At 65.5% G+C, this 51707-nt stretch carries 72 protein-coding genes and 1 tRNA gene (2 of these 73 cut by a window edge); 27 read left to right on the forward strand and 46 right to left on the reverse strand.

The window, feature by feature from the left end:
• From L632_RS0112215 to L632_RS23540, 13 genes are all read right to left on the reverse strand, one after another.
• Positions 1–28 carry the beginning of a hypothetical protein gene (locus L632_RS0112215; RefSeq protein WP_156933646.1) on the reverse strand. It extends 638 nt beyond the left edge of the window, so 28 of the gene's 666 nt are visible here — the first part of the coding sequence; the start codon lies at positions 26–28; its stop codon lies off the left edge, out of view.
• Positions 29–190: 162 nt separating this feature from the next.
• The gene (locus L632_RS0112220; RefSeq protein WP_028716875.1) at positions 191–910 is read right to left on the reverse strand and encodes a hypothetical protein; all 720 of its coding nucleotides are present in this window, start codon (positions 908–910) and stop codon (positions 191–193) included.
• An 8-nt stretch (positions 911–918) separates the two neighbouring features.
• Complete coding sequence (locus L632_RS0112225; protein ID WP_156933647.1) at positions 919–3537, reverse strand: hypothetical protein; 2619 nt, start codon at positions 3535–3537, stop codon at positions 919–921.
• A gap of 7 nt (positions 3538–3544) precedes the next feature.
• On the reverse strand, positions 3545–5590 hold the full coding sequence (locus L632_RS0112230; protein ID WP_084648099.1) for a hypothetical protein: 2046 nt from the start codon (positions 5588–5590) through the stop codon (positions 3545–3547).
• Positions 5591–5959, reverse strand: a complete 369-nt coding sequence (locus tag L632_RS23530; protein ID WP_028716878.1) for a hypothetical protein — start codon at positions 5957–5959, stop codon at positions 5591–5593.
• Positions 5952–6518, reverse strand: coding sequence for a hypothetical protein (locus L632_RS0112240; protein WP_028716879.1), 567 nt, complete (start codon positions 6516–6518; stop codon positions 5952–5954). The genes L632_RS23530 and L632_RS0112240 overlap by 8 nt, the downstream gene beginning before the upstream one ends.
• On the reverse strand, positions 6515–7195 hold the full coding sequence (locus L632_RS0112245) for a hypothetical protein (protein ID WP_028716880.1): 681 nt from the start codon (positions 7193–7195) through the stop codon (positions 6515–6517). Before L632_RS0112245 ends, L632_RS0112240 begins: the two co-directional genes overlap by 4 nt.
• Positions 7195–10086, reverse strand: a complete 2892-nt coding sequence (locus tag L632_RS0112250; RefSeq protein WP_028716881.1) for a hypothetical protein — start codon at positions 10084–10086, stop codon at positions 7195–7197. Before L632_RS0112250 ends, L632_RS0112245 begins: the two co-directional genes overlap by 1 nt.
• Positions 10086–10250: a hypothetical protein gene (locus L632_RS24340; RefSeq protein WP_156933648.1), complete on the reverse strand. Its 165-nt coding sequence runs from the start codon at positions 10248–10250 to the stop codon at positions 10086–10088. The genes L632_RS0112250 and L632_RS24340 overlap by 1 nt, the downstream gene beginning before the upstream one ends.
• Positions 10251–10258: 8 nt before the next feature.
• Entirely contained in the window at positions 10259–10651 is a 393-nt protein-coding gene (locus tag L632_RS23535) for a gene transfer agent family protein (protein WP_051476439.1), read from the reverse strand.
• Positions 10651–11103, reverse strand: a complete 453-nt coding sequence (locus tag L632_RS0112265) for a phage tail tube protein (RefSeq protein ID WP_028716882.1) — start codon at positions 11101–11103, stop codon at positions 10651–10653. The genes L632_RS23535 and L632_RS0112265 overlap by 1 nt, the downstream gene beginning before the upstream one ends.
• Before the next feature lie 70 nt (positions 11104–11173).
• Complete coding sequence (locus L632_RS0112270; protein ID WP_028716883.1) at positions 11174–11371, reverse strand: hypothetical protein; 198 nt, start codon at positions 11369–11371, stop codon at positions 11174–11176.
• Positions 11364–11810, reverse strand: a complete 447-nt coding sequence (locus L632_RS23540) for an HK97 gp10 family phage protein (RefSeq protein WP_084648100.1) — start codon at positions 11808–11810, stop codon at positions 11364–11366. Before L632_RS23540 ends, L632_RS0112270 begins: the two co-directional genes overlap by 8 nt.
• Positions 11811–11830: 20 nt before the next feature.
• On the opposite strand from L632_RS23540, the gene L632_RS0112280 reads away from it, so the two are divergent.
• The gene (locus tag L632_RS0112280; RefSeq protein WP_156933649.1) at positions 11831–12121 is read left to right on the forward strand and encodes a hypothetical protein; all 291 of its coding nucleotides are present in this window, start codon (positions 11831–11833) and stop codon (positions 12119–12121) included.
• A 6-nt stretch (positions 12122–12127) separates the two neighbouring features.
• Here L632_RS0112280 and L632_RS0112285 read toward each other — a convergent pair whose 3' ends face one another.
• The 17 genes from L632_RS0112285 to L632_RS24345 all read right to left on the reverse strand — a co-directional run bounded on the left by L632_RS0112285 (position 12128) and on the right by L632_RS24345 (position 23292).
• On the reverse strand, positions 12128–12499 hold the full coding sequence (locus L632_RS0112285; protein WP_232220971.1) for a DUF3168 domain-containing protein: 372 nt from the start codon (positions 12497–12499) through the stop codon (positions 12128–12130).
• A 29-nt stretch (positions 12500–12528) separates the two neighbouring features.
• Positions 12529–12858: a phage head closure protein gene (locus L632_RS0112290; RefSeq protein WP_028716886.1), complete on the reverse strand. Its 330-nt coding sequence runs from the start codon at positions 12856–12858 to the stop codon at positions 12529–12531.
• 1 nt (position 12859) lies between these two features.
• The gene (locus L632_RS0112295; protein WP_028716887.1) at positions 12860–13402 is read right to left on the reverse strand and encodes a head-tail connector protein; all 543 of its coding nucleotides are present in this window, start codon (positions 13400–13402) and stop codon (positions 12860–12862) included.
• Positions 13399–13602, reverse strand: a complete 204-nt coding sequence (locus tag L632_RS0112300) for a hypothetical protein (protein ID WP_028716888.1) — start codon at positions 13600–13602, stop codon at positions 13399–13401. The genes L632_RS0112295 and L632_RS0112300 overlap by 4 nt, the downstream gene beginning before the upstream one ends.
• A gap of 60 nt (positions 13603–13662) precedes the next feature.
• Entirely contained in the window at positions 13663–14880 is a 1218-nt protein-coding gene (locus L632_RS0112305) for a phage major capsid protein (RefSeq protein WP_028716889.1), read from the reverse strand.
• A 31-nt stretch (positions 14881–14911) separates the two neighbouring features.
• Complete coding sequence (locus L632_RS0112310) at positions 14912–15583, reverse strand: HK97 family phage prohead protease (RefSeq protein ID WP_028716890.1); 672 nt, start codon at positions 15581–15583, stop codon at positions 14912–14914.
• Between the two features lies 1 nt (position 15584).
• Positions 15585–16886: a phage portal protein gene (locus L632_RS0112315; RefSeq protein ID WP_232220972.1), complete on the reverse strand. Its 1302-nt coding sequence runs from the start codon at positions 16884–16886 to the stop codon at positions 15585–15587.
• Complete coding sequence (locus L632_RS0112320) at positions 16817–18673, reverse strand: terminase large subunit (protein WP_232220977.1); 1857 nt, start codon at positions 18671–18673, stop codon at positions 16817–16819. The genes L632_RS0112315 and L632_RS0112320 overlap by 70 nt, the downstream gene beginning before the upstream one ends.
• Complete coding sequence (locus tag L632_RS0112325) at positions 18618–19049, reverse strand: P27 family phage terminase small subunit (RefSeq protein ID WP_232220973.1); 432 nt, start codon at positions 19047–19049, stop codon at positions 18618–18620. Before L632_RS0112325 ends, L632_RS0112320 begins: the two co-directional genes overlap by 56 nt.
• A 216-nt stretch (positions 19050–19265) precedes the next feature.
• The gene (locus tag L632_RS0112330; protein WP_051476441.1) at positions 19266–19682 is read right to left on the reverse strand and encodes an HNH endonuclease signature motif containing protein; all 417 of its coding nucleotides are present in this window, start codon (positions 19680–19682) and stop codon (positions 19266–19268) included.
• A gap of 114 nt (positions 19683–19796) precedes the next feature.
• Positions 19797–20540 (reverse strand): hypothetical protein, encoded by a 744-nt coding sequence (locus L632_RS0112335; RefSeq protein ID WP_028716895.1) that lies wholly within the window; start codon positions 20538–20540, stop codon positions 19797–19799.
• Entirely contained in the window at positions 20537–21109 is a 573-nt protein-coding gene (locus L632_RS0112340; protein WP_028716896.1) for a hypothetical protein, read from the reverse strand. The genes L632_RS0112335 and L632_RS0112340 overlap by 4 nt, the downstream gene beginning before the upstream one ends.
• A gap of 165 nt (positions 21110–21274) precedes the next feature.
• Complete coding sequence (locus L632_RS22630; RefSeq protein ID WP_028716897.1) at positions 21275–21913, reverse strand: hypothetical protein; 639 nt, start codon at positions 21911–21913, stop codon at positions 21275–21277.
• Complete coding sequence (locus L632_RS22635; RefSeq protein ID WP_036698142.1) at positions 21910–22197, reverse strand: DUF6378 domain-containing protein; 288 nt, start codon at positions 22195–22197, stop codon at positions 21910–21912. The genes L632_RS22630 and L632_RS22635 overlap by 4 nt, the downstream gene beginning before the upstream one ends.
• Complete coding sequence (locus L632_RS0112355; protein ID WP_028716898.1) at positions 22194–22376, reverse strand: hypothetical protein; 183 nt, start codon at positions 22374–22376, stop codon at positions 22194–22196. The genes L632_RS22635 and L632_RS0112355 overlap by 4 nt, the downstream gene beginning before the upstream one ends.
• Positions 22373–23077: a hypothetical protein gene (locus L632_RS0112360; RefSeq protein WP_051476442.1), complete on the reverse strand. Its 705-nt coding sequence runs from the start codon at positions 23075–23077 to the stop codon at positions 22373–22375. The genes L632_RS0112355 and L632_RS0112360 overlap by 4 nt, the downstream gene beginning before the upstream one ends.
• On the reverse strand, positions 23074–23292 hold the full coding sequence (locus L632_RS24345; protein ID WP_156933650.1) for a hypothetical protein: 219 nt from the start codon (positions 23290–23292) through the stop codon (positions 23074–23076). The genes L632_RS0112360 and L632_RS24345 overlap by 4 nt, the downstream gene beginning before the upstream one ends.
• 170 nt (positions 23293–23462) lie before the next feature.
• Here L632_RS24345 and L632_RS0112370 point away from each other — a divergent pair, with 170 nt between their 5' ends.
• The 4 genes from L632_RS0112370 to L632_RS22640 all read left to right on the forward strand — a co-directional run bounded on the left by L632_RS0112370 (position 23463) and on the right by L632_RS22640 (position 24891).
• Positions 23463–23702 carry a hypothetical protein gene (locus L632_RS0112370; protein ID WP_156933651.1) on the forward strand — a complete coding sequence of 80 codons (240 nt, stop codon included), beginning with the start codon at positions 23463–23465 and terminating at the stop codon, positions 23700–23702.
• Positions 23703–23981: 279 nt separating this feature from the next.
• Positions 23982–24170, forward strand: coding sequence for a type II toxin-antitoxin system HicA family toxin (locus L632_RS0112375; protein ID WP_028716902.1), 189 nt, complete (start codon positions 23982–23984; stop codon positions 24168–24170).
• A 12-nt stretch (positions 24171–24182) separates the two neighbouring features.
• Positions 24183–24590 (forward strand): type II toxin-antitoxin system HicB family antitoxin, encoded by a 408-nt coding sequence (locus L632_RS0112380; RefSeq protein ID WP_028716903.1) that lies wholly within the window; start codon positions 24183–24185, stop codon positions 24588–24590.
• Complete coding sequence (locus tag L632_RS22640) at positions 24577–24891, forward strand: hypothetical protein (protein WP_232220974.1); 315 nt, start codon at positions 24577–24579, stop codon at positions 24889–24891. The genes L632_RS0112380 and L632_RS22640 overlap by 14 nt, the downstream gene beginning before the upstream one ends.
• Here the strand turns inward: L632_RS22640 and L632_RS22645 are convergent.
• The 3 genes from L632_RS22645 to L632_RS0112400 all read right to left on the reverse strand — a co-directional run bounded on the left by L632_RS22645 (position 24848) and on the right by L632_RS0112400 (position 26107).
• Complete coding sequence (locus L632_RS22645) at positions 24848–25363, reverse strand: hypothetical protein (RefSeq protein ID WP_051476443.1); 516 nt, start codon at positions 25361–25363, stop codon at positions 24848–24850. The genes L632_RS22640 and L632_RS22645 overlap by 44 nt on opposite strands.
• A 148-nt stretch (positions 25364–25511) precedes the next feature.
• The gene (locus tag L632_RS0112395) at positions 25512–25781 is read right to left on the reverse strand and encodes a hypothetical protein (RefSeq protein ID WP_028716904.1); all 270 of its coding nucleotides are present in this window, start codon (positions 25779–25781) and stop codon (positions 25512–25514) included.
• Positions 25782–25861: 80 nt separating this feature from the next.
• On the reverse strand, positions 25862–26107 hold the full coding sequence (locus tag L632_RS0112400; RefSeq protein WP_232220975.1) for a hypothetical protein: 246 nt from the start codon (positions 26105–26107) through the stop codon (positions 25862–25864).
• Between the two features lie 50 nt (positions 26108–26157).
• On the opposite strand from L632_RS0112400, the gene L632_RS22650 reads away from it, so the two are divergent.
• The 17 genes from L632_RS22650 (at position 26158) to L632_RS23860 (ending at position 34922) form a co-directional block, all read left to right on the forward strand.
• On the forward strand, positions 26158–26799 hold the full coding sequence (locus L632_RS22650; RefSeq protein ID WP_051476444.1) for a S24 family peptidase: 642 nt from the start codon (positions 26158–26160) through the stop codon (positions 26797–26799).
• A gap of 40 nt (positions 26800–26839) precedes the next feature.
• Positions 26840–27622, forward strand: coding sequence for a hypothetical protein (locus L632_RS24350; protein ID WP_156933652.1), 783 nt, complete (start codon positions 26840–26842; stop codon positions 27620–27622).
• 366 nt (positions 27623–27988) lie between these two features.
• The gene (locus L632_RS0112410) at positions 27989–28435 is read left to right on the forward strand and encodes a hypothetical protein (RefSeq protein WP_028716906.1); all 447 of its coding nucleotides are present in this window, start codon (positions 27989–27991) and stop codon (positions 28433–28435) included.
• Positions 28432–28656: a hypothetical protein gene (locus L632_RS0112415; RefSeq protein WP_028716907.1), complete on the forward strand. Its 225-nt coding sequence runs from the start codon at positions 28432–28434 to the stop codon at positions 28654–28656. Before L632_RS0112410 ends, L632_RS0112415 begins: the two co-directional genes overlap by 4 nt.
• A gap of 133 nt (positions 28657–28789) precedes the next feature.
• Positions 28790–28996: a hypothetical protein gene (locus L632_RS24355; RefSeq protein WP_156933653.1), complete on the forward strand. Its 207-nt coding sequence runs from the start codon at positions 28790–28792 to the stop codon at positions 28994–28996.
• A gap of 74 nt (positions 28997–29070) precedes the next feature.
• Entirely contained in the window at positions 29071–29424 is a 354-nt protein-coding gene (locus tag L632_RS0112425) for a DUF2312 domain-containing protein (RefSeq protein WP_371255987.1), read from the forward strand.
• Complete coding sequence (locus tag L632_RS0112430; protein WP_028716909.1) at positions 29425–29844, forward strand: hypothetical protein; 420 nt, start codon at positions 29425–29427, stop codon at positions 29842–29844.
• Positions 29841–30224 (forward strand): hypothetical protein, encoded by a 384-nt coding sequence (locus tag L632_RS0112435; protein ID WP_028716910.1) that lies wholly within the window; start codon positions 29841–29843, stop codon positions 30222–30224. Before L632_RS0112430 ends, L632_RS0112435 begins: the two co-directional genes overlap by 4 nt.
• A complete protein-coding gene (locus tag L632_RS24360) occupies positions 30217–30693 on the forward strand; it encodes a hypothetical protein (protein ID WP_156933654.1) in 477 nt (158 codons plus the stop codon). Before L632_RS0112435 ends, L632_RS24360 begins: the two co-directional genes overlap by 8 nt.
• Entirely contained in the window at positions 30686–30853 is a 168-nt protein-coding gene (locus tag L632_RS24365) for a hypothetical protein (protein ID WP_156933655.1), read from the forward strand. Before L632_RS24360 ends, L632_RS24365 begins: the two co-directional genes overlap by 8 nt.
• Positions 30854–30866: 13 nt before the next feature.
• Positions 30867–31037, forward strand: a complete 171-nt coding sequence (locus L632_RS24370; protein WP_156933656.1) for a hypothetical protein — start codon at positions 30867–30869, stop codon at positions 31035–31037.
• Positions 31030–31278 carry a hypothetical protein gene (locus L632_RS0112455; RefSeq protein ID WP_028712068.1) on the forward strand — a complete coding sequence of 83 codons (249 nt, stop codon included), beginning with the start codon at positions 31030–31032 and terminating at the stop codon, positions 31276–31278. The genes L632_RS24370 and L632_RS0112455 overlap by 8 nt, the downstream gene beginning before the upstream one ends.
• Positions 31271–31591 (forward strand): hypothetical protein, encoded by a 321-nt coding sequence (locus L632_RS0112460; RefSeq protein ID WP_028712069.1) that lies wholly within the window; start codon positions 31271–31273, stop codon positions 31589–31591. Before L632_RS0112455 ends, L632_RS0112460 begins: the two co-directional genes overlap by 8 nt.
• On the forward strand, positions 31588–31827 hold the full coding sequence (locus L632_RS0112465; protein WP_028712070.1) for a hypothetical protein: 240 nt from the start codon (positions 31588–31590) through the stop codon (positions 31825–31827). Before L632_RS0112460 ends, L632_RS0112465 begins: the two co-directional genes overlap by 4 nt.
• Positions 31824–32465, forward strand: coding sequence for an HNH endonuclease signature motif containing protein (locus L632_RS0112470; protein ID WP_028712071.1), 642 nt, complete (start codon positions 31824–31826; stop codon positions 32463–32465). The genes L632_RS0112465 and L632_RS0112470 overlap by 4 nt, the downstream gene beginning before the upstream one ends.
• Positions 32465–32740, forward strand: a complete 276-nt coding sequence (locus L632_RS0112475; protein ID WP_232215663.1) for a pyocin activator PrtN family protein — start codon at positions 32465–32467, stop codon at positions 32738–32740. Before L632_RS0112470 ends, L632_RS0112475 begins: the two co-directional genes overlap by 1 nt.
• A gap of 1042 nt (positions 32741–33782) precedes the next feature.
• Positions 33783–34922, forward strand: a complete 1140-nt coding sequence (locus L632_RS23860; protein WP_232215664.1) for a Hint domain-containing protein — start codon at positions 33783–33785, stop codon at positions 34920–34922.
• A 536-nt stretch (positions 34923–35458) separates the two neighbouring features.
• Here L632_RS23860 and L632_RS0112485 read toward each other — a convergent pair.
• Together L632_RS0112485 and L632_RS0112490 are read right to left on the reverse strand one after the other, a co-directional pair.
• A complete protein-coding gene (locus L632_RS0112485; RefSeq protein WP_156933657.1) occupies positions 35459–36208 on the reverse strand; it encodes a hypothetical protein in 750 nt (249 codons plus the stop codon).
• Positions 36209–36412: 204 nt separating this feature from the next.
• Positions 36413–36489 (reverse strand) — tRNA-His (locus L632_RS0112490).
• Positions 36490–36602: 113 nt separating this feature from the next.
• Between L632_RS0112490 and L632_RS0112495 the strand changes: the two genes are divergently transcribed.
• Positions 36603–36830, forward strand: a complete 228-nt coding sequence (locus L632_RS0112495) for a DUF6324 family protein (protein ID WP_028712075.1) — start codon at positions 36603–36605, stop codon at positions 36828–36830.
• On the opposite strand, the gene L632_RS0112500 is transcribed toward L632_RS0112495, so the two are convergent.
• The 8 genes from L632_RS0112500 to L632_RS0112535 form a co-directional block, all read right to left on the reverse strand.
• On the reverse strand, positions 36811–37299 hold the full coding sequence (locus L632_RS0112500) for an MmcB family DNA repair protein (protein WP_028712076.1): 489 nt from the start codon (positions 37297–37299) through the stop codon (positions 36811–36813). The two genes, L632_RS0112495 and L632_RS0112500, sit on opposite strands and share 20 nt — an antisense overlap.
• Before the next feature lie 379 nt (positions 37300–37678).
• Entirely contained in the window at positions 37679–38614 is a 936-nt protein-coding gene (locus tag L632_RS0112505) for a YdiY family protein (protein ID WP_028712077.1), read from the reverse strand.
• A gap of 415 nt (positions 38615–39029) precedes the next feature.
• A complete protein-coding gene (locus L632_RS0112510; RefSeq protein WP_028716913.1) occupies positions 39030–39335 on the reverse strand; it encodes a hypothetical protein in 306 nt (101 codons plus the stop codon).
• Positions 39336–39444: 109 nt separating this feature from the next.
• Positions 39445–39945 (reverse strand): transcription antitermination factor NusB, encoded by a 501-nt coding sequence (gene nusB, locus L632_RS0112515; protein ID WP_028712079.1) that lies wholly within the window; start codon positions 39943–39945, stop codon positions 39445–39447.
• A complete protein-coding gene (locus tag L632_RS0112520; RefSeq protein ID WP_028712080.1) occupies positions 39942–40493 on the reverse strand; it encodes a 6,7-dimethyl-8-ribityllumazine synthase in 552 nt (183 codons plus the stop codon). The genes nusB and L632_RS0112520 overlap by 4 nt, the downstream gene beginning before the upstream one ends.
• 4 nt (positions 40494–40497) lie before the next feature.
• On the reverse strand, positions 40498–41616 hold the full coding sequence (gene ribB, locus L632_RS0112525; RefSeq protein ID WP_028712081.1) for a 3,4-dihydroxy-2-butanone-4-phosphate synthase: 1119 nt from the start codon (positions 41614–41616) through the stop codon (positions 40498–40500).
• Positions 41606–42184: a hypothetical protein gene (locus L632_RS0112530; RefSeq protein ID WP_028716914.1), complete on the reverse strand. Its 579-nt coding sequence runs from the start codon at positions 42182–42184 to the stop codon at positions 41606–41608. The genes ribB and L632_RS0112530 overlap by 11 nt, the downstream gene beginning before the upstream one ends.
• The gene (locus tag L632_RS0112535; RefSeq protein ID WP_028712083.1) at positions 42184–42777 is read right to left on the reverse strand and encodes a riboflavin synthase; all 594 of its coding nucleotides are present in this window, start codon (positions 42775–42777) and stop codon (positions 42184–42186) included. The genes L632_RS0112530 and L632_RS0112535 overlap by 1 nt, the downstream gene beginning before the upstream one ends.
• Before the next feature lie 230 nt (positions 42778–43007).
• On the opposite strand from L632_RS0112535, the gene L632_RS0112540 reads away from it, so the two are divergent.
• The 3 genes from L632_RS0112540 to L632_RS0112550 all read left to right on the forward strand — a co-directional run bounded on the left by L632_RS0112540 (position 43008) and on the right by L632_RS0112550 (position 47682).
• Complete coding sequence (locus L632_RS0112540) at positions 43008–44408, forward strand: capsule biosynthesis protein (protein WP_371255989.1); 1401 nt, start codon at positions 43008–43010, stop codon at positions 44406–44408.
• A gap of 99 nt (positions 44409–44507) precedes the next feature.
• Positions 44508–45686 (forward strand): polysaccharide biosynthesis/export family protein, encoded by a 1179-nt coding sequence (locus L632_RS0112545; RefSeq protein ID WP_198021828.1) that lies wholly within the window; start codon positions 44508–44510, stop codon positions 45684–45686.
• Positions 45687–45690: 4 nt separating this feature from the next.
• Positions 45691–47682 carry a capsular polysaccharide biosynthesis protein gene (locus L632_RS0112550; protein WP_028712086.1) on the forward strand — a complete coding sequence of 664 codons (1992 nt, stop codon included), beginning with the start codon at positions 45691–45693 and terminating at the stop codon, positions 47680–47682.
• A 179-nt stretch (positions 47683–47861) separates the two neighbouring features.
• Here L632_RS0112550 and ribD read toward each other — a convergent pair whose 3' ends face one another.
• The gene (ribD, locus tag L632_RS0112555) at positions 47862–48854 is read right to left on the reverse strand and encodes a bifunctional diaminohydroxyphosphoribosylaminopyrimidine deaminase/5-amino-6-(5-phosphoribosylamino)uracil reductase RibD (protein WP_028712087.1); all 993 of its coding nucleotides are present in this window, start codon (positions 48852–48854) and stop codon (positions 47862–47864) included.
• Positions 48855–48868: 14 nt separating this feature from the next.
• Complete coding sequence (gene nrdR, locus L632_RS0112560) at positions 48869–49333, reverse strand: transcriptional regulator NrdR (RefSeq protein ID WP_028716917.1); 465 nt, start codon at positions 49331–49333, stop codon at positions 48869–48871.
• Between the two features lie 246 nt (positions 49334–49579).
• Between nrdR and L632_RS0112565 the strand changes: the two genes are divergently transcribed.
• Positions 49580–50704 carry a TRAP transporter substrate-binding protein gene (locus L632_RS0112565; RefSeq protein ID WP_028712089.1) on the forward strand — a complete coding sequence of 375 codons (1125 nt, stop codon included), beginning with the start codon at positions 49580–49582 and terminating at the stop codon, positions 50702–50704.
• A gap of 105 nt (positions 50705–50809) precedes the next feature.
• Here L632_RS0112565 and L632_RS0112570 read toward each other — a convergent pair whose 3' ends face one another.
• On the reverse strand, positions 50810–51707 hold the 3' portion of the coding sequence (locus tag L632_RS0112570) for a TRAP transporter large permease subunit (RefSeq protein ID WP_028712090.1). Its footprint extends 1025 nt past the window's final position; the window shows 898 of its 1923 coding nt (coding positions 1026–1923); the start codon falls outside the window, past its right edge; its stop codon occupies positions 50810–50812.

Here is a 51707-nt window from a genome sequence, read left to right on the forward strand (position 1 = left end):
GCAGGGGTAAGGTGATAAGTCGCTTCATGGGGCTGGAGCTCTCTCGTGATTCCCGGCCAAACATACTCCCTAAGCTTCTCGCTGCACGATAGAGAGGTTCCTTTCACGATCAATGTAAAGGGGTGATGTTCGTCGAAAAGATGGTCATCAACCCTCAAGAGCGCAGCGGGCAGGCGTCCGTCCATTGCGCTTACCCTACCCATTTGAGAATGGCGTCGAGCTGGGCAGTCGTCGGGACGTGCCGCCAGACGCCGACGCGCTGCATCCATCCCCGCAGCGAGGGCGAGGTGGTCGAGAGGCCGCCGAGGATCAGGCTCGGCAGATTGGCGCCCTCCGATCCGGCAAACGTGATCGATCCGGCGCCTGCGACGTGCAGCGTGTAGTCGGAGCCGGAGGCGACATAGACGGCACCGATATCCGTCACGGCCGCCGGCACGTCGCGGTCGAGGTTGTTGCTGGTGGCGAGCACCTGGGCCCTGATGTAATTGTTCCCGCTGGTGTAGCGATACATGAGCCGGTGCAGCGGGGAGGGACAGGCCCAGATATACTGGCTGTCGGCCGTCAGGGCGGACGCGGACATGCGGATCTTGCAGGCGATGGTCAGCGCGGGGGCGGCGCCGATCTGCTCGCCCCCCAGCGTCATGATCGCCTCGGCCGCATCGCCCGCGGCGTTGAACATGCGCAGGCCGTTGCCGGTATAGGTCGGGCGCCGCCCGGCTGTCGCCTGGACGAACTGCCGGCCGCGCTGGCCGGTCCAGGCCGCGACGCGCCCGTCCTCGGTCGTGACGCTGCCTGCGGTGGCATCCCAGGTGTCGACCGGGGACGGGATCTCCGCCAGCAGCTCGTCCAAGGTTTTCACCAAGCCAAAATGCGTCCCGGCCGGGGCGGTGAAATCGAATTTGATGCGCATGGATCAGCTCACAGATTGAGGGTGAAGGAGGGGACGGGCCGCACCAGCAGGCGCTGATCGGGCACCGACTTGGCCGGTTTGGTCAGCGAGGTGCGCAGCAGGCCGCGATGGGCGGTGTACTGGTTGCCGGGGATGCCGGTGACCACCTGCGACTGCATGGCGTAGCGCACGGCCGTGGGCGCGCCGGTGTAATGCAGCACCACGACATGGCCGCGCACGGTGCTGGCGGTGATGACGCCCCCGGTCAGCTCGAAACCGAGATGCGCGTCGATGCCCTGGCCTCCATATTTGGAGGCGGCCTCGATCTCCAGCACCTCGTCGTCGCGCAGGCTGTCGAAATGCAGGGTCAGCACGCCGCCGGCATTGGACAGCACCTTGGGCCGGGTGATGGTCCAGCGCCGGCCGGCCTCGACCTCGGCGATGCCCCAGGCCATCGTCTCGCCCAGGATCGCGGTCCAGTAGGCGTCCGGATGGACGTTGTTGTCGGCGATGGGATACCAGTATTCGGCGGTGCCGAGGATGGCGCCGCCCTGCTCGCAGATGTCGAGGATGTCGTCGCAGACCGCCCAGGGCTGGCTAGTGATGTTGGCGTTGCCGCCGGGCTGGGTGATGATGTAGCGCGGCAGCGGCAGCCCGATGGAGCGCAGGTAGTCCAGGCTGTCCTGCTGCAGGCCCCACCAGGCATTGGCATAGGCATGGCGCGGCATGTTCTGGGCGCTGGTGCCGTGGCTGATCACGTGCCAGCCCGGCAGGATGGTCCGGCCGGCCGCCTCCGATACCGCCTTGGCCTGTGCAGTCCAGTAGGTGAAATTGTCCCAGGCGATGGTGTCGGCATTTGCACCCGTGGCGGGATCATCGTCCATCTGCTCGATGGGGATGCCGCTGATCCCGTGTCCGGAGGTTACAACCGGCACCAGCGGCACGCCCGCGTCAGCTCGATGCGCATTGAGCATCGAGAACACCGAGAACGGCAAGCCGTTGGCGCCGGCGCCGGGCCGGCCGAGCTCCAGCCCGGTGCCGGGCGTGCTGGTGCTGTAGCCCTGGCTGCGCGGTCCCAGCGTATCGCCGATGTCGATCCCATCGCCACGGGCTAGACCATCGATCTGCAGGCAGCCCTCGGACATCAGGCTGGAGGCATGGCCCAGCGTGAACTCGGCCGTATAGCTGCCGCCCACCGTCAGGGATTGGCCGGTGACGCTGCAGATCTGGATCGCAGTCGTGGACAGCTGCTGCGCCTGCAGGTTCAGCTCCTCGCGGCCCCGATCCCAGAACGCCTGGCTCATGATGCCGTCGAACCCGCCGTCGGGACCGGCGCGCCACATCCACAGGGCATTGCCGGCAGCGTCCCGCGCCAGCACCCGGCCGTCCAGAGTGTCGTCGGTCTGCTGCACCACCTCGATCCCCGGGTCCGACAGGACGCGCGGCGCGACATCCCCGACGGTCCAGTCATCGAGCCGCACGCGCAGGCCGCTGCCCGACCATCCGAGCATCGCGTGGCCTTGATCGTCCCAGGCGATCCAGCGCACATCCTCCGTCTGCACGGTTTCGGACGGCTCGTCGATGCGGCTGGCCACATCCGCGATGCCGGTCGTGAGCGCCGCGATATCGGCGGCGCGGGCGGCGGCTTCGCTATCCAGATCACCGCGGGTCGCATCCCCGCCGACGACGCGCAGCAGGCCCGACCGCCTGCGCAGGAAATAGGACCGGCCGGGCACGAAGCCTCCAGCAGGCCAGTCACCGCCATCGGAATTGCGGATGCCATATGCAGTCCCGGCGATGGTAATGCTCGGGTTCGCGGCATCGTTGGTCGCGGCCGGGATGTATTCGACCTCGGAGACTGCGCTCAGGCTGGCTATGCCAGCATCGACCATGGAAGGCAGCAGGTCGGCGGTGATCGCGTCTCCCGTGCCGCCGACATTGGTCAGGGGCAGGATGCCGGCGTCACGCACCGCTAGGCTGTGAAGGCTCCCCTGCGCCAGCAGATCGGCGATGACGACGCCGCCGCCGATAATGCGCCAAACCCCGCCGCGCCGGCGCAGCAGGTAGGAGCGGCCGCCGATCAGTTGCCCAGCAGTCAGGGCGGCGCCGGTTTCGCTCTTGATGGTCACCGGCGCGCCGCCGTCGATCGAGAGCGTCGGCTCGGTCGCGCCAGTATTCGTGGCGACCGGAACGATCTCGATGATCGAGGTGCCAGAGGTGGTGGTGACGCCATTGCGTAGCGCGGCGGTGGGCAATTCGGCGGTGATCGCGTCTCCCGTGCCGCCGACATTGGTGAGCGACATGACCCCAGCGTCACGGAGCGCAGATGCGACATCGGCCCGCGCCACGACCCCCCAATATGGAGCGGTAACGAACAAGGGATCGTCGCCGTTCTGGAATGGCGCGCGCCAGGTGATTACACCGCCCTCGAGGGTCACTACGATGCCGATTCTGGCCGGCAACTCGGCCTGGCCGAACGCAACCGCATCGTCGCGGGAGCGGAAGGTCTTGCCGCCATTCGTGAGGGTCGCAAGCAGTTCGGCGTTCACCTGTCCGACGACCTCGTTCATCCACAACTGAACGTCGTCTTTCGCGACAGCCGATCCATTCGGGTAAATCGCACCCGGCGTCTTGGTGGTCGTAACCATTCTTCACCTATGCTGGATAGTTGCCGACCTCGACCGGGTCGGAATGCACCGCGGACCTGTTCTCGGACCGCAGCCAGAACCGCGCCCCCGTCGCCGGGATAGGGGCGGCCATGGTCACATCCGAGGATGTGTCGTAGCTCCACTTCACGAAAACGGCCGTCTCGAAGGCGGCGCCCGCCTCCGCCTGGTAAAGCCCGGTGCGATAGTAATTGGCCCCGAGGTCCGGCTGGAAGGTGACCGTGAGGGTTCCGCCGGCCGTGCCGCTTTCCATGAAAACCACCGGCTCATCTGGCGCGGTCGTGTTGGAGAACACTTCGATGCCGCTGACCGTCGTATAGGGAGAACGAGGCCGCGGAACCCCATGCAACGAGAACCCCACAACAATGAACGTCCGCACGTCGTATTCGACCCGGTCGCCCAAGGATGACGTGCGGAACGAATACCCGCTGTCAACCTCCTCCCGGATCATATCCGTCCAGGGGCCGGATTGATCGCTCCGCTTGTATTGGCCGAACGGGATCAGTCCCGGGCTGGCCGTGAAAGAGCCAGCGATCCGGATGAAGGGATCGCCATCCGTTCTCACCACGGTGACGCTGTCGATGGTGGTGCCCAAAGCCGCCTCGCCGTGGTTGACCTTTTCGGCTATGGCCGGCGGCTCACCCTCTTCGGCTGCCGTCCAGTCGAAAGACGCAGGCGCCGCCTCGATCAACTCGACCGTGGTGTTGGTCCCATCGAAACTCAGGCTGTCCACCCAGAACGCGGTCGAGACGAGGCCAAGGCGGGGAATGTTCACCGCCACCCGGGGTTCGCCAACCAGCCGCAGCCCCAAGGCGCGCAGCTTGATCGTCATCCGCCGCCGGGGGTTCATGCGCGCCAGCATCTGCTTGCAGAGATGCGCGGCCTGCCCGTGGTGTTGCACTGCCAGAAGATCCACACCCTTCGGCTGCCCCTCTCCCCAAAGTGCAATCGCCCCTGCGTCATCCACCGGATCGGCCGGGTTCTCCTGCCAGTGGACCTGCGGCGCCACGTATGTCGGGACCAGGGTGGTCACGCGATTGATGCGCTCTGTCCCTGCCCCGTATTCCATCTCGACGACATGCCGCTCCTCGATGGTCACCGTCGGCGCGCGCCACATTCCCGCTTCGACCGCCAGTTTGCCCTCCGGAGAAATCCAGGCCCGGCCGCCCATCGCGTCCAGCAGCTTCTGGGCGGTGTCCTTGATCGCGTCGGAAAGGGCATAGCTGATGCCGGACTGGTAGCGCGGCCTGGTGCCGCCCGCCGTCGGCTCGGTGCCATTGCAATCAGCCCGGGCGGTCGCAAGCCGCGCCAGATCGATATCGGCCGCGGCAACCGCGCCATAGGCGGGATTGGCCATGATATCGGACAGATGGACCGCCGGGTTGCGTCCGACGATCCCGGCCCCGTCCACGGCCCAATAGGCCGTAGCGCCGTCGATCAGCGCGGAAACCTCTGGCTCCCCGCCCGAGTAGACATCGGCTATATCGTCGCCGTCGACCGCGTCGAACGTCGCCAGGATGGTGCCGACGCCCCGAAGCCGATGATCGACGGTCCAATGGTTCGGGAACGCCGCGCGCAGATCGGCCCAATCCCCGCCGTCCCACTGGTCGCCCTGGATGCCCTTGCGCCACCGCAGGCGAATATTGCCCTTGTCCCATGGCTCGGTGGTGACGTAGCCGTTGGCATCGACCTCGACCGGCTCGCCGTCCAGATACCACTGCAGGACGTTGTTCATGCCGCCCTCGGCGACGGCCAGCAGCTTGAACAGCCGACGCTCCCCGCCGACATGCGCCCATTCCCAGAACATCGTCGCACCGCTGGTGCGGACCCGGCCAAGATGCCGGATACGCTGCGCATTGCTGGACCGCAATTCCGTCTGCAGCTCCTGCGGGCGCGGACCTTTCGGGGCCATGACCTTGGAGACCGCCGCATTGACCGCCAGAGCGACGGCCGTTTTCAGAAGCGCCGCGCCCACGGCGCCGGCCGCGCTCGCGCCGGTCCACACGGCAACGAGCCAGGATCCTACCGCCGGCATTCAGTCACCCCAGATTGCGATTGCCTTGCCGCGCGCCATTGCGATGCCGCGCGGGGTCCGGAACAGCCAGTGGCTGCCGGACCAGATGGCCGAGACTTTCCGGCCGCGAAACTCGATCACGCCGATATCGCCCTCGGCCGGGGCCGCCTTGCGGCGCAGAGTGATCTCCGGCGCCACCGTTTCGAGCAATCCCGACGCGGTCAGCGCCCGGGCCTCTGGCTCGCTGCGGTAGCGGCCCCGGAACCGCTCAGCCGGATCGGCGCCCCATCGCTCGATGCACCAGTCGGCAACCCAGATCGTGCAGTCCTGCCGGCCCCATGCCCACGGCAATCCTGCCGTGCGCTGGACATAAGCGGCCAGGTCAGCCAACCAACCAGCCCTTGATCTTCTTGCCGACCAGGGAAGCCGCATACTGGCAACCCAGATCGCCGGGATGCCGGCGCTGCTGGTCCCGATCGGTATATTCGCCGAGCGGCGTGAAGTTCCGCGCTGCGGCGATGGTTTCGGCCCTGATCCTGATCTGGGCCAACCCCTCGGCCTCGCGCGGCTTCACATCGACAATGCGGCCGACATGCACCACGATGGCGTCGTTCGGAAATCCTCGAACGGCCCACAGTTGCCTGACCAGTTTGTCCGACCATGATGCCGGATTATTCAGCGCCTCATGGGCCAGATCCTCGCCCTCCTTGTTGCCGACGTTCCAGACCGTGTAGTGGGCCGGGTTCGCGTCGAAAGGATTGGCCGAGACGCGCAGCGGATCAGCGACGATCCAGCCAAAGCACGGCGCCCACGTCTGGCCGGAGAAGGTCAAGGGCACCTCGGTTTCGTTCAGATAATAGTCGACCGAGCCGAAGTTCAGGTGAAAGAGCCGGACCAGCGGCACCACCTCGGGATCGCTGTCCAGGAAAGCAGCCAGTTCTGGGGTCATCGGTCGAAAGCCTCGATAAAGGAGACGGTGATGCTCTGGCCCCATTTCAAGTATTGGCGGGTGCGCTGGCCCTGCATGTCGTCCAGGAAGCGGCCACGGAATCGGGGCGGATTGGTCTGGAGAACGGTGCCAGCCGGGATGGGCGCCCGGGCAGAAGGCTCGAACTTGACCCAGCCCGCGGCATTGCGCCGGACCACGCGATAGAGGAAGCCGTTGACCGAGAACATGTCACCCAGACGGAACGACGGCCGAACCGGGTTGGTCAGTTCGACATAGAGTTGATTATCCCCGGCCGCGACCGGCGCAGTGGTGACGATTGACTCCGTGCCCTGCGTCGGATCGGCGAAGCCCGTGCCGTCGCTGAACCAAGTGCCGTCCGCGAAAGGGAACTGCTTGGGGCTGACCCTGGACCCGTATTTGTAGGGATCGCAGATGCAGAGGTTGGCGACATTGTATCGGCCGCGCATTTCCGACACGAGCGCTTCGAATTCCTTAACCCGCGTGCCGTCGAAGTCGCGTGGAATGGTAATGTCCACGCGCCAGACGCCCATGTTCGGCGTGAGGATCTGTGGCACGCCTGCCAGGTTCGCCCCGGCCTCGCGCGAGGTCCACTGAATGAAATAGCTGACATCCAGAGCCCGGATCAGGTTACATGGCCAGTCGATGATTTCGGGCATCAGGAATACCGCTCATTATAGCTTGGCAGGTGCTTCTGCAGCATGGGCATGAAGTTCTGCTCGTATTCCTGTCGGGCTGCAGCCATCGTCATTGCCAGCTCGGCCTGCGTCACACCGGGCGCGATGCTGATGTTCGGCGCGAAGGTGGCATTGACCGAATTCGACCGGCTCGCGGCGAACCCAACAGGAATGGCGGGCGGCTGCATGTTGGCCATCGCCACGCCGCCATCGGCGAGACCGGGAAGCCTCCGGCCGCGTCGCATGGCTTCGACCACGCCGACACCACCAGCGCGCCGCACATCGTCTTGCGACCAGACCACCTCGCCCTTATGCACGATCCCGGCCGGCTCGTGCTTGCCGCCGGGGCCAGTGTAACCCCCGACTGACCAGCCGTTGAAGATCGCACCCACGATTCCACCCAGGAGCCCGTTGCCACCACCGGCCGAGGACCAGGCTCCCTGGTTGAACAAGGCGGCCTCGAGGGCGGCGCGCGCGAACATCTTGCCGACATTGGCAAGAACGTCCGCGAAGCTCTCTCCGGCCAGGATCGAATCCAGCAAGCCCTGTTTGACCTGCTGCTGCGCATCCGCCATCAGCTGTTGCGATTCGGCAGCCTTGCCCTCTGCGAGCGCCCGCTCCTGCGTGGCGATGATGTCTGCCTTCTTGGCCTCCCCGAGAGCCTCGATCGCCTGCCTGTAGGTCATAGACCCATCGGCAAGCATCGCATCAAGATCGACATTGCGGCGCTTGGCCTCGGCCAGCAGGGTCATGACGACGCGCTGGCGCTCGGTTTCGGCGGTGACGGCGGCGATGGCCCTGGCTTGTGCTTCCTCGTCCATGCCGGACGCCTTGATAGCAGCGATCTGATCGGCCTGTTCGGCTGCCAGGCGGGCAGTCTCTTTTTCGGTCAGCAGGTTCTGGGCCAGCTGGTCACCATAGCGTCGGGCCTGTTCGGCAAGCCGCTCGCGATCCTTGATCTCCTTGTCGAGGTCCTTCTGCACCTCAGGATCAACCCGGGAAATGGACTGCTGGCCCCAGGCCTGCTGGATGAGCGGCGCAGGCACATTCTCCAGGCCCGCCCACACCTTGCGGATACCTTCCACATCGCCGGGCTTGATCTGGCGCAGCAGCTCCATCGCCAGCCGGTCCTGTAACTCGGGCGTGAACAGTTCATCACCGGTCAGCTTGAGCCGCTTCATCAGGTCATCGAGGGTAGAGCCGACGATCTGATACCGGCCCAAGGCCGACGATCCGGCACCGTTGCCATAAAGGGCACGATTTTCAGGCGTGCGCATCGACTCCTGCAGGGCGCGGATTTCTCGCAGCGTCATGTTCACCAGATTGCGCGCGCCGCCGGTCCAGCGCCCATCATCGAGCGTGGCATTGTAATCGCCCCGGCTTTCCCGCTGGGCGATCAGGTCGAGGATGCCCTTGTTCGCCGCAGTCCCGGCCTGACCCCATTCGCGGAGATTGAGCCCCGTCCACTGCTTGATGGCATCGTTGATCGTACCGCCGAGGCCACCGGCCAGTTCTTGCATCCGCTTGATGCTGGCCTCAAAGGTGCCGTCCATCTCGGCAATCGACTGCCGGACCGCCTGCACCTCCTTATCGATGGCCTTGATCACCCGGCCATAGGCATCGGCCTGCTCGATCTTGCCGGCCTTGACCGCCTCGGTCTGGCTTTCCTCGGCCAGGCGACGCTCATCGGCCAGCTTCTTCAGCTTCTGCGTATTCGCGTCATAGGTTGCCAGAAGATCCTGCTGCGCCTCGCGCCGCTGGCGATCCGCTGCCGCAAGCTGATCTGCGGCTGAGGTGATCAGCGTGTTCAGGGTCCCCATCTGCTCGGGAAACTTCTGGGCCGCCGCCTCGGCACTACCTGCAATCTTGATCAGCACGTCCCGAAAATACTCGGCATCCGTCCGGACCGCTTCGATGCTGTTGCTGGTCTCCAGGCGGCGCATTGCCATTTGCAGCAACACCACCTGCTCGACGCTCGCACCCGTTGCCCGCGCGAGCTTTCGCGCTTGCGCCTCCTGAACAGCGGACCATTCCGCATCCGAAAGGCCCGGGGCGCGAGACACTGCCTGGCCGGGGAAAACCGTCCCGGCGAACTTGTTGGCGGACCCCATGAGATCGGCCCGCGCCTGCACGGATGTCAGGACTGCAGTCAGATCGTTCACCCGGGCAATCTCGTCGGCAAAGTCGCCGTATTGAAGGCGGAGCTGTTCCAGAGGCGTTTCGGCCGCCTCGACAGCGTCCAGGTATGCGCCGGTGGTCTTCTCCAGGCTGTCGAGCTTTTCGTCCAGCGTCTCGGTATCCATCGCCACCTTGAGCAGCGCTGCGCCAAGCGGAATCGCGATGGCCGCACCGGCGCCCATAAGTGCGCCCACCGTCCCTAGCCCGCCAAGGAGCTGAGGCAGCTGTTGACCCAACGCCTGTGCAGCACTGGTGCCTGCACCGACCTGCGTGGCAAAATCCCCGACTTGCCAGCCGACGTTCTGCCATCCGGCGCCCATCTGCTGACCTTTGCGTGCAGCGTCCTGCATCGTCTCGCCGGCCTGGTGCATCTGCCGGGCGGCCTTTGCGACCTCGGCTGTATAGCGCTGCTGGCTGATGGCACCGACGTCCAGGGCGCGATCGAGGCGCTTGACCTCTTCCTCATAGCGCTTGGCGGCGCGATAGACCGGATCGTACTGCCGGGCGAGGCGGTCAAGATCACGGGCATGCGCCCGCGCGGCCTGGGTATCGGTCACCCGGCCCCGCGCGTCCTGGAACGCCTTCTGCGCCTCTTCGCCGCGCTTGCGGAACGCGGCGACGACCTTGTTGGACTCGGCAACAAGCTGGGCGTCCGAAAAGCCCGCAGATATGATCAGATCCGGTTCTTCAGCCATCAGAAGCCCACAATGCCCATTTCCTTGAGATCAGCGTCGGACAGTGCATCCGCGCCGCCGCCACCGCCATCGGGTTTCCAGCCGTTTGCCCGGCCGTAACCTTCAACGCACGCCATGAACTGCCACGGGGTCATCGCGCCCACCTGCGCAGGCGTGAAACCCATGGCGGCACCTAACCCGTAATAGGTGCTGAACTTCCATTTTCCGCGAGGGAGCCTTCCTGCGTCTGATCGCCCGCCGGCATATCCTCCCCCGCCGGATCATCCGGGGGGCCGTAAAGGGCAAGGGAGAGGATCTCCATGGCCGGGTTCTTCAGCGCAATCCACGGCTGCTGCGCCACTACGCGATCGACCAGCCGCTTGGCTTCGACCTCGTCCATGCCGCCACCGATCAGCCCGTTGCGGATCACCTCCATCAGATGAGGCAGTTCCCATTGCCCAAGGCTGATGCGGTTCAGCAGAAATTCGGGGCCGCAATCGGTGTTCTGCTGGATCACCTCGGCCTCGGCGATGCCAAGGCGGACAGCGTGTTCGCCGCCCGCCCAACGCATGACGACGCGCGCCATCAAGCCGCCCTCGGCAGGCGGGTCGGCGTGCCATCGAATTCCAGCGCGATCGATGCCGTGACCTTCTGGCCCTTGGTCCGCTGGTTGGTAAGCGTAGTCATGACCGCCGGGCCCGACTCGTATTGCGTATCGCCGACCGCGGCATTCTGGTTGCCGATCCGGATGAGCTTGCTCTGGCCGCCGTAATACCAGTCCAGCATCATTTCGTGGGACTGCTGCGCCCAGACACCGTCGGCAGAGACCGACACCTGCAGCGATCGAAGCGCCCGTTCCTGATCGAGAGGCAGCGACTCATCATCGCAATCCGCAGGAACCTCGCTCGTGTCGAAGGTGGCCGACCGCGTGATCGTGACGCCCACCAGGCCACAGATCTTGGTCCAGGTGGTGCCAGCCTCGTCGGTGGCGACCTCGAGCGTCATCTGCTCGAACTTCTCGGTAATCGGTTTTGCCATGCCTCAGCTCCATGAAAAATGCCGCCCCAGGGCGGCATGGTCGGTTTGAAGGGCCCGATGTCGCGCCCGATTAATCGGCCTCGGCGGCCGGTTTTGCCCGGCCCTTGCGAACCGAAGGCGGAGACTCTTTCGCGCAGCCTGCCTTGACCGCCGCATCGATGAACTCTCGCGGGTAATATTGCGGCTCATCCCTGGGATAGGCGGACCAGCCTGCGTTGCGCGTCATGCTGGTATAATGAAACTCGCGCGTGAAGATTGCCTTAGCCACGGCGCCACTCCTCCCTGATTGCCGCCCGGACGCGGTCACGGATCAGTTTGCGAAACTCCGCCCGCTTGGCCTTCCAGCCCGGATAAAAGGTCGGCCGGGCCGGAAGGCCGTCCTTGGTTCCAAATTCATGGAACCGGAAATAGAAGCCATCCCCGGCGGCGGCATAGATCCTGATCCGCAAGGCGGCGTACTGGTCGCCCTTGTTCTTTCCGCTGCGGATCTCGTCGATCATGAATGTGCCCGGGGGCAACTCTCCCCAGGTCCAGCCGATCGACCGTATCATGTCGCCGGACTGCTGCCTGAAGGTCGAACGGACCAGATTGCGGATATATTCGCAGACCTCCTCCGCGCCTTCTTCCATAGCCTGGCGCGCCGCCTCGACTGCCACATCCGGAATCTGCTTGAGTTTCCGGACGATCCGGGGATTAAGCTGGGCCATTCACAACCTGGAGGATATCGGTGATTTATCGCCAGCGCTTCACGCCAAAAGGCATGCTCGGGGCTATCCTTTTCATCCTTGGACCGACCATCTCTGGATGGTTGGTCATGAGCTATTTGAGCAGTTCACCGTATGAGCGGCCGGAGGCATTCATCGTGGCTCTGTCTTGCCTGCTCACGCCGGCCGGTGCGGTTTTGGCGCTGGTTGGCCGTGAGCACTACGATGCAAGCGCAGAGATTGAACGCGAGGAGCGAGAGAAGAAAAAACTGGCCGAAATTGACGCAAGCAAAAGAAGAACCGTCGGTTTTTAGCCCGGGTCACCCCTCCACCAACACTTCGACCTGCACCACGCCATGCACCGACACGCCGTCGGGATCATCCATGACGCGAACGAGCGTCACGCGCAGCGGGTGCATGGTCAGCGCGTCGGTGTCGGCCCAGCCTTTCAGCGCCGCGGCCACATCATCGGTCAGATCCTCGCAGACCCCCTTGTCCACATCGCCCGTCTCGTCGCGGGCGCTGTCCCATATATCGACCTGCACGGTGATCAACCGGGCCTCGATGCATTCCGCGTCGTCGTCGATACCGTAACTCGCGCCCATGGTGACATAGGGCACGGGCGTATCTTCGACCGCCTTGTCATAGACCCGGCCCTCGAATGCGGGCACCTGATCGATGATCCGATCCATGATCAACCGCCGGAGGATGCGCCCCGCCCTCATGGCTGAGCCTCGACCAGCATGTCAAAGCAGGAGGCGTCCTTATCTTCGCGGGGATGCTCCTTCAGGTCATAGAGCCGATTCGCGATCCGGACCCGCCATTTCGCATTCACTTCGCGCGCCCGCGCGCTGGTGTGGATAGTGACGATGGCAGGCGTTCGCGCGGCCAGTCTCGCCTGCATGACCTGCTCTCCGCCGCGCAGGGGCAGAACCTTGGCCCATGCCCGAAACCGCTCCTCCCAGGACTGGACGATGCGGCCATCCGCATTGCGCTGCTGGACGGGCTCCAGAAAGGCCACGATTCGGTTGAAATCGCCGGCGGGGATCATGTCACACCCAATGAACCTTGAGAGGGGAAAGCAGCGAGCGGACGGCGAAGGGCAGCGTGTCGAAGCGGGCATCCACCGCGACCGCTTCGCGGTTGCGATACCAATGACCGATCAGAAGCAACATCGCAGTCCTGATCGCCGGCCAGACATCCTCGGGGGTCGAGGCCGTGAAGGTGATTTCGACCGCGCGGCCGGGGGGTGCCGTGACGATCACCTCTGTCCAGATGCCGCAGTCCATACGCCGAATCTCGGCCTCCTGGGGATCGCCTGCTTCGTCCCGCCATACGGCCGCGGCATCGCCTACCCCGGGAAACGGCAGCCGGATGCACCCGCCGCTGAACCCGTCCTCATATGTCAAGCGCCATTCCTGCGGCTGGATGCAGCGCCCGAGCACGCCGCGGATACCGTCAATATGGGCCATGGCGGTGTCGCCCAGGGCATCGATAAGCTCATCCTCGTCGTCGTGAAGGACACGGAGATGGGCCTTGATCTGCTCTCGCGTCAGAAAAACGCCTTCCGGGCCGCTGATCCGCTCAAGTTTCACGACTTCGCCTTGTTGTCCGGGACGGTTTTCGCCTTGTTCGGATGCGCGGGCGCCGCCTTGTTCGGAACGCTTTTTGCCGCCTTCTCGGCCAGAACGCCGGAACGCAGCAGATGAGCGACCGAGGACTTTTCCGCCTCGCGCGTTTCCCCGGCGACATAGAACCGATCACCGTAATGCTCCCGCAGAACGTCGAACTTCATGGAAACCTCCTATGGTGGCGCGGGGCGGCATTTGCCGCCCCACGGATGCCGTCACCGGGATCAGGGCTCTTCCGGCTCCGCCGGCATGATGTCGCCGTAGATGAAGGCCTCGGGCCGGTAGACAGCCAGCGCGATCCGCTCCTCGGCGAGCAGGGTCAGCAGGTTCTTCGTGAAATCGTCGTTCTCGAAGCCCGCTTCGACGCGCGAATCCCAGAGGTCGAACACCTCGGCGCCCATCTGGAAGGCGCCGGTCAGGAACTTGCCCTGCGCCATGGCGGGCGTCTCCACCACCGGCAGGCGCCAGAGGCTGGCAGGCGCATCGCCCTGGGGTTGGCCGATGATGTGGCGGCCGATCTCGTCCTTGGTCAGCTCGATGACTGCCCAGTCGATGGGATTGAGCACATGGCCCGTCGCCGGATAGAGGGCCAGCGCCGCCTGGAGCTGGGCGATGCGGAGTGTATCGATCACAGTCAGCCCGGCAGTCGGAATTCCCGCCGGCACGGCATAGGCACTCGCCTGGGGAATGATCCCATGCAGGTTCTGGCCGGTGCCGTCGCCATGCAGCAGCTGGGTCTCCTCGACAAAGGCCAAGCCCCAGAGCAGGCGATTGTCGATGTGAGAGCGCAGCTGCGACACGTCGCTGAGCGCCTGCTTGGAAACCTTCATCCAGTGGGCAATGACCTTGGCCGAGGTCGAGATCAGTTCCATCTGGATGTCGGATTCCGGCTTCTTGACCGTCTCCGCCGTCGGTGCCGCGTTGTTGCGGAAGCCGACCTCGCGAATGTATTCGATCGCAGCGTTGTCGATGCGGCCCTGGGTGATGAGGTCGCGAACCACCAGACGCTGACGGGGCAGTTCCAACACGCCCGGCAACCGGGTGCGATCGGTTGCGGCACCCACAGAGCCCGGAGCATTGGTGGCCGAGGTGGTGATCGTCGCCTTGACCGCGAGATCCGACTTGCCCTGGCGCGGCCGGCCGTCTGCCCAGGACTTGAAGCCCTCGCTTTCGACGAACTGCTCACCGATGGATTTGGTCGCCGCACCGTCGCCGCCATCGGCGCGGGCCATCTTCTGAGCCAGTTCGGTGACCTGGCCGGCAAGTTCGTTCATCTTGACGAGTGCCTCATCGGCATCGCCCTTCACCTTTTCGGTCAGGGCCTCGCCGGCCTTGACGCGGCCGAGCGCATCCTCGGCGATGGCCTTGACCTTCTCGATCGCCGCATCCTGTGCAGCCTTGAACTCCGCCGCGAGCTGCTCGGGCGTCTTATGTTCCGACATGGGGAACCTCCAGCAATGATAGGGATGGGCCTCAGCCCGTCAGCGCCTGCAAGAAAGCAAGCTGATCCGCCGCTCTGTCAGGTTCCCCCTGACCTTTCAGGTGGACGCGCGCGGCACGCTCCGCCTGCGAGTTCGAGAGGCCGAAGGCCCCCTTCAGCAGATCCTCGAACTCCCGCTCAGTCAGCCGGTCCCCGGCCTTGAGCTTTTCTGCAACCTCCAGCACCCGCCGTTCGGATTTCACCGCGGCGATGGTGGCGTTCTCGTTGGCGCCGATGCTGACGATCGACACTTCCCGCAAATCCAGCTTCGTGAGCGTCCAGACATCGCGGTCCTCGTCCACCTCATAGCCCTGGATGCGGTAACCGATGGAAAGACCGTCGATATCGCCGGCCTTCAGCAGCTCATAAGCCTCGCGCGCCCGCTGCACGCCCATGTTCAGCTGGCCGGTTACCAGCAGCCCCTTGCCGTCCTCGGCCGCCTTCAGCCATTTCCCGATCGGTTCTCGCGGATCATGCTGCCAGAACATCTTGGGCATGGTGCCGCGCGCCGAATGGCTGGCAAGGCTCTCGGAGAACGCGCCGGGCGCGATGATGTCGCCATAGCTGTCCGGTTCGCCGCCGAATGTGCTGGCATAGCCTTCGAACTGTCCCTTTTCGCCCAGCGACTTGATGTCGAGGAGCGCAGCGCCTTGCTTGACCTGCATGTCAGACCTCATTGACCTTGCCGCCCTGGATCAGCGCTTCGAGATCCGTAATGGGCACGTTCTGTTTCTGGATGCGCGGCACATCGCCGCCCTCGACCGCGGGCAGGTTTTCCTTCGCCCGAACCTCGTTGATCGTCAGCCAGCCGTCGTTCAGGCCGGATTTGTAGAAGGCCGCGCGACCCGCACTGTCGCCGCGCAACAGCCCTTCAAGATTGAACTCGATCATCAGCCCCCGACGACGCTCGGCATCGGTCAGCAGCTGCTTGGCCAGGGCCATCTCGATGCGCTTGAGGCGCCGGCGCAGGGTGAACTTCTGGAACAGCAACACCTGCTGCTCGACACCGGTCGGCCAGGACGTTGTGGCAGAGCTATGCTGGATCATCACCGGCGGGACACCGAAGAACCGGCATATCTCCTCGATCGAGAACCCCCGCGATTCGAGCATCTGCGCGTCTTCCGGGGTCAGGCTGAAGCTCTGCCATTTGACCCCGCCTTCCGCCACGAAGGGCTTGCCGGCGTTGGCAGCGCCGATGAACTCGGCGACCATGTATTCCCGGGCGATCTTCCGGTTTTCGTCCGACAGCCATTCATCGAACTGCAAGGCGCCGGACGGTTTCAGCCCGTTTCGGAACATCGCCGCCGCCGTGGCATTGGCGGCCATGGCCAGCGAAAACGTCGAGCGCGCGAAAGCGAGCGTGGACATGCCGCCCAGCGGATCGCCCCCGGGACCGCGAATATGCAGCACATCCGCCTCGGTGAGGTCGTACTGCTTGCGATCCTGGGTCCAGCGATACCGCAAGGCGCCGCCGGTCTCGCGCCTGACCGTGACGGCGTCCGGCCGCACCGGGGTGAGGGCGACGATCCTGCCGCCGAGACGATCGATGCGGGCATAGGCATTGCCCCACAACTCGACCGCCATGGTCATGAAATCCCAGAAATCCAGTGCCGTCTGGTCGAAGTTCGGGCTGTCATGCAGGACGGAATAGAGCGGGTGATCCCGCATCACGGTCCTCTGCCCATCCTCGCCCAGGACAAAGACCTGTAGCGGAAGCGAGCTGATCGTGCCGGAAAGCAGGTTGACGCAGCCCCAGACCGCCGAAAGCGCCATGCTGGACCGGGCCGAGACTGGCACGCCCGCATCCATGACACCCGGCTGCGGCTGGAAGTCGGTATGGCTGGTCAGGTCCAGAGGCTTCTTGCCATCCTGCAGGCCGAACATCTTGCGCAGGAGCTTCATGCCGACACCAGGCTCTGGAAGTAGGAGTTCTTCCGCCGGCGCTGCTCTTCCTTCGGCGCCCTGCAAAGCGCGACGCCGACCGACATGGCAAGGGACACCATGCCGTCGATCCGGCCGAAGGCGTTCGGCTTGTCGAACATCCGGTGCCCGGTGCGGTTCTCCGCATAGACGACGCTGGCCGCCATGCTGTCGAGGAGCGGGTTCTGATCGATCAAGATTCGCTCCTCGTATATTGCCGCTTCGAGCTTGTTGATGCTGTCGGGCATCCACAGGTAGATTTCCTGCTGCCCTTCGGGTGCCTTCGGATCCTTTTCGAGGATCCGCTTCTGGAAGCCCTGCGGGTGTATTTCCGCCGGTATGACCGCGCCGATGTCGGTCAGATGCTCCTGGAGCCGCTCCAGGCCGTATTGGTCGCAGCCGATCACCTGCGGGGCGAATTCGGCATTGATCCGGGCGATGGCATCGGCCAGCCAGGCATATTTCAGCCGGTCTCCAGGAACCGCCTCGATGAACCCGGAGCGCACCCAGTCGTCATAGGGCGTCTGGTCCATGGCCGCGCGATCTGCGAGCGTGTCTTTCGGCGTCCAGAACCAGGTGTGCGAGAGGAACCGCTCAGCGTCCCTGGTGGCATCGAGCAGCCAGGTCAGGGTGAGCGCGGAAAAGTCCCGCGTCTGGCTGAGGTCGAGACCGCCGAAGCACGGATAACCGGCGTCGACCATTTCGCGCAGATCAACCTTGCCCTGGCATTTCAGCCAGGATTCCCGCTTGATCGCCGCGGTCTGCGCCTGCGTCCACTCGCAGAAGTGCAGCCGGGCGATGCCGTTGCGCTTGCCAGGCATCTTCTTGGCCTGCTCGACCTGCGCCGCCAGCCATTCCTTGGTGATCGTCACGTCCAGGAGCGGGTTGGCCTTGACCCAGCAGGACGGGTCATTCTCCCAATCGTCGCCATCATCGAGCGAGCAGACGAAAGCGAATGTCGAATCGTCCTCGACGATGCCGGCCGCGACGCGCACCGCGTGCTGGTGCTCCTCCCAGCAGATCGACTTGCGATCCGAGCCGCTGTTGGTCGCCATGCAGAGCAACGGCTGCATGCGGAACTTGAAACCGCGCTCCAGCATGTCGATGGTGTCTCGGCTCGGGTGCTCGTGCACCTCGTCGCAGAGCGCACCATGCGGACGCGGCCCGGATTGACCGCCCGATTTGGCCTCGTTGGCGATCGGCTTGAAGAACCGCGTGCCGCCGTCCTTGCCCTTGTAGCTCAGCTGCCAGACCGGGTTCTGCCCCTGCGAGGTAATCCGGCTGCTGAGCCGCGGGGACTGTTCCACCATGGCGACGGCATCCTGGAACAGGATCCGCGCCTGGTCCTTCTTGGCTGCCGCCGAGTAGACCTCGGCCCGCGCTTCTCCGTCCGCGACCATCAGATAAAGGCCGATGCCGCCGAGCATCGGGCTCTTGCCGTTGCCCTTTCCCTCCTCGTCGTAAAAGCGGCGAAACCGCCGCAGGCCGGTTGCCTTGTGCTTCCAGCCGAAGAGCGATCCGACGCGAAAAGCCTGACTGGGATGGAGCACGAACGGCCGCCCTTCGAACTGGCCGCCGTTCAGGCGCAGGTTGCGTGCGAACCAGGCGATCACCTTCTTGGCGGCGGCCACATCCCACAGCAGGCCGCGGCCCGGGCCCTCGACCAGATCCCGCAGATGGCGGGCTGCCGCGTCCCGGATGTGCGGGCCGGCGACGATCTTGCCATCCGCGACATCCTGCGCCCAGGCGGTAACCGGATCGGCCGCATAGCGGTCCGCGTCAGGTGAAGTCGTCATCACCTTCGCCGAAGCTGAAGCCGAGCTGCCCTTGCGCACCAAGGGCACGTTCCGCCGCCGGCGTCATGCCGAAATCGCTGGCCAGCGCGCGAATCTGCCGCCAGGTCTCGTTCAGCTGCGCGACTTCCGGCCGCGATTTGACCTGATCGCCGTTGCGCGTTTTCGCGGTATAGGTCTCACCCAGTTCTGCAAGCAGAACCTGGTAATCCTCATAGCGCACGATCGAGCGGCAGAGCTGGACGAACATGAAGATGTTCACCTCGTTCAGCCTGTCCTTGGTCGGATGGCAGAGCGGCGGCGCCAGGCGGTCGTAAACCCAACGCTCCTTGTCCAGCAGCCCTTCCGGCCGAAGCTGGGCGGCGCGGGCGAGCGCACGGGCCTGGAGATTGTGGCCCGCATCGCCAACTTCCCGCATCGGGATGACAGCGCTTTCGGCTGGCCGTCTTCCTCTTGCCATAACCTCTTCCTACCTTGGGCTTTTTCTATCCAATTCCAGCTTTGCGCACAGAAACCTTGGCCGCCGGTCCCCGCCGCCGAGGCCCCCAACTTTCGACCCACCCCCCTCTGGGGTGACCCCAGGGACCGGCCTGCCCGATAACCGGGCATCTCGGTTCGGATCGCACCCTCGCGGTCATCGGTTCGCCGGGTGGGCCGGATCGAGGGGCCAGCCGTCCGGGCCGCGGGCATTCGAGAACCCTCTGACCTCCTCCCGCTGCTTAACGATGTCGTGGTGGTCCGGGCAAAGGGTCTGCCAGTTGCTCCGGTCCCAGAACAGATCGAGGTCACCGCGATGGGGGACAACGTGGTCCACCACAAGAAAGCGGCGGCGCGGATCGGGCTGCGGTTCGCCCGTGGCCTTGAGCGCGCCGTCGTTCAGGACACCACGCTGGCGACACAGCCTGCAGAGAGGCTCGCATTGCAGATGCGCCAGCCGTGCCTTTCGCCATCGCGCCGTCTTGTAGAGCGCGAAGCGTGACATGAGCGACACCCTCTGCTTGATGATCGGCCAGCCGTCCCGCCGCTGCATCTGGCCCTTCTGGTCGCGCATGTCGGCAGGCGCGCTCGGGTATGCCGGAAACAGAAGCGCCCGCGAGGGATGATGATCCCTGCGGGCGCAATTCCGGATGATGTCAATATATATGCGATGCGGTGTCCTAAGACGTCAAGATGTTTTGTGCACACCCGCATCAGGATAGCCTTGCATCCGATCAAGACAGGCCGCCAGAGCCTCGATCAAGGCCGAGATATTACGGCCGGTCTTGCTCCAGCCATGCTGCCTGAGGACCGCCTCGAATGTCTCGCCATGCAGGCAGATCGCATCGACCAGGACGAGATCAAGGATCGGCTTGGCATCGGGTCCGCCACGCTTCGAGGGCCGGACCCTCCGCACCGCCATGGCGACGCCAGCGCCGATCCTGCGCCGCATCAGGGCAATCTGCTCGCCCTCGGCGATGAAGGCATCCATGAACTCGCCGCCGCCGCTGGGGCCGGAACCCCGCCTCGCCTCAAGGCTGGCGCAGCGCATGCCGCCCGCATCGTGACGCTCGACAAGATCGCGATAGAGCCGCGCGACGTTGACCTGTCCCTTGCTGAACGGCGACCTGCCCGGGTTACCATCCCTATCCTTCCGCTTCGCCGCGATCCGCTCCAGCACGTCGAAGATGTCGGCCGCCCGCGCGGCGCTGAACCCGCGCCAGCCGATGCGTTCGACCTTATAGCCGCTCTCGGCCTTTTCGTCAGGCATCACAACATGCGGCATGAACGCCACCTGCGGCCCGCGGGCCGGGGCAACGGGGATCGCCGGACCGCACCCCTCGACCGGAGTTGCGCGGGACAGGATGGCATCGAGCCGGGCCCGCTCGGCTGCTGCGCGGCCCGCGACCATTTCCCGATATTGCTTCGTCATGCCGCCTGCCCTTCCGCGATTTCCCGGCACCGCTGGATCGCAGCCAGGCGCTGATCCCGCCATTCCCGGTCTGCCGGTCCAATCTCGCCCTCGCGCGCCAAGCGGGCATCGAGATCCTGCAGACGCCGCACGGCACTGGCCGCAGCATCTCGCACGGTCTTGAGCGTCCACCCGCCCGGCCAACGCCGTGTCTTGCGCAGCTCGGCCAGAAGTTCGGGCGCCCAGCCCTCGGCCAGTGCCGTCTGCCCGCAGGCATGGGCGAAGACCGCCCTGATCAAGGGCGACGCACCGTCGCCCGGCGGCTGGATGTCCGCCGCCCACGACAGGATCAGGTTGGAGATCGGAAAGCGGTCGCGATCCTTCCCGCCCGGGTTGGCGGCGACCTGTTCTTCCAAGGCCATGAGGCTCGCCTCCGACATATAGGCCAACCGGGCGCACATATCCCTGACCATTTCGTCAAAGCCCGCAACGGTCAGCGTCGTTGGCTTCGCCAGCCCTCTTTTCTTCAGCGGCTCGACCAGAAGCCGCATCACCCGCTTTTCGCCTTGGGCCTGTTCCTCGCCGTTCATCCCAACACCTCTTTTCCCCAGCCTGCTGAGTTATCCACAAGCCGCACCGGTTCAGTGTCCGGGGATTGGCCTGTGTCTTTTCCTTTTCATGTCTCTGTCTATGTCCCTGTCGTGCAGGACAGTCCGAGATTGTCCGAGACTGTCTGAAACTGTCCTTCGGACAATTCAGGACAGTCTGGAGACGGTCCCGCCGGGCCCCTTGCCAGCCAACATGAAGGAGTGATCGGCCCAGGCGCTGATCGCGCGCTCAAGCCATGATGCCGACCGATATTCGCAGCCTTCCTTCTGCAGCCACTCATCGATCCAGCGGACAGCCGCGTCATTGGCGGCCAGATCCTTGTGATAGCCCGAGACCGTGATGCGCAGCCGCTGGAGGCGCTTCGCCGCGTTGGCGGCCTCGTTCTTGGCCCGGTTGTCCTCGCGCCGGGCGATGGCGTCCTGCAGCGACCGCAGCACCATCGGATGCGCAAGCCTGATCTCGCTGCCGCACATCACCGGATACCACTTGTGCAGCGGACCATATTCCAGCCGGCAGAGCTGCTGGAAATGGGAATGATCGACCATCAGCAGCCGGGCCAGCAGTTCCAGATCATTCGGCAGGGTGCCGACCGGCGCCTGGTCATATGCGATGTTGATCAGGTCGAAGAACAGGGCCCGGCATTCGGGCGTGCCGCGCAGCCGCATATCGCTGTTCAGCCAGCGCCGGCGCTCCCAAGCCATGAAATAATGGCTGTCGAGGCGATCCTCGACCGTGAGAGGGTATTGCTCCATCTCGCCGGTGGGCACGGCATGCAAGGGCCTCATGCCGCACCGCCTTCCGCGGCGATCTCGCCGCCGCAGGCCGCATAGCCGGCGAGATCCACCCAGTTGTCGGGATGGGCCGGGTTGGTGGCGGCACGGACCAGCTTGAGCCCGGCCATGTAGAGCGCCACATCGAGCGCGGAGCGCGGCCGGTCGCCGCGCGCGGCATCGAGGGCGCTCCAGACCTGCGCGATGGCGGCAAAACCATCCTCGGCCTTGCCATGGGTGGCAGCGCGGTCGCGGGTCACATACTCGCCCGCGGTGGACAGGATTTCGGTGCGGATCACGATTTGTCCCTCTCGATCCGTTGATATTTCGGCCGGGCCGCGACGTTGGCGGCGAGCCGCTTGAGATCGTCGTGAGCCTCGGCCGGTGTCAGTGCCAGCAGGTCCGCGAGGAAATCGCGAATGCCCTCGCGGGCGCCGGCGCGAAATGCGTTCTCGTGGCGGATGCGGTTGCGGGTCACAGCAGCACCCCCTCGACCATCTCGGCAGGCTCGGTCGGATAATCGGAGTCGCGCTCCAGCCGCTTCCGGCAGGGCGCCAGCCAGTGAAATTGCGTGACGCCGTCTTGAACCTCCTTGCGCCAGACGATCCAGCAATAGGCCGTGGCCGTGCTGCCTTTGGCCGAAAGCCGGCCCTTGTGCATCACCACACGTTCGGTGAACTGCAGGATGTCGCTGGGCGGGAAGGCGCTGAACAGATCGCGGTATCGTCCGACGCCCTCAAGAAAGGCCGACCGCACTATGACCGCCACACCGCGACGCGAGGTGGCAAGCGCGCGCTGGATGAATTGCTCGGCCAGGCGGAACGGCGGGTTGGTGATCGTCCAGTCCTTTGCGTCGGGCAGTGGCCCAAACAGGTAGTCGCGGACCGGGAACCCGGCGCCATAGTCATGAACATCGGCCGCATCGACCGCGCCGAAAAATTCGCGCAGCACCCGCACCATATGGCCGCGATTGGCAGCTGGTTCGCGTGCCACCAGACCCCAAAGAGCGGCGGCATCCCAGTCGTTTCCTGCACCCCGCTCCAGCCACTCGCATAGCGCCCGCGTCGCCCAGGGCGGCGTCGGGAAATCGTCGAGACTGTCGTGAGGCTCGGTGCGCTGCTGCATGACGGCGCTGCTGCTGTTCTGGCCGGAAAGCGGCTTGGCGGAAGGCGCGGTCATTGCCGCACCCCCACATGCTTTGCGCGGTGCAGCGAAGAGAATGACGCATGGAGGCGATCGACTATTGGTCGAGGATCAAAATCACCCTCGTTCAGCCCATAGGCGCAGGCATCGGCCAGCAATGCGATCGCATCTTCCGACCTGCCTTCATGCGCCAAGGCCTCCTCCCAGAGGGTAACCATGGAATCGAAGAGATGGCGTTTATCCTGCGTCATGCCACCATCTCCCCATGCCTTATCCACAGCATATCCCGATGGACGCTCTGCCGGATTGTGTCAGAAACTAGGGATTGCAGGACGACTCGCGCCAACGAGTCGCCCTGCGAGTGAAGCCGCTGCACTCGCACAGACAGCGGCACCACAGCAGCCACGTGGAAGGAAAAACCATGGCTACTTACTACCACCCGGTGACGGGTGTCTTGCTGAACCAGATCACGGTCCAGCGCTCCAACTTGGGCTGGCTGGAACGGGAGACCGCTCGTCTGTTGCGCCGAGACGGCCTCTCCCAGCAGCAGATCGCCGCCGAGCTCGGCACGAACCAGGGCCGCGTCAACGAAGCACTCGCCGACGACGATGATGACGGCGAAGGAAGCTCGGGGGCCAGCGGCCAAGCTTCGCTGTTCTGAAACCTGACCGGGCGGACAGGAAGGGAAACCTTTCGGCCGATCATCCCCACGCTTAACCTTGCCGCAATCTCGCGGCCAGACGACGACTTCAGACAGCCGGTGGTATTGCTGCGAATACTTTCGTCCAGCCAACCCGGCACTCCCCCCTGAAGTGCAGAGGTCAACGAAGACCTCCAGCGCCAGCGCGGCGGCCCCTGAAAATTGTGTATCATAAAACACAATCGCCTTGCATTGTCCGGCGCTGTTGTGTATCACTATACACAAGAAAGAGGGGCGGATATGGAACGCAACAGCCGGAAGCTGATCAAGATGCTGGAAGCGGACGGCTGGGTCCGGGTCGCGGTCAAGGGCGATCACTGGCAGTTCAAGCACCCGGAGAAGCCCGGCCGCGTGACCGTTCCGCACCCGAACAAGGACATCAAACCCGGCACCGTCATGTCGATCTATCGACAGGCCGGATGGCGCTGAAAGGAGACCAGCATGCGTTACGTCGCTTTCCTGCATACTGACGAAGCCGGCGGCTTCGGCATCAGCTTCCCCGATTTTCCCGGCGCCATCTCGGACGGCGATACGGTCGAGCAGGCCATCCAGCGCGGCGAGCAGGCGCTGGCTTTCCACGTCCAGGGCATGCGCGAGGACGGCCTCGACGTCCCTGCCCCCCGCAGCGTTGACGATATCCTGGCCGATCCCGCCCTTGCCGAATGGCGCGAAGGGGCGCAGATCGCCCATGTCGCCCTGATCCTGGACCGCGGATCGCCCAAGCGGGTGAACATTTCCCTGGACCCGGGCCTTCTGGACGCCATCGACGCCGAGGCGGCGCGGCGCGGCATGACGCGCAGCGCGTTCCTGTCCTCGGCGGCACGGGCGGAGATCCATGCGGCGCACTGACAACGGCGCCGCTTCCGGCCAGGACAATCCGCCCGCCAGAGATGCTCTCATCGGCAAGGACGGCGAGGTCCGGGAACTGGACGACACGTTTTTCGCCACAGCGAAGCGTGGCCGCCCGGCCATGCCTGCCGCCGAGCGGAAAGTGCGCATGAACCTGATGATCGAGCCCGAGATTGCCGCCCAGCTCGACAAGCTCGACAACAAGAGCGCATTCGTGAACGAGGTGCTGCGCAAGGCACTGGGGCAAACGGCAGCGATCATTCCGCACCTCCGACACCGGCCCGCGCGTCCGCCTGCATGATCTTGACCAGCAGATACTGCGAATAGCGCGGCGTCATGCCCTGGGACAAATGTCGACGCAGATGCGCTTCCGAAACGCCCATGGCCAGCGCCGCGGCGCGGATCGACGGAAAATCGCGGCCGTGGATCCGCACCGGTTTGGAATTGTGCCGGGTCCAGCACCGAGGCGCCTTCGCGCCCAGACCCGCGCGGTCTGCGTCACCGCGCTGGCGCAGTTGGTGGCCGATCGAAGTCGGAGCGATGCCCAGAGCGGCCGCAGCCATCGAGATCGACGGATAGACCTTGCCGCGCACCCGGACCGGAACGCAGGACGGGTGATGCGAGCGATGCTGAACCTTGCCCTCGCGCAGACGGCGACGCCAATCGGCCTGGCGCTCAATCTCGGCGGCGCGGCAGGCGTCGCAGCGGCATCTGTAATACTGATAGCCGCGAGACGTGCCATGCGGGATGCTGTCGGAGGGCGAGGAGGTCATTGCTTCCGCGCCCCCTTGATCTTGTGGAAAAACTTTTCCGACTGCGACTTGAGCCGGGCAGCCGCGGCGGAGGATGCCCCCGCCAGCCGCACGGCCCGCCGGTGACGGGCCGCATAATACCGCTGGGCGATGCGCCACCAGATCCGCATCACTGCACCTCCGGATCGATGACCTGAAACACGGACTCGGCGCCGACCAGCGCGATCACCTTCAGCACATAGCGGAAATGCGGGGCGTTCTCGCGGCGCAGCCAGTTGCGCACCGTGCGCGGCGTCACCGGGCGACTGTCCGAGGTCAGCACATCCGCCGCCAGCTCGGCCAGTTCGTTCTCGCTCCGGGCATCCGGGAACGCCCGCCACAGCAGCCCGGCGAACCAGGCGCGCTCGGCCTCCTCGCCGCCGCATTTTCGGAAAGACATTTCAGATGATCCTGTGCTGTTGTGTCCCCGTGCAGAAGGACGATCACCAGAACGGAAAGAGGGCGCGGGATGATGAACAGTCATGCCGCGTCCTCGGAGGTGGGAGAGGCGGGATGCTTCGCCATGTGATCACGAATCTTGTCCACGATCCGCATAGTCGGGCTGGACGTACCATCCTTCCATTTCTGCCACTGCCCCCACGGGGCGGCGATCACCTCCCGCAGCAGCTTCTGCGGCGAGATGCAGTGCAGGGCCGTGTAGGCCTCAATTTCACGGATGAACTGTTCCATGTGCGCGAAGGTAGGAATAAATTCCCCTTCGTGCAAGGGAATTCATTCCTATCGCTGGGATTGTGTCTGCGGGGCATCTTCCTTGCATGAGCGAGCACCCCTTCATCATCGGTTTGCGGAAGCTTTTTGAGGACAATCCTCGACTGAAGCCAGCCACCATCAGCGCGCGGATCGGGGACAAGTCCACGATCCGAAAGATGCTCGACGGGACGGTCAGGACCCCAACCCTTGCCAACGCAGTGAAGATCGCCGAGGAGCTTGGAACCACTGTTGAAGCAATCATCAGCCAGACAGCTCAAGCGCCATCGATAACGATTGCTGGCCGCGTCGGCGCAGGAGCATCCGTTCCGCTATTCGACCACACCGACAACGGCGGCTTGTTCCAGGTTGCCGAGCCCCCGCAGTTGCTGCGCATGCGCTCTGCACGGCCGATCGGCGCCGTTGAGGTCGAGGGCGACTCGATGGCACCCATGTATCAGCCGGGCGACATCCTGTTCTTTTCGCGCGCGACGCACGAGGGCATCCCTGACGACGATATCGGCCGTCCCTGCATCGTCGAGGATGCCGAGGGCAATGCCTGGGTCAAGCAGGTGAAGCGCGGCGACGAACCCGGCCTGTTCCATCTGATCAGTCTCAACCCGACCGCGGAGACCAAGCACAACCAGCGTATCAAATGGGCGGCGCGGGTCAGGCTGGCGCTGCCGGCCGAGATGGTTGAGCGGAGATGATTTTAGACACTATTTTTCTGATCGTTTCCGGGGTTAAGCTATGACTGCCTGCTATGAGATCGTTTCGGCAATCAAGAAAGTTGCGGCGAATGATGCAAAGTTGCCGCTGGCCCAGGCTCTCGCATCGGTCTTCCCGGAACTGGACACCAGCGATGCAAAGCTTCGATTTCTGCGGAAATTTGATGACGCTATCGAAGAGATTTCTTTTATCCCATCTCTACCCGATCAAGCAGTCCGGGACCTAATGTCTCAAGTACGGGAAATCCAAGGAAAAATTTTGCACGCCATCACAAAGGACACCGTTGCAGAATTCACCCGACACGCTCATCCCAATAAGAGCATAGGCACCCTCAATCTGATCGGTCATACTGTCGTAACCGCTCGTATTCCCGTATCACTCAACTTTGATCGACAAGAGTTCACCTCTACGCTAGACCACTGGCTTGGCATGGTCGAGCAAAGCGATCTGCCACCCATACAGAAAGCGGTTATTACGCTAAAGATGCGCGCCCTTTTGCGATTCCTGACCGAGTGCCGAGGGGCAACCGAAGACCAAATACGGCTGAAGCTTAAGTCGCTGGCTTCCGACATAGAGAGAGAGATTTCCGAAATAGATGCTCGCCATAAACCTTTCCTGGAAAAGCTGAAGGAAGCCATTACCGTTCCCATAAAGCACGGCAGATTCGCATTAGCGCTTGCGTCTGAGGTCATGACGGCTGGATCGCTCTTGGGAGGGGGAATAGCCTATCTCCTTCCAGAAACCCCGCAACTGGCTCTTCCACCACCAATCGAAAATGGGGACGCCACCCAGGATAAAAATTAACGCCTTAACAACATTGCGGCCCAAAGCAGTGCCCATGCGACGCCTTGTCCTGCGCCAATCAAGTAGGACTGGAACGGGCTGACCTCACCGCTGCGCACCAGCAACACAGCGCCACCTGAGGCCAACATGCCAACGATCATCGACCTGATCAACTCCGCCTCCTCGCCCGCCCCACGGCGGGCTTTTTCATGCGCCGCAGCCTGGCGCCAGCTGGGTGCGCATCGTCGCCCACCCTGCCGGCAGGATAGCAGGGCGAATCAGGCAAGTAAGGAAAAAATGGGAATTCATTCCTACTTTCTGTTGACGTGGGAATTAATTCCCACAATATAACCCCCGTCGGCATCCCGCCGACTGGGAGATCATCCGATGCTTTCGACAGACCAGGACGACGCCCGCTGGGATCGCGAGAACCGTGAAGCGCGCGCCGATTTCGCAAAGGTCGACACCTATCTGTGCCGCGCCCCGGCCTCGGCCGACATCTGTGCCGAGGCGGATGAGATCGCCATGCGGGCCGTGCATCGGCGGCAGGATGGCGTTCCCGTTCATGACTTTGCGCCTGGCGGCGACCCCTTCGTGATCTACGGGGTTCCCGAGGCTGATGGCCGAGGTTCCGAGCGTCGGCCGATCGCCTGGGGCGTGGTGTTCCTCTGGATCTGGGTTCTGGTGCTGGTGTTCGCCGGGATGGGGCTCGGCCTGCTGGTCGGCCGTCTGGACGGTCAGGCGATGCTGGACCTTCTGTCGCCCACGGCCGTGCAGGCGCGCGAGGCGGGCTGGGTCGCTTTATCGGAGGGCTCGGCGAGGCTTTTGCCATGAGCAAGCCTGTGGAGATGATGCCGCGCGCTTTCGCCGGGGGCATGCCGGTGATGATGGCGGATTATCTGCGCGCCATCGAGTTGTGCCAGCGCGTGCTGGCCGAGGTTCCGGCCATCGGCAACACGCCCCTGGCCTGCGAGATCCGCGAGCTGCTGGCCGACGCGCGGCGGCCGCTGAATGAACGAGGGGTTCCGCCCCTCGCCCGAGATGGGTGCCGTTGATCGCTTGTCGCACCCTCACTGGCTGGCCGCTCTGGCTTGAGTTCCTCCCTCCCTCCCGTGTCCGGGGTGGCCAGCACCTTTCCTTTCACACCGCGCCCGGCGGTTCCGGGCTTCGCAGAAAGAGGACTTGTTGATGAACACCGCAACCGTTGCCGCACCTGTCGCGGCGCCCGAGGCCCCCTCCCTGATCGCCGATCAGGGAGCATCTGCGACATACGACGCACCGGGCGTTCCGGTGATCCAGCAGGGCAGCGCGATACATAGCAGCTACGGCTACAGCTACGGCGACGGCTACGGCAACGGCGACGGCTACGGCGACGGCTACGGCGACGGCTGGTAGTCGGGGGCCGCGCATGCCTGCGGCCCGGCGAGGTGCCGGGCCGCTCATCACCCACAGCTTTTCAGGAGAGGCACATGAACATGCCCGTGCGATCCGAGGACGTGAGCGCCGCCATGAAGGGCGCAGACCGCAAGCGTCGCAAGTCTCCGCCCATGAAGGAGACCGAAGAGGACAAGGCGGTAGCGGACAGCGCCTATAGCATCGCGGCTGGGGAACTGCTCCAGTTCGTCGAGCGCATCGAGCATCTGGAAGGCGAAAAGAAGGATATCGCCGACCAGGTCAAGGAGGTGTTCGCCGAGGCAAAGGCTCGCGGTTATGACACCAAGGCCATGCGCAAGGTCATCGCTTTGCGCAAGCGCGACAAGGACGATGTTGCCGAAGAAGAAGCCGTCATCGAGATCTACAAGTCCGCGCTGGGGATGGTGTGAATGAAAACCATCGAACAGCTGACGACCACCAGCACGGCTTGGTATTCCTCGAATGATGAGGAGGTCTGGACCGGCGGACCCTATGCCACCCGCGAAGAGGCTGAAGCAGAGGCCAAAGCCTGTCGGCATCGGCTGATCATGCGGGCCACGAAAGACCCGGTCCGCGTGTCGAAGCATTTTGACCAGGGCGATTTCTTCGATGCGGCCGAGGAAACCCTGTATGACCTCTGCAACGAGGATGGCGATCCGATCCTGGATTTCGATTCGGCGGTCAACCTCGATCTGCAGGCCCGCGTCCGGGCTGCAATCGACGAATGGCAGGTTGCCCATCAGCTTTGCCCGATGCCTTGGCGGTTCAGCGGCAGCGATGAGCCCGAGATTGCAGCCTGGGCGAAGGCCGTGGAAGGCGGTGACGCATGACCAGCATTTACACCTCACCCCCTCGCCTCACCCGCCACGTCAGCAACCACCACGCCGCGCAGGGCGAGGCCGAGTATGTCGAGCGGCATGCGCCGGAGATCGGTCGGGACGCCCTGACGTCAGCCCCCCGCTGGCAGCCGATTGAGACTGCGCCGAGGGATGGCACGTTCATTCTTGCGTACACCAAAGCCACTCTCGAAGAGCGGTGGATGGGAATGGCTAATCGCCCGTTCGCCATCAAGCATATGGGCCGCACGACCGCATCAGGCTTGGACCTTGGCTGGTCCTTGTTTCCAGGCATGGGCGTCGGCGATGACTGGTTTGAAGGCTGGATGCCCCTGCCCGCCGCCCCCGAAGCCGAAGGAGGGGAAGATGCGTAGCGACGTGACCACGGAAGAACTCAAGCGGCTGGCGGCGAGCATCACGCCGGGGCCGTGGAACAGCTCCATTCACGGAACCCAAGTCCTGACCGGGGATAGCTGGAATACTATATGTGAAATCAGGGTTCGCAAGGATTTCTCTGCGGCACAATGGGAGGATGGACGAGGATCATCTGACCCCACCGCCAACGCCCGCGCCATCGCTCTTGTCCCTGCCCTGATCCGCGAAGTCCTCGCCCACCGCAAGGCAGAGGCGGGAATGCGCGCCCTGCTGCGGGCAGGCTGCGAACTGATGGCGGTCGAGGCCGAGGGCCTGCGCAACTCCATCCGCATCGTGGGCAATCCAGACCGCATGTCCGATGCGCCCGAGGACGCTCACGCCGTCGAGGCCCTCCGCGAGATGGAGGACTGGATCGCCAGCGTCAAGGCCACCCTGCGTGCGTTGTCGGAGGACCGGACCGATGACTGATCGCTGGATCAAGCAGCCCGGGCCCGGCCAGATGCGCGGCGAAGGCGAGTGGGTCGAATACCTGGGCACCGACGACGAATGGGAATGGCTGCGCGGCACCGGTTTCCTGCCGACCGCCGAGGGCGAGAAGCCGATGGAATGCGAGGTAGGCGATGGGTGACCGGCTCACACGCATGCTGCGCACGCTTATCGATGGCCTGACCACGGCGCTGGCGATCACCTTGATCTATGTGGTCCTCCATCTGATGCGAGCGGCGTTCGGCTTCTGGCCGACCACCATCGCGGGCGTCACGGCCATCGCGGTCTGCCTGTGGGTCGCGGCTGGGGAGGAAGACCATGGCTGACCGTCACGACGAAGAGACGATCAAGAAGCGCATCGAAGCGCTCGTGGTGACCGCCAGCCTCAACGCCGGGAACCTGGGCGGCGATGCTGCAACCGCAGCCGCTGACCTGATGTGCGCATTCGTCCTGATCACGATGCGCACGGGCGGCAGGCCTGAGGCCGCGATTGAGGCCATGGCGCGGCACGCCATCGCCGCCTGCACCGACTTCTGGGGAAACAAGGGGAGAAAGCTCGATGCCTAAGCACCGCATCGATCCGCAACTGGTGCAATCCACCATTGCCGACCTGCGTCAGCGCCTGGATGCTCTGCCGATGATCGGTGACAACGCCGCAGGTTGGGCGGATCAGCACCGCCAGCACCGCGCAGCCGCCGAGGCCCTCGCCGACCATCTGCGCGCCACCTACGGCGCCCGGATCCACGACAAGGCGTGGACCAACACCATCCGCATGCACGGCATCAGCTCGAGCGGAACGGCGGGCCTGCAACAGGCCTTCCGCAATTGGATAGCCGCCGCCGAGCGCAAGCTGGCCGCCATCGAAGGAGTCACGTCATGAAAAACAAGCTCGGAGATCTGAACAACCACTTGTTCGCTCAGTTGGAACGCTTGGCCGACGAGTCCTTGACACCCGAGCAGATCGAACAGGAGGCGAAGCGCGCGGATGCGATCGTTTCCGTCGCCGATCGCATCGTCGGCAATGCTGATCTGCAGCTGAAGGCGGCGAAGCTGTTTGCCGAACACGGCCAAGGCATCCTGCCGATGCTGCCCAAAATCGGAGCAAGCGAGCCATGAAGGGGCGCGCCATTGTCTACGAACCCGAGGAGCTGGCCTGGATCGAGGCGCACAAGGAACTGCCGCGGGCGGAAGCCTATACCCTGTTCTGCGCCCGCTTCATGCGGCAGGATGTCTCGCTCTCGAATTTCAAAGCCCTCTGCAAGCGCAACGGATGGCTGACCGGGCGCACCGGGCAGTTCGTTCCCGGCCAGGTATCGCATAACAAGGGCAAGCCGATGCCTGACCATGTCAGGGCCAAGGTAATGGCGACGACCTTCAAGCCGGGGAGCAGGCCTCACACCTGGCGCGGACCGGGACATGAATCTATCGACCCCAAGGACGGCTACGTCTGGATCATCGTAGCGGAAACCAACCCTCACACGGGCGCCGACACCCGCCGGGTCATGAAACACCGATACCTCTGGGAACAAGAGAATGGTCCGATCCCGGCCGGCCATGCCCTGAAATGCCTGGACGGCGACAGGACCAATACCGACCCGAGCAACTGGGAGGCCGTGCCGCGCGCGATGCTGCCGCGGCTCAATGGTCGGTTCGGGCGCAACTACGACAGCGCGCCGGCCGAGCTGAAACCGGCGATCATGGCGACCGCCAAGCTGGAGTATCGTGCCCGCGAGGTCAGGAAGGGGAAGGCGTGATGGGCAAGCAGGGAATCAATACCATCTGGCTGCTCATGGCCCAATACGAAGGCCGGGCGATGATCGGCGCCGATGTGGTGTGCCAGGACTTCTTCGCCCCGCTCACCCTGCCCGTCTTCCTGCGGAAGGTCTCGACCGGCGAGATCCCACTGCCGCTTGTTCGGATGGAGAACAGCCAGAAGGGCGCGAAGATGGTGCATCTTTCGGACCTTGCAGCCTACATCGATGCGCGGGCGGAATCGGCCCGGAAGGAAGCCAGAGCGCTCGGCCGATAGGGCGCTCTTGCTAAAAATTTTGCTTAAATTTCCAAACCGCCCTTAGCGATATGATTTTCCGTCGCTTTCTGACTTGTCCCGACAGTCCATCATCGGCGCAACGGACAGCCGCGCGCTATTGTTTTTACGGATGAAATTGTCCGTTTCAGCCATTTTCAACACTGGTCGGGCCGTCTGATCCTGCCTTGTTTTTACTGGTTTGGTCCGGTTCTCGTCTTTGCTTTGCCTGGGATTGGCAAGGTTCGCAGAGACCTGAGCACATCCGACAGGACCATCACCGAGCGCCGCCTCAAGGACAGCACCGTCGTCTATACCGCACAGGTCCGGATAATGCGAGACGGCAGAAGGGCCTCCGCGTCGAAAGCCGACCCGCCGGGTAGGCCTGGTTGGAGGCCGGAAGAAGACGGCCGGCTTCGAGAAGAAGGAGGGCGCGCGGGCTGGCGGCGCCACCCTGGCGGATGCGATCCACCAAACGGATCGGCAAGGTGAAGGCCCAAATGCTGAAGTCGTGCAGACGATGGGCCACAATCACGAGCGGATCTTCCCTACACCACCCCGCGGCGAGCGCGACATTCGCCGGGGGGCCAGCTTCTCGGCATTGAGGACCTGCATTTATACGACCCGCGCCATGGGGGCGTGTCGCGGCTGTCCAAGATGGAAAAACGATGCGGCAGGCCGCAAGCTTCTCGGACCCTCGGAATTGGCCAGGCTCGCAGAGATATATTTGCGGGCGACTGGCGACAAACGGACCGTCGGGGCACGGTTCGACAAAATCGCGCCGCCCGAGGACGTGAAGAAACAAGCGCATGAATAGCTCTCGGTCGAAATGCAAAAGCTCCCCATTCTGCGGGGCTTTCTGCTGTTTATATGCCGGCCGCTTCTTTCGCCCCGCCCGCGCCGCTTTCCGAGCTTTTCCGCAACCTGACTAAAAGGACAAGTTGAGTCCCATGGAGCTTAAAGCAACACCCTCCAAGGCGGGTGAGCAGAACAATTTTTCTCTCATTACGCCAAGCGGATCGGTAACTTGCACGAGGAGAGTGCAGTGCCTGATACAACCGTAAACCTCATGTGGATCGGCAATCGTCAACCATTGCTTGATCCAACGCCCGGCAGCAATATCAGTCAGACCCAAGCCAACCAGATCGTCGGCTGGACGGCCGAAGGCAAGGATGAAATCAAGCCGGTAGAATTGACCGGGGATTACTATACCAGCGGTGGCAATCATTTTAAGACGACCTATCAGGGCACCGCTCAACAGCCGGCCAGCCAGTTTTCCTATACTGATCCCGCTGGCGACCCGCAAAGTGGGGTCACGATAACGACCTTCGTAAGCGCCCGCTTTGCGATCACCGTGCATGATGAAGACGGCAATCCTTCCGTGGTGCAGCAGAACGGCGTTCTCATTCAGATGAGCAACGGTGATCTGTTCTTTCGCCCATCGGCGAGCACCGTGAACGATTGGGACAGCATCACGCGATTCTCAAAGGTCGAGGTCTTGTCGGCCACGCCGATCGACAACACCGTAGCCACCATCGGCTTCAACGCCGACATATTTGAAACGGACATCGTCTGTTTCGTTCGCGGCACCTTGATCGAATGCGCCGATGGCTCGCGGCCGATCGAAAGTCTCAAGGTGGGAGATCTGGTTCAGACGCTGGATAACGGCCATCAGCCCCTCCGCTGGATCGGGTCGGTGAAACTCGGCGCCTCGGCGCTGAAGGCGACGCCGAAGCTGCTGCCCATCCGCATCAAGGCCGGTGCCTTGGGGACGGAAACCCCGTCCTCGGACCTTCTGGTGTCGCCCCAGCACCGGGTTCTTGTCCGGTCGAAAGTGGCCCTGAAGATGTTCGGCGCCACCGAGGTGCTGGTCGCGGCCAAGCAGCTTTTGCAGATCGAGGGCGTCGATGTCGCCGAGGACCTGCACGAGGTCGAATATTTCCATCTGCTTTTCGACCGGCACGAGGTGGTGACATCGAACGGCGCGCCGACCGAATCGCTCTATACCGGGGCGCAGGCGCTTCAGTCGGTGGGCCAGGCGGCGCGGGAGGAGATCTTCACCCTGTTCCCCGAGCTTCGCGAAAAGGAGTTCGTGCCGCAGCCCGCACGACCGTTGCCTTCGGGCCGCAAGGCCCGGAAGCTGACGGTCCGTCACATCGAGCACCATCGCCCGCTGGTCTGCTGATCGGGGCGCAGAGCTGCCGCGCGGCCACGGAGAAATCCGTGGCCCTTTGCTGTCCCGCAGCAGGGCGCTGCAGATCGCTCGATTCAATTGCCGATGCTAACCAAGACGGCAGGTTGCCGCATGGCGCGCTCTCGGCAATATGCCCATCGTGGTCAAACGGCGGTGTGGTTGACCCCTCTGATCGGGCGGGCCCTCGGGGTCCGCCCGCTGCAGTTTCAGCGCCCGGCGCGCTTGATTGCCGCTCCGATCTGTCGGCCGGGATCGAAGGCGGCCCTGCCGTCTTCGGCCGCCCTTGCCAAGGGTTTTTCTTGACTTCCGGATTGTCTCTTGGAAGCCGCTCTCACATCGCTTTCTTACTTGTTCCGCCAGTCCCTCGGCGCCACGGACAGCCGCGCCGCCCGTTCCAGAACCTTGCCGGCAGTTCGGCCGAAGCCATGGGCCGAACCCTTTACCGTTGACCGCCTCCGGTCCTTGCATCGCAAGGCGGTCGCTATGGCAGGCAATGGCAGTGCCGGCCAAGCCCGCAGCGGTCCGGCCTATCCCATGTTGCGGGTCATCACCGGACCGGCCCCGGCGCCCGGCCGCAGGAACAGCAGGGCGCCGTCCGTTGCGCTGCCCCTGGCGGGTTCGAAATGCCGCTCCCATTCGCTGCCCGGATCGTCGAAGGCCAGGACCGCGCCGCGCCGGGCCACCTCTTCCAGGAAGCGCCGCCCCGCGCCGCGGTCCAGGACCTGCCGCACCGCCGGATGGCGCAGCGCGGCGGCAAGGCGCCGGTTGCAGCGCGGCATGCCGTCGGCCAGATGGGTGTCGTGGCGCAGGTCCAGCAGGGCGATGCGCCACAGCAGCGGCAGCAGCGCGACGTCCAGGTTGGCCAGCGGCGGGTTCGGGTCGCCGTCCGGCAGCGCATGTTCGATCCGCGCCAGCCGGTTGCGCAGGTCATGCACCGCGATGTCCAGATCGCGCAGGTTCCGCGCCGCGATCACCGCCGCAAGGGCGCCTTGCGCGCGCAAGGCACCGCCCATGATCTCGCGGTGGCTGGCGCGCAGCTCGGGATTGGCGGGATGCAGGCGCCGGTCGGGATGCAGGTCCTCGATCAGCTCGATCATGGCGAGCCCGTCCTCGATCGCCATCACCACGCCGTTCGCCTGCTCGACCACCAGCCGAGCCCGCGCTCCGACCAGCCAGTTGATCCTTTGCCCCCGCAGGACCAGCGCCAGCGCCGCACGTTGCGCGACCGGGCAGCCCTCGGGACCGATGATCCTGAAACCGGGACATTTCTGCCGCATCGGGAAATCCTCCGAATAGCTCAAGGCCACGGTAGCATGGCCGGCCTAAAAACACGACAAGATAAGACGTGTTTTTTCGGCGGCGGACAGAGAAAATCCTTCTCCCGCACCCGGCCGTGCCGAGCGGGCCCGGTCATGGGCGCGGCAGCGCGGATTTCGCAGCCGGATGGCGACGGGAAATGCCTGACAGATGGGTGATTGCGGTGGTACCGCCTCCCCGGCTCGAACGGGGGACCTCTAGATCCACAATCTAGCGCTCTAACCAACTGAGCTAAGGCGGCACAGGCGGGTATCTAGCCCCAGCCCGCCGCCTGCGCAAGCCCGTCTTGCCGGTTTTTCGCATGCGGGTTAAGGAAAATCCCCAGATCCAAGGGCCAGGCGCCAGGAGAGTCCCATGAGCATCAACAGCCAAAGCGATATCGCCGCCAATCTGCAGATCGGTCCCACCGACCGCGGCATGGTCAGGATCTATGTCGAGGGCGAGAATATCGACCTGCCGCTGGATTTCGACCCCGAGGAAGCCGAGGAAATCGCCGAGGAACTGCTGGCCGCCGCCGAGGCCGCCCGCAGCATCGGCGGCCCCGCCAAGCCGGGCAAGGGCGTCAGGAAGCCGCGCCGCTGATCCCCCTCGGATCGGTCAGCGCCAGAAGCCGCGCCGTCGAGACCCGGGCGATGTCGCGCAGAAGCCGCGCGCGCCTTGCGCCGGCCAGCCGCGATTCGGGGCCCATGCGGATCAGCTCGCCCCCCCAGGGATCGGCGCGGATCAGGCCCGAGCCCTCGGGCAGCAGATCCTCGGGGAAACCGGCGTCCACCGCCCAGAAGAAGCGGTCGCAGAACTCCAGGTATCCCTGCCATTTGCGGTCCGAGACGAAATCGGCCCGGCAGCTCTTGCATTCGACCACCCAGATCTCGCCCCGGGGCGAGACAGAGATCACATCGACCCGCAACCCGCCCGCCGGCACGAATTCCGGCAGCGCCGCATGGCCAAGCCCGGTGAGCAGCCGCGCCACGCCGCGCGCCAACCGCTGGCCCGGCAGGGCGGGCAGCAGATCGTCGGGCAGGTCGGAGGGCAGATCGGCGGCGCGCTTCATGTCCCGAACATGAACGAAACGGAAACATCTTGCAAGCCCATCCCGCCCTTGCGGCAGGCGAGCAGCCGCCCTATCTAGGGGGCTGGCGGGTTTCTGCTCTTCTCGTGCGCGGCCATTTTTCTCACTGGCCTATAACTTCACCGAGGGGGCTGGCTCTGTCGGGGCCCTGGTCCCGTTATCCGGTTCCCACCTGGACATCCAGGCTTTCGGGGAAACCTGCGCCGCCACGGTCGCTGCGGTTCCCGCCGCCTTCTTTTCCCCGCCTGATCCCTGCCCCGCGAGGAAGCGCACTCTTCCCCGCACCGTGCCCGCTGCTGCCGGCGACAAAAAAGGGCGGCCCGAAGGCCGCCCGTGAGAGAGAGGAGGGTTGGCTTCCGGATCAGAAGCCGTAGACCAGCGACACGCCCAGCGTGTTGTCGGTGCGGATCGCGCGATCCGAGACATATTCGGTCTTGTAGGACACGCGGGTCGCGAAGGCTTCGGACATCTTGAAGTTCAGGCCCAGTTCGTTGGTGGCCGTGTCGTTGCTGTCCGAGGTCAGGTAGTCCGTATCGTTGGTGATGAAGAAATTGTCGTTGATACGGTGGTAGAACCGCGAGGACAGCAGGTAGCCGGTCTCGGTGTTCGTGTCGTATTCATAGGTGCCGGTAAGCGGGTCGGTCGGATCCACCGACAGGACGTCCACGGCCTTGGTGTAGCGCACGCCGATGGCGGCCTGCACGCGCCAGGCGGTGGTGTCGTTGTTGATGATGCGATAGCCCGGACCGACGCCGAAATAGGCGTCCCGCTTCAGCCGGCCGTCCAGATCGCTGAAGTCCTGATCGGTGGCCAGGCTGACCGGATCGTTGGCCAGCGCATCGGTCGCCAGGCGGCCGAGGGCGAAGGCATAGAAACGGTCGTTGAAGCTGTACATGCCTTCATAGATGACATAGGTCTTCTCGGTATCCGTGTCGCCGGCGTTGTTCTCGCCGTATTCAAGCAGGATACCCACCGACTGCGAGAACGGGCCCTGGTTGTGCGACAGGCGGCCGGCCAGGCTGAAGTCCTGGTTTTCGCTGTTGCCGGTGCGGCCGACATAGCTCAGCGCCACCGAACCGTAGAGGCCGTCCCGACGCTCGGGATTGCCGAAGCGATAGGCGTCCGACGAGCGGTCGAAATCGTCGCGGACCGCCTCTTCGACGTCCCTCATCTGTTCATTGACATCCGAAATGCCGGTCGCGTTGGCGCCCGTGGCGATCTCCGGCTGCGCGAAAGCGGGGGCCGAGAAGGCGGCGGCAAGCGCCGTGGCACCGGCGAGGTAAGCAAGCGTCTTCATCTTGGTCAGTCCTTTTCCGAACCGTTTCGTGTCCGTGGCGCCGGCTTTCCCGAAGCCACGAGCATCTCTGCTGGGTCAGAGGTAGAACCCCGCCGCAGGACGATAAAGAGCCCTGCAAAACTGGGGCCGGACTCTCAAAAACGTGAAGTTTCTTCGGAACCGGCGGCTCGGCGGAAAATGGACCACGGCAAAAAGTGATGGAACCATCTCTCCTTCAGGTTGCGTGAAAATTTCTCCTGCCCGGTCAGTTGGTGATAGGACACCACAAGGCTCACGAAAAATGACGGGCGCGAAACACGAGGATGACGAAAACCGCCTGCCTGAAAAAAAGGCAGTTCTGAAGCGCCTCCGGCAAGGTAAAATTGTTGCGAAAGACCCACAGTGGCGCGGTAAAAATGCGGGCGGTGCCGGACCGTCAACGCCGGGGCGCCGCGACCGGGGCCAAGGCGGGCGCCTGCGGGCGGCGAATCTTCTGCCTCAGGCCCCCGCGCGGGCCGTCCCGGCGCGCCATCAGCATGACGCGGATGCCGAACTGCACGCCGGAAAACAGGATGGTGTGGAAGAAGACCAGCATCAGCACCGCGATCCAGCCGCCGCGCGTCGCGGTCACCAGATGCCGCAGCGTGGCCACGTCCAGCGCCAGCAGCAGCGCGGTGAAGATCAGCGCCAGCGCAAGGCCGACGGCGATGCTGACCAGATAGAGCCGGACCAGTTGCGGCATGTCCTTCCCCGGGCTGCGGACGAGTCCCCGCATTCTAGCGCGAATGCCCCGGCTGCCGAAGGGAAAACGCCGGCCGCGTCAGAATGCCCCGTCCCCCGCGCGCGGCGCTTCAGAAAGCCTCGGGCCGGGCCTCGCGGGCCATGTGGTCCAGCACGGCATTGACGAATTTCGACTCGCGCCCTTCGGCGAAGAAGGACTGGGCCAGGCGGACATATTCGGTGATCACCACCTTGGGCGGGGTCCCGGGCGTCACCAGCTCGGCCCCGGCGGCGCGGAAGACCGAACGGAGCACCGGATCGATGCGGTTGATCGGCCATTTCGCCACCAGCGCCCGGTCGGTCATCTGGTCGATGCGCGACTGCCAGGTGACGGCATCATCGACGATTCGGGTGAACAGCGCCTGATCCGCCTCGGCCGAGACCATGTCCTCGTCCTCGTCCTCGCGGCCGATGCGCCAGTTCAGGAATTCGCGCTGCACCCGGTCGGCGGACAGGCCGGCAGCCTCCATCTGGAACAGCGCCTGCACCGCGTAAAGCCGCGCGGCGGCGGCGCGGGCCTGCCGTGCCTGCCGGTCGCCCTCGCGGCGCGTCTTGTCGCCCGCCCCGCTCATGCGCTGCCCGGCCCGTCGATTTCGCCGGCCAGCTTGATCACGTCGCGCGGAGGCGCGGCATCGCCGCGCGGCGACTGCGCCGCCCAGCCCCGCTTGAGCGCGACGAGGTGCAGCGCCGCAGCCGCCGCGCCGCCGCCCTTGTTCTGGCCCAGCGGGTCGGCGCGGACCTCGGCCTGCTCGACGTTCTCGACCGTCAGGATGCCGTTGCCGATGCAATGTCCCTGCAGGCCCAGCAGCGTCAGCCCGCGCGAGCTGTCGTTGCAGACCGTGTCGTAATGCGTCGTCTCGCCCCGGATCACGCAACCCAGCGCCACATAGCCGTCATAAAGATTGCGGCCGGCGGCCAGGGCGATGGCGCTGGGGATTTCCAGCGCGCCGGGCACCTCGACCAGATCGACCGCGGCGCCGGCGGCTTCCGCCACGGCGCGGGCGCCGGCGATCAGGCCGTCGGCGATCTGGCGGTAATAGGGCGCCACCACGATCAGCAGGCGCGCGCCGCCCTCGATCCGGGGCAGCGGCAATTGGTAATGTTCGATGCTGGCGGCCATGGGGTCACTCTTTGGGAATCGAACGGGTGGAATGGATCGAAAGCCCGTAGGCGTCAAGCCCGACCACCTTGACCGGCGCCGAATTGGTCAGCAGCACCAGTTCCGACAGACCCAGCGCCGAGAGGATCTGCGCCCCCAGCCCGTATTGCCGCAGCACATGCGACGAGACCTCGCCCTGGCGCGGCAGGCGCGGCTCGAGGTCGCGGAACAGCACCACCACGCCCCGGCCCTCTTCGGCGATGATGCGCATGGCCGCGTCCAGGGTGCCGGCATTCTCGCGCCCGATGCCCAGCACGTCGTGCAGCGGATCCAGCACGTGCATGCGCACCGTCACCGGGCCGGGCGCGGTCAGGTCGCCCTTGGTCAGCACGATATGCTCGGCGCCCGTGGTCTCGTCGGCGAAGATGCGCATCATCCAGTCGCCGCCATGCAGGGAATGCACCGCGCGCTGGCCGCGTTCGGCGATCAGGTTGTCGTGGCGGCGGCGATAGGCGATCAGGTCGCTGATGGTGCCGATCTTCAGGCCATGCTTCTGCGCGAAGGCGATCAGGTCCGGCAGCCGGGCCATGGTGCCGTCCTCGTTCATGATCTCGCAGATCACCCCCGAGGGGTTCAGCCCGGCCAGCCGCGCCACGTCCACCGCCGCCTCGGTGTGGCCGGCGCGGACCAGCACGCCGCCGTCGCGGGCGCGCAGCGGAAAGACATGGCCCGGCGTCGCGATATCGGCCGGCCCCTTGGTCGGGTCGATGGCCACCGCCACGGTATGGGCGCGGTCATGGGCCGAGATGCCGGTGGTCACGCCCTCGCGCGCCTCGATCGACATGGTGAAGGCGGTCTCGTGCCGGCTGGAGTTCTTGGGGCTCATCAGTTGCAGCCCCAGCACATCGATGCGCGCCGCCGGCATGGCCAGGCAGATCAGGCCGCGGCCATGCGTGGCCATGAAGTTGATCGCATCGGGCGTGGCCATCTGCGCGGGGATGACCAGGTCGCCCTCGTTCTCGCGGTCCTCGTGATCGACCAGGATGAACATGCGGCCGTTGCGGGCCTCGTTGATGATCTCCTCGATGGGAGAGATCGCGTCGGACCAGTCGCGCTCGACCGGTCCCGGCTTTTCATATTGCATCCGCCGCTCCTGCAAAGAACCTCTGGCCGGTGACGAAACCCGCCAGACCGCCCGCCGTCATCATTTCCCGCTCATGGTCGGTCTCGCCGATCATCAGCACCGCGTCGCCGGGCAGGCCCTGCGCCCGCAGCCAGCCTTTCATCCTGTCCCGGACCGCCGACCAGCTGTCGCCGAAGGGCGGCAGGTGCCCGGCCGAGACCGCCCCGATCTGCACCGCGAGCGCATCCGGTGCAAGCCCCGGCGCGCAGCCCAGATGCGGCGCGGCCGCGCTTTGCGCGATGCGCCGGCGCTCGGCGGCGCCGACCGGCTGGCCGTCGCGGAACACCCCCAGCGCGTTCGTCGAATAAAGAAAGGCGACCAGGTCCCGCCCGGTCGCCGCCCGCACCCCGGCATAGGTCTGGTAGTCCAGCCCCAGCTGCCTGGCCCGGCGCACCTGCATCCGTACCACCTCGACCGGCAGCCGGGCACCCAGCAGCTCGCGCCGCGCCACCGCCCAGGCATGGGCGCGAAAGCCGCGCCCCGGTGCGGGGTCGAGGCCGGGGCCGCGATTATGGCCGATGCCCGCCATCAGCCCGCCTCGGCCAGCCGCGCGACATAGCGCGCCAGCGTGTCGATCTCCAGGTTCACCTCGTCGCCGACCCGCACCTCGCCCCAGGTGGTCGCCGCCTGGGTGTGCGGGATGACGTTCACGCCGAAGCGGCTGCCCGCGACCTCGTTCACCGTCAGCGAGGTGCCGTTCAGCGCCACCGAGCCCTTGGGCGCGATGAAGCGCGCCAGCGCCTCGGGCGCGCGGAAGGTGATGCGGGTGCTGTCGCCCTCGTCGCGCATCTCCTCGATCACCGCCACGCCGTCGACATGGCCCGAGACGATATGACCGCCCAGCTCGTCGCCGACGCGCAGCGCGCGTTCGAGGTTCAGCCGCCGGCCCGGCGCCCAGCCGTTCGCGCCGATATTGGTCTTCGAGATGGTCTCGGCCGAGATATCCACGTCGAACCAGTCGGCGCCCTTCTCGACCACGGTCAGGCAGATGCCGTCGCAGGCGATCGAGGCGCCCAGGTCCACCCCCGCCATCTCGTAATGGCACGAGATCCGCGCCCGCATGTCGCCGCGCATCTCGACGCGGGAAACCTCGCCGATATCGGTGATGATGCCGGTAAACATGGACGCCCCCTTCCTTCGTGCTGCCCGAGAACTAGAGCCTTGGGGCGCGATCTTCAAGCAAAGCCGCAACAGGTGTTAACGCCGGTTAAGCGAGAATCGGGAAAGGCCGTGACAGAGGCGGGTTTTTGGTGCAATCAGAGGAGGCATGACCCCGGTGGCCGGGCCCCGCCTGTAGCGAAAAGCCCAAATTCCTGCATGAACCAGATTCCAGGGCTCCGATGCCGAATGCCATGACGACAGGATCACGCCAGCTGCGTGCCACCCCGCCGAAACCCGCGCCGCAGGCCGCCAGACCGCCCGCGCCCGCCGGCCGGCCGCTTGCCGCCGTGGCCGCGACGGCGGCCCTGCCGGCCGAGAAAAGGGTGTTCCTGATGCTGCAGGGCCCGCACGGCCCGTTCTTCGACCGGGTCGGGCGGCTGCTGCGCGACACCGGGGCGCAGGTCTGGCGGGTGGGATTCAACGCCGGGGACGAGTTCTTCTGGTCCGACAAGGCGCGTTTCATCCGCCATGCCGGCGGGCCCGCGGACTGGCCGGCGCATCTGGACCGCATCATCGCCGAGAAGGGCGTGACCGACATCGTGCTTTACGGCGACGTGCGCCCCGTCCATGCCGCGGCGCGCGAGGCGGCGCAGCGCCACGACCTGGTGCTGCATGTCTTCGAAGAGGGCTATCTGCGCCCGTTCTGGATCACCTATGAGCGCGGCGGCTCGAACGGCCATTCGGCGCTGATGCGCATCCCCCTGCGCGAGATGCGCAACGCGCTGCGCAACCGCGTCGGCGAGATGAATCGCCCGCCGGCACGCTGGGGCGACATGCGCCAGCACAAGTTCTATGGCGCGCTCTACCACTTCATGGTGCTGGTGGCGAACCGGCGCTATCCGGGCTATCGCACCCATCGCCAGATCGGCGTGTTCCAGGAATTCCGGCTGAACCTGCGCCGCTTCCTGCTGACGCCCTTCGACGCGCTGGCGCGGATGCGCGAGGCCGGCGCGGTGCGCCGCGGCGGCTTTCCCTATGTGCTGGTGCTGATGCAGCTGGAACACGATTCGAACTTCGTCGCCCATTCGCCCTATTCCCGCATGGCCGAGTTCACCGACGAGGTGCTGACCGAATTCGCCCGCTCGGCGCCCTGCCACCATCGCATCGTCTTCAAGGCCCACCCGCTCGAGGACGGGCGCGGCGGGATCCGCCAGGCCATCCTGGAAAAGGCCCGGGCGCTGGGGATCGAACAGCGGGTGCATTTCGTGCGCGGCGGCAAGCTGGCGCGGCTGATGAACCAGGCGCGCGCGGCGGTGACGGTGAACTCGACCGCCGCCCAGCAGGCGCTGTGGCGCGGCCTGCCGGTCAAGGCCATGGGCAGCGCGGTCTTCGACAAGCCGGGTCTGGTCTCGGACCAGAGCCTGGCGGAATTCCTGCACGATCCGCGCCCGCCGCATGCGCTGGCCTATCGGCGCTATCGCGACTTCCTGCTGGAAAGCAGCCAGGTGCCGGGCGGTTTCTACGCCTCGCATTCGCGCGCGCATGCGCTGCGGATCGTCGTCGACATGATGCTGGCGCCCGAGGACCCCTATCAGGCGCTTTTCGCCGGACGCGGCAAATATCGGCAACAGATGGGCACGCGAGACGATTGAGCGGGGCAAAAATATGGAAAACCCGGAGACGCTGCGGTAACGTGCCGGAAAAATGCGACCTGCGATCCGGGAATCGCGCGAGAGGACAGGAGTAACAGTTTGACGCACGTTAGTTTTTCGCCCCTTGGCACCGGTGCGGCGCCTTTTCGCGCGCGCTCGCTCGCCGCACGCCTGACCCAGGCGGCGCTTGTCGGGGCGATGCTTCTGGTCTCGGCCTGCGGCCTGCCGCGTTCCGGTCCCACCAAGAACGAGATCATGTCGGGCGCGGTGGAAAAGGGCGGCAGTTCGCATATCGTCCATGTCGACGACCGGGTGAACCGGGCGGCGAATTACACGCCCGCCTACGGTTTCTCGGCCGATTTCCGCTCGGCCTCCGCCGTGGGCGCCGACGAAATCCGTCCCGGCGACGTGCTGGGCCTGTCGATCTGGGAAAACGTCGATGACGGGCTGCTGGCTTCGATGGGCTCCAGCTCGACCCAGCTCACCCAGCTGCAGGTGGACAGCCAGGGCTATATCTTCGTGCCCTATGCCGGCCGGGTTCTGGCGGCGGGCAACAGCCCCGAGGAGCTGCGCCGCATCATCACCCAGAAGCTGGAAACCCAGACCCCCGACCCGCAGGTCATGGTCACCCGCGTCGCGGGCGACGGCGCGACCGTCTCGGTCATGGGCAAGGTGACCGCCCAGGGGGTCTATCCGATCGAACGCCCGACCCGCACGCTTTCGGCCATGCTGTCCAAGGCCGGCGGCGTCTCGATCGAGCCCGAGATCGCCGTGGTGACCGTCAAGCGCGGCAATGCCAGCGGCAAGGTCTGGCTGCGCGACCTCTACTCCAACGCGCGCAACGACATCGCGCTGCGCCCCGGCGACGTCATCCTGGTCGAGGAGGACGAGCGCAGCTTTACCGCGCTTGGCGCGCTTGGGGGCCAGACCAAGGTGCCGCTGGGCAACGAGCAGATCAACGCCATCGAGGCGGTGGCGATGGTCGGCGGCCTCAGCACCTCGCTGGCCGATCCGAAGGGCGTCTTCGTGCTGCGCGACGAGCCGCAGGGCGTGGCGCGCGCCGTGCTGGGCCGCAACGACGTCCACGGCACCCAGCGCGTCGCCTATGTGCTGGACCTGACCAAGCCCGACGGCATGTTCCTGGCGCGCGATTTCGTCATCCGCGACAGCGATACCGTCTATGTGACCGAGGCGCCCTTCGTGCAGTGGCGCAAGACGCTGCAGTCGATCCTGGGCACCGCCGCCGAGGTCGGTACCGCCAACAGCGCCTTCGAGTAAGCACATGCTGCCGAAGGACAGGGCCGCCGGGGATTCCCGGCGGCTTTTCATATGCAATGCCGGGTTCCTGACCCGCCCGCGCCTGCGCCGCATCCTGCAACTGGCCGGCTGGTCGCCGCGCATCGGCCTGCCGGGTCGCGACGATCATGTCGGCATCTGGGGCGACAGCTCGACCGCCTGGCGCGGCAAGGCGCTTGCCGCCCGGCGCGGCGCGCGGCTTGTGCGGGTCGAGGACGCCTTCCTGCGCTCGGTCCTGCCGGGGCGGGCGCGCGGGCCGGTGGCGCGGCGCGGCCCCATCGGCCTGCTGATCGACCCGGTCGGGCTGCATTTCGACCCCGAGGCGCCCTCGCTGATCGAAAGCCTGGTGCATGCGCCGCAAAGCCGGGCGCATCTGGACGCCGCCCGGCAGGGTATCGCCCGGCTGATCGCCGCGGATCTGTCGAAATACAATGCCCATCTGCCGGGGTTGGAACCGCCCGCCCCCGGCTATGTGCTGGTCATCGACCAGACCCGGGGCGACGCCTCGCTGCTGGGCGCCACCCGGGCCGACTTCCTGGACATGCTGGCCGCGGCCCGCGACGAGAATCCCGGCCTGCCGCTGGTGATCCGCAGCCACCCCGAGACGGCGCGTGGCCTGCGTCCGGGCCATTTCACCGCAGAGGACCTGCGCCCGGGCGAGCTCTTCTGCGACAGCGCCCTCTCGCCCTGGGCGCTGCTCGCGGGTGCGGCGCGGGTCTATGCGCTGTCCTCGCAGCTGGGCTACGAGGCGATGCTGGCCGGGCACCGGCCCCGCGTCTTCGGGCGGCCCTTCTATGCCGGCTGGGGGCTCAGCGACGACCAGCATCCCATGCCCCGCCGCCGCCCGGCCAGCATCGAACAGCTCTTCGCGGCCAGCCACCTGCTGGCGCCGGTCTGGTATGATCCCTGCCGCGACCGGCTCACCGATTTCGAGGGCGCGCTGCGCCAGATCGAGGCCGAGGCCCGCGCCTGGTGCCAGGACCATGCCGGGCACCTGGCCTATGGCATCCGGCTGTGGAAACGCCCGTTCATGGCGCGGTTCTTCGGCAGCGGCCGGGGCCTGCGCTTCACCGCGAAACCCGGGCCCAAGGTGACCCTGGCCTGGGCCGGCCGCGCGGAGGAGACCCCCGGCGCGCTGCGGGTCGAAGACGGCTTCCTGCGCTCGCGCGGGCTCGGCGCCGCGCTGGTGCCGCCGCTGTCGCTGGTCGCCGACGACCTGGGGATCTATTACGACCCCGGCCGCGAAAGCCGCTTCGAGCGGCTGATGACCGGGCCCCTGCCCCCCGGCGGGCGTGATCGGGCGCTGCATCTGGCCCGCCGGCTGGTCGAATCCGGCATCACCAAATACAACCTTGGCGGCCGGATGCCCGAGCTGCCGGCAGGGCATCGCATCCTGGTGCCGGGCCAGGTCGAGGACGACGCCTCGATCCGCCTCGGCGCCGGCGAAGTGCGCACCAACCTGGCCCTGCTGCAGCGCGTCCGGGTCGAGAACCCGGATGCGGTGCTGATCTACAAGCCGCATCCCGATGTCGAGGCCGGCCTGCGCCCCGGCCTGATCCCCGAGGCCGAGATGCGCCGGCTGGCAGATGTCGTGGCCCGCAACGCTGCCGCCGATGCGCTGATGGGCCAGGTCGACGAGGTCTGGACCATGACCTCGACCCTGGGGTTCGAGGCGCTGCTGCGCGGCTTGCCCGTAACCACGCTGGGCGCGCCCTTCTATGCCGGCTGGGGGCTGACCCGCGACCTGGGTCCGATTCCGGCGCGGCGGCAGGTGCGGGCCGATCTGGCGGTGCTGATCCATTGCGCCCTGATCGCCTATCCGCGCTATTTCGACCCGGTCAGCGGCCTGCCCTGCCCGCCCGAGATCGCCGTGGAACGGCTGGGCGATCCCGGCTTGGCCGCGGGCGGCCCGGGGCTGCGCTGGCTGGCCAAGGCACAGGGCGCGCTCAGCAGCTACGCCTGGCTCTGGCGGCGCTAGACCACGCCCTGGCAGGCTGCTGAAAAAGTCGTGCGACAGGGACAACGCGGGCGAGGAACCGGGAAATCCGCCTTAAATCGGTCAAAAACGCCTCATTTTTCAGGCCGATCTTCGCTGGATCTAGAACGATTTCCGCCGCGCCGCCCTCTTAAAATCCTTTTTCAGCAGCCTGCTCGGGATCAACAGTCCCCCGCTTCATCGCGCAGCCAGCGATGCATGAGGTCGGGGCCGATCCGCCGCGTCTCGACCAGCCGAAAGCGCGGCGCCTCGGCCAGATGCGCCAGTTCCAGCGCGCCGATCCCGGCCCGGCCGTCGCCGCCGAGCACGATGCCGGCGCTGTAGCCGATCAACTGATCGACCATGCCCGCCCGCAAGAGGCCCGCCGCCAGCACCCCGCCCCCTTCGCACAGCACCCGGGTCAACCCGCGCGCGCCAAGTTCGGCCATGAAGCTCTCGGGGTCGCCCGCGACCCGCCACAGCGGGCCATGCTCCGGCCCCTCGGCGGGCAGATCGGGCAAGCCGCGCGCCGAGACCACGATGCGCACCGGCTGCCGCACCGGGCCGAAGCCGCGCACGTTCAGCCCCGGCCGGTCGGCGCGCGCGGTCTCGCCGCCGACCATCACCGCGTCATGGCCAAGGCGCAGCGCATGGACGTGGCGGCGGGCCCGCGCCCCGGTGATCCACTGGCTTTCACCCGAGGCGGTGGCGATGCGGCCGTCGAAGCTGGCCGCCAGCTTCAGCGTCAGCATCGGCCGGCCGCGCTGCACGCGGCTCAGGAAGCCGCGCTGCACCTCGCGCGCCTCGGCCTCGCAGACACCCTCGGCCACCTCGATCCCGGCGGCGCGCAGGATGGCATGGCCGCGACCGGCCACGCGCGGGTCGGGATCGGTCAGGGCGGTGACGACGCGGGCGACCCCCGAACCCACCAGCGCCTCGGCGCAGGGCGGGGTCTTGCCGTGATGGGCGCAGGGCTCCAGCGTGACATAGGCGGTGGCGCCGCGCGCCGCCGCGCCCGCCTGGGCCAGCGCCATCGCCTCGGCATGGGGCCTTCCGCCCGGCTGGGTCCAGCCGCGCCCGACCACCGCGCCGCCGCGGACCAGCACGCAGCCCACCGCCGGATTGGGCCAGACATTGCCAAGGCCGCGCCGTGCCAGCGCCAGCGCGTGGCGCATGTGGCGCCGGTCGCTCACTCCTCGACCGCGTGGGGGTGCAGCTCCGAGACGAACTTGTCGAAATCGTCCGCCGCCTGGAAGTTCTTGTAGACGCTGGCGAAACGCACATAGGCCACGGTGTCGATCCGGGCCAGCGTCTCCATCACGATCTCGCCGATGACCTTCGAGGGGATGTCGGTGTCGCCCATGCTTTCCAGCCGGCGCACGATGCCCGAGATCATCTGGTCGATGCGCTCGGGCTCGATCGGGCGCTTCTGCATGGCGATGCGGATCGAACGTTCCAGCTTGGTGCGGTCGAAATCCTCGCGCCGGCCGCTGGACTTGACCACGACCAGATCGCGCAGCTGCACCCGCTCATAGGTGGTGAAGCGGCCGCCGCAGGCCGGGCAGAAGCGGCGGCGGCGGATGGCCACGTTATCCTCGGCCGGACGCGAATCCTTGACCTGCGTATCGACATTTCCACAGAAAGGACAGCGCATCCCTTGTTCCCCCAAAGTCCCGGACCCCCGCCAGTATAGGCAAGCCCAAATCGCTTGGGTAGTCCGATGATGCGGCCACAAGATCGGCGATCCCCGGCGCGGCCCGGACTGACGCTGCGGCAACCGGCGGCGGGCCCCGGATCGGGCAAAAAATCCGGCCGGGGCGTCTCGACAGGGTATCGGCCGCGTGCAACATTCCCCTGCATATCGGCCGCCAGGAGAAGGCCGATCAACGCGGAGGAACCCATGAAAGAATCCAACCAGCTTGGCCGGCGTGCCTTCCTGACCCGCGCCACGGTCGGCGGCGCCACGGCGGTCGCCGGGGCCGCTCTGGCCGCGCCCGCCATCGCGCAGGAAATGCCGGAGGTGAAATGGCGCCTGACCTCGGCCTTCCCGAAATCGCTGGACACCATCTATGGCGGCGCCGAGGTGCTGTCGAAATACCTGTCCGAGGCCACCGGCGGCAAGTTCCAGATCCAGGTCTTTGCGGGCGGCGAGATCGTCCCCGGCCTGCAGGCGCAGGACGCCGTCACCGACGGCACGGTCGAGGCCTGCCACACGGTCGGCTATTACAGCTGGGGCAAGGACCCGACCTTCGCGCTGGGTTCGGCGGTGCCCTTCGCGCTGTCGGCGCGGGCCATGAACGCCTGGCAATACCATGGCGGCGGCATCGACCTTTATAACGAATTCCTGGCCAACCATAACATCTTCGGCCTGCCGGGCGGCAATACCGGGGTGCAGATGGGCGGCTGGTTCCGCAAGGAAATCAACGCGGTGGCCGACCTGCGGGGCCTCAAGATCCGGGTCGGCGGCTTTGCCGGCCGGGTGCTGGAACGGCTGGGCGCCGTGCCGCAGCAGATCGCCGGCGGCGACATCTATCCGGCCCTGGAAAAGGGCACCATCGACGCCTCGGAATGGGTCGGGCCCTATGACGACCTGAAGCTGGGCTTCTTCAAGGTCGCGCCCTATTACTACTATCCCGGCTGGTGGGAAGGCGGCCCGACGGTGCATTTCTTCTTCGCCAAGGAGAAATACGAATCGCTGCCCGAGAATTACAAGTCGCTGCTGCACACCGCCTGCCAGGCGGTCGATGCCGACATGCTGCAGAAATACGACCACCTGAACCCGATCGCCCTGAAGGAGCTGGTGGCCTCGGGCGCCCAGCTGCGTCCGTTCAGCGCCGAGATCCTGGATGCCTGCTACAAGGCCGCGAACGAGGTCTATGCCGAGCTGGAGGCCTCGAACGAACCCTTCAAGAAGATCTGGGAGTCGATCAAGGTGGCGCGGGGCGACTGGTATCTCTATAACCAGACTTCCGAATATACCTATGACACCTTCATGATGATCCAGCAGCGCAACGGCACGCTCTGAGCCGAACCGCTGCCGGAACGACCGGGGCCGCCGCGAGAAGATCGCGGCGGCCCTTTCCATTGTGCGCAGGCCAAGGGAAAGGCGGCCCTGGGGCCGCCCTTCCCGTCAGTCGTTCGCCGGCTGCTGCGGCGCGGTCAGGCCCGGCGGCGGGCCCGACAGGCCGCCCAGCCCGCCATCGGGAGCGGCAGGCGCGGCGGGCGCCGGGGCCGGCGCTCCGTCCTGCGGCTCGGCCGGGGTCGCGGGGGCGCCGAAATCCGGCGGACCGTCCAGCCCGCCCGGGGCCGGAATACCGCCGGGTGCCGCGGTCCCGGGTTCCGCGGTTCCAGGGGTCGCGGTTCCAGGGGTCGCAGTTCCGGGCGCGGCGGGCTGGCCGAAGGGATCGCCCAGCCCGCCAAGACCGCCCAAGCCCCCCAGCCCGCCGCCCGAGGGAATCTCGAAGCGGACATTCGAGGTATCGATGGGCGCGCCCTTGTAATGCATGACCAGCCCCGGGAAGGCCATGACGATGCCCACCATCACCAGCTGGATGCAGACATAGGGCACCGCGCCCCAATAGATCTGCCCGGTGGTCACCGGCTGCATCATCTGGCCGGTGACCTTGTCGCGATAGGGGGATTTCGGCGCCACCGAGCGCAGGAAGAACAGCGAGAAGCCGAAGGGCGGGTGCATGAAGCTGGTCTGCATGTTCACGCCCAAGAGCACGCCGAACCAGATCAGGTCGATACCCATCGCCTGCGCCGCCGGCGCGAGCAGCGGCACGATGATGAAGGCCAGCTCGAAGAAGTCGAGGAAGAAGGCCAGCAGGAAGACCAGCACCGAGACCGCGATCAGGAAGCCGTATTCTCCGCCGGGCAGCGAGGTCAGCAGGTGTTCGACCCAGATATGCCCGTTCACGCCGTAGAAGGTCAGCGAGAACACCCGCGCCCCGATCAGGATGAACATCACGAAGGCCGACAGCCGCGTGGTCGCCAGCAGCGCCTGGCGGATCACGTCATAGCTGAGC

The organism is Paracoccus sp. J39 (assembly GCF_000518925.1).
Lineage (GTDB): Bacteria > Pseudomonadota > Alphaproteobacteria > Rhodobacterales > Rhodobacteraceae > Paracoccus.

What these genes read in the sequence shown, in the direction of transcription:
- L632_RS0112430 (WP_028716909.1), top strand. Translation starts at nt 29,425, where the DNA reads ATGAAAACCATCGAACAGCTGACGACCACCAGCACGGCTTGGTATTCC.
- L632_RS23540 (WP_084648100.1), bottom strand. Translation starts at nt 11,810, where the DNA reads ATGGCCCAGCTTAATCCCCGGATCGTCCGGAAACTCAAGCAGATTCCG.
- L632_RS0112220 (WP_028716875.1), bottom strand. Translation starts at nt 910, where the DNA reads ATGCGCATCAAATTCGATTTCACCGCCCCGGCCGGGACGCATTTTGGC.
- L632_RS0112530 (WP_028716914.1), bottom strand. Translation starts at nt 42,184, where the DNA reads ATGGCGGGCATCGGCCATAATCGCGGCCCCGGCCTCGACCCCGCACCG.
- L632_RS24355 (WP_156933653.1), top strand. Translation starts at nt 28,790, where the DNA reads ATGAACACCGCAACCGTTGCCGCACCTGTCGCGGCGCCCGAGGCCCCC.
- L632_RS0112465 (WP_028712070.1), top strand. Translation starts at nt 31,588, where the DNA reads ATGAAAAACAAGCTCGGAGATCTGAACAACCACTTGTTCGCTCAGTTG.
- L632_RS0112300 (WP_028716888.1), bottom strand. Translation starts at nt 13,602, where the DNA reads ATGAAGTTCGACGTTCTGCGGGAGCATTACGGTGATCGGTTCTATGTC.
- L632_RS0112435 (WP_028716910.1), top strand. Translation starts at nt 29,841, where the DNA reads ATGACCAGCATTTACACCTCACCCCCTCGCCTCACCCGCCACGTCAGC.
- L632_RS0112250 (WP_028716881.1), bottom strand. Translation starts at nt 10,086, where the DNA reads ATGGCTGAAGAACCGGATCTGATCATATCTGCGGGCTTTTCGGACGCC.
- L632_RS0112290 (WP_028716886.1), bottom strand. Translation starts at nt 12,858, where the DNA reads ATGATCCCCGCCGGCGATTTCAACCGAATCGTGGCCTTTCTGGAGCCC.
- L632_RS0112335 (WP_028716895.1), bottom strand. Translation starts at nt 20,540, where the DNA reads ATGACGAAGCAATATCGGGAAATGGTCGCGGGCCGCGCAGCAGCCGAG.
- L632_RS0112375 (WP_028716902.1), top strand. Translation starts at nt 23,982, where the DNA reads ATGGAACGCAACAGCCGGAAGCTGATCAAGATGCTGGAAGCGGACGGC.
- L632_RS0112325 (WP_232220973.1), bottom strand. Translation starts at nt 19,049, where the DNA reads ATGCGGGAAGTTGGCGATGCGGGCCACAATCTCCAGGCCCGTGCGCTC.
- L632_RS0112265 (WP_028716882.1), bottom strand. Translation starts at nt 11,103, where the DNA reads ATGGCAAAACCGATTACCGAGAAGTTCGAGCAGATGACGCTCGAGGTC.
- L632_RS0112370 (WP_156933651.1), top strand. Translation starts at nt 23,463, where the DNA reads ATGGCTACTTACTACCACCCGGTGACGGGTGTCTTGCTGAACCAGATC.
- L632_RS0112540 (WP_371255989.1), top strand. Translation starts at nt 43,008, where the DNA reads ATGACGACAGGATCACGCCAGCTGCGTGCCACCCCGCCGAAACCCGCG.
- L632_RS0112520 (WP_028712080.1), bottom strand. Translation starts at nt 40,493, where the DNA reads ATGGCCGCCAGCATCGAACATTACCAATTGCCGCTGCCCCGGATCGAG.
- L632_RS24350 (WP_156933652.1), top strand. Translation starts at nt 26,840, where the DNA reads ATGACTGCCTGCTATGAGATCGTTTCGGCAATCAAGAAAGTTGCGGCG.
- L632_RS0112500 (WP_028712076.1), bottom strand. Translation starts at nt 37,299, where the DNA reads ATGAAGCGCGCCGCCGATCTGCCCTCCGACCTGCCCGACGATCTGCTG.
- nrdR (WP_028716917.1), bottom strand. Translation starts at nt 49,333, where the DNA reads ATGCGCTGTCCTTTCTGTGGAAATGTCGATACGCAGGTCAAGGATTCG.
- L632_RS0112495 (WP_028712075.1), top strand. Translation starts at nt 36,603, where the DNA reads ATGAGCATCAACAGCCAAAGCGATATCGCCGCCAATCTGCAGATCGGT.
- L632_RS0112395 (WP_028716904.1), bottom strand. Translation starts at nt 25,781, where the DNA reads ATGTCTTTCCGAAAATGCGGCGGCGAGGAGGCCGAGCGCGCCTGGTTC.
- L632_RS0112410 (WP_028716906.1), top strand. Translation starts at nt 27,989, where the DNA reads ATGCTTTCGACAGACCAGGACGACGCCCGCTGGGATCGCGAGAACCGT.
- L632_RS24365 (WP_156933655.1), top strand. Translation starts at nt 30,686, where the DNA reads ATGACTGATCGCTGGATCAAGCAGCCCGGGCCCGGCCAGATGCGCGGC.
- L632_RS0112330 (WP_051476441.1), bottom strand. Translation starts at nt 19,682, where the DNA reads ATGCGCGACCAGAAGGGCCAGATGCAGCGGCGGGACGGCTGGCCGATC.
- L632_RS0112455 (WP_028712068.1), top strand. Translation starts at nt 31,030, where the DNA reads ATGGCTGACCGTCACGACGAAGAGACGATCAAGAAGCGCATCGAAGCG.
- L632_RS24340 (WP_156933648.1), bottom strand. Translation starts at nt 10,250, where the DNA reads ATGGGTTTCACGCCTGCGCAGGTGGGCGCGATGACCCCGTGGCAGTTC.
- L632_RS0112565 (WP_028712089.1), top strand. Translation starts at nt 49,580, where the DNA reads ATGAAAGAATCCAACCAGCTTGGCCGGCGTGCCTTCCTGACCCGCGCC.
- ribB (WP_028712081.1), bottom strand. Translation starts at nt 41,616, where the DNA reads ATGCAATATGAAAAGCCGGGACCGGTCGAGCGCGACTGGTCCGACGCG.
- ribD (WP_028712087.1), bottom strand. Translation starts at nt 48,854, where the DNA reads ATGCGCCACGCGCTGGCGCTGGCACGGCGCGGCCTTGGCAATGTCTGG.
- L632_RS0112470 (WP_028712071.1), top strand. Translation starts at nt 31,824, where the DNA reads ATGAAGGGGCGCGCCATTGTCTACGAACCCGAGGAGCTGGCCTGGATC.
- L632_RS22650 (WP_051476444.1), top strand. Translation starts at nt 26,158, where the DNA reads ATGAGCGAGCACCCCTTCATCATCGGTTTGCGGAAGCTTTTTGAGGAC.
- L632_RS0112415 (WP_028716907.1), top strand. Translation starts at nt 28,432, where the DNA reads ATGAGCAAGCCTGTGGAGATGATGCCGCGCGCTTTCGCCGGGGGCATG.
- L632_RS0112245 (WP_028716880.1), bottom strand. Translation starts at nt 7,195, where the DNA reads ATGCCCGAAATCATCGACTGGCCATGTAACCTGATCCGGGCTCTGGAT.
- L632_RS0112285 (WP_232220971.1), bottom strand. Translation starts at nt 12,499, where the DNA reads ATGGATCGGATCATCGATCAGGTGCCCGCATTCGAGGGCCGGGTCTAT.
- L632_RS0112240 (WP_028716879.1), bottom strand. Translation starts at nt 6,518, where the DNA reads ATGACCCCAGAACTGGCTGCTTTCCTGGACAGCGATCCCGAGGTGGTG.
- L632_RS0112550 (WP_028712086.1), top strand. Translation starts at nt 45,691, where the DNA reads ATGCTGCCGAAGGACAGGGCCGCCGGGGATTCCCGGCGGCTTTTCATA.
- L632_RS0112510 (WP_028716913.1), bottom strand. Translation starts at nt 39,335, where the DNA reads ATGCCGCAACTGGTCCGGCTCTATCTGGTCAGCATCGCCGTCGGCCTT.
- L632_RS0112380 (WP_028716903.1), top strand. Translation starts at nt 24,183, where the DNA reads ATGCGTTACGTCGCTTTCCTGCATACTGACGAAGCCGGCGGCTTCGGC.
- L632_RS23535 (WP_051476439.1), bottom strand. Translation starts at nt 10,651, where the DNA reads ATGGCGCGCGTCGTCATGCGTTGGGCGGGCGGCGAACACGCTGTCCGC.
- L632_RS0112425 (WP_371255987.1), top strand. Translation starts at nt 29,071, where the DNA reads ATGAACATGCCCGTGCGATCCGAGGACGTGAGCGCCGCCATGAAGGGC.
- L632_RS0112485 (WP_156933657.1), bottom strand. Translation starts at nt 36,208, where the DNA reads ATGCGGCAGAAATGTCCCGGTTTCAGGATCATCGGTCCCGAGGGCTGC.
- L632_RS24370 (WP_156933656.1), top strand. Translation starts at nt 30,867, where the DNA reads ATGCTGCGCACGCTTATCGATGGCCTGACCACGGCGCTGGCGATCACC.
- L632_RS0112360 (WP_051476442.1), bottom strand. Translation starts at nt 23,077, where the DNA reads ATGACCGCGCCTTCCGCCAAGCCGCTTTCCGGCCAGAACAGCAGCAGC.
- L632_RS0112340 (WP_028716896.1), bottom strand. Translation starts at nt 21,109, where the DNA reads ATGAACGGCGAGGAACAGGCCCAAGGCGAAAAGCGGGTGATGCGGCTT.
- L632_RS0112305 (WP_028716889.1), bottom strand. Translation starts at nt 14,880, where the DNA reads ATGTCGGAACATAAGACGCCCGAGCAGCTCGCGGCGGAGTTCAAGGCT.
- L632_RS24360 (WP_156933654.1), top strand. Translation starts at nt 30,217, where the DNA reads ATGCGTAGCGACGTGACCACGGAAGAACTCAAGCGGCTGGCGGCGAGC.
- L632_RS0112225 (WP_156933647.1), bottom strand. Translation starts at nt 3,537, where the DNA reads ATGGTTACGACCACCAAGACGCCGGGTGCGATTTACCCGAATGGATCG.
- L632_RS0112230 (WP_084648099.1), bottom strand. Translation starts at nt 5,590, where the DNA reads ATGCCGGCGGTAGGATCCTGGCTCGTTGCCGTGTGGACCGGCGCGAGC.
- nusB (WP_028712079.1), bottom strand. Translation starts at nt 39,945, where the DNA reads ATGAGCGGGGCGGGCGACAAGACGCGCCGCGAGGGCGACCGGCAGGCA.
- L632_RS22630 (WP_028716897.1), bottom strand. Translation starts at nt 21,913, where the DNA reads ATGAGGCCCTTGCATGCCGTGCCCACCGGCGAGATGGAGCAATACCCT.
- L632_RS22640 (WP_232220974.1), top strand. Translation starts at nt 24,577, where the DNA reads ATGCGGCGCACTGACAACGGCGCCGCTTCCGGCCAGGACAATCCGCCC.
- L632_RS0112475 (WP_232215663.1), top strand. Translation starts at nt 32,465, where the DNA reads ATGGGCAAGCAGGGAATCAATACCATCTGGCTGCTCATGGCCCAATAC.
- L632_RS0112310 (WP_028716890.1), bottom strand. Translation starts at nt 15,583, where the DNA reads ATGCAGGTCAAGCAAGGCGCTGCGCTCCTCGACATCAAGTCGCTGGGC.
- L632_RS24345 (WP_156933650.1), bottom strand. Translation starts at nt 23,292, where the DNA reads ATGACGCAGGATAAACGCCATCTCTTCGATTCCATGGTTACCCTCTGG.
- L632_RS22645 (WP_051476443.1), bottom strand. Translation starts at nt 25,363, where the DNA reads ATGACCTCCTCGCCCTCCGACAGCATCCCGCATGGCACGTCTCGCGGC.
- L632_RS0112535 (WP_028712083.1), bottom strand. Translation starts at nt 42,777, where the DNA reads ATGTTTACCGGCATCATCACCGATATCGGCGAGGTTTCCCGCGTCGAG.
- L632_RS0112505 (WP_028712077.1), bottom strand. Translation starts at nt 38,614, where the DNA reads ATGAAGACGCTTGCTTACCTCGCCGGTGCCACGGCGCTTGCCGCCGCC.
- L632_RS0112460 (WP_028712069.1), top strand. Translation starts at nt 31,271, where the DNA reads ATGCCTAAGCACCGCATCGATCCGCAACTGGTGCAATCCACCATTGCC.